Genomic DNA, 56,743 nt, shown 5'->3' with positions numbered 1-56,743 from the left:
CCGGCGATGAAGGGATCGAGGTAAAAGGCGATCGGGTTGATCAGCAGGAATAGAAGAATAGCGGCCTTGTACCACTGGGGCGCATTGCCCAGAAAGTTCCTGGCAAAGGCTTGCCCTAAGCTGATTGGCATAATAGTGGGTCTCTGTGTTGTGGTTGGTATCTGCGTCTATGCAGTCAAGACAGGCTCGACCAGAACATCCGGATGTTGTCCCTTATCAGATTGATTCCTCATGATTTTAATCAAAAAGAGCATTAACTATAAATAACATAGTCGGCCTTGCCCACGAGATTGGCCGTTTTATCGCCAATCGATGGGGTTGGCTGACACCCATTGCAGGAATCAATACATATTTTTAACAAAATGGCCTGCTTATGTGAGCAGAGGACCGACCTTCTGCTTGCCAGCCCTCCCTGCTTTGCTATTATTCGTGAGCCTTTTTACGTACTACAACAGAGTCACTACATGGTCATAAAAGCGCAGAGCCCTGCAGGGTTTGCCGAGGAATATATCATCGAGTCCATCTGGAACAATCGCTTTCCTCCAGGATCCATCTTGCCGGCCGAGCGTGAGCTATCCGAGCTAATTGGTGTGACTCGAACCACCTTGCGTGAAGTGCTGCAGCGTCTGGCCCGTGATGGCTGGCTCACCATTCAGCATGGCAAACCGACCAAGGTGAACAACTTCTGGGAAACCTCGGGCCTCAACATTCTTGAGACCCTGGCCAGGCTGGATCAGGACAAGGTGCCGGATCTGGTAGCCCAGCTGCTGTCGGCGCGCACCAACATCTGCACCATCTTCATTCGTGGCGCGATCCGCAACAATCCGGAGCAAGCCGCCGAGATCCTGCGCGGTGCCGACGCGGTAGAGAACTCCCCGGAAGCGTATGCCGAGTTTGATTATCGCCTGCACCACCAGCTCTCCTTTGCCTCCGGCAACCCGATTTATGCCTTGATCCTCAACGGCTTCAAGGGGCTGTATAGCCGGGTTGGTCGTTACTACTTCTCCGACAAGCAGGCCCGTGAAGCAGCCGATGCCTATTACAAGACCTTGCTGAACCTGGCCGAGACCAAGAATCACGAGGCCGTGTTCATGACGGTACGTCAGTACGGCATCGAGTCAGGCAAGTTGTGGACCCGTCTGCGTCAGGACATGCCGAGCAATCTGTGCGACAACTGATGGTATTCTGATGCAAGAAAAACGCGCCGAATGGCGCGTTTTTTTATGGTGGATGGCTGCTTGCTCAAGCCGGTTTTTTCTCCGGGCAACGCCCGATGATATCGGCAGGCAGTTCACCATTGTCCTGTTCCAGCACCACATCGAATCCCCACAACTGGTGCAGATGCTTGAGCACCTCGTGCCGGGAGTCACCCAATGGGATCCGGTTGTGCGGCACGTAGCGCAGCGTCAGCGAGCGATCGCCCTTCACTGCCACATTGAATACCTGGATGTTGGGCTCCAGGTTGCTCAGGTTGTATTGGGCCGACAGGGTATTGCGCACCTGGCGGTAGCCCTCGTCATTGTGGATGGCGGAGACCTTGAGGTAGTTCTTCAGATCGTCGTCATCAATGGCGAACAGCTTCATGTCGCGCATCACCTTGGGGCTGAGGAACTGGCTGATGAAGCTCTCATCCTTGAAGTTCTGCATGGCGAAATGCAGGGTATCGACCCAGTTGCTGCCGGCGTAATCGGGGAACCAGTATCTGTCCTCCTCGGTCGGGTTCTCGCAGATGCGGCGCAGATCGGTAAACATGGCAAAGCCGAGGGCGTAGGGGTTGATCCCCGAGTAGTAGCGGCTGTTGTAGGGGGGCTGGTAGACCACGTTGGTGTGGCTGTGCAGCACCTCAATCATGAAGCGATCGCTGATCTTGCCCTCGTCATAGAGGTGATTGAGGATGGTGTAGTGCCAGAAGGTGGCCCACCCTTCGTTCATCACCTGGGTCTGCTTTTGCGGATAGAAGTACTGGCTGATCTTGCGCACGATGCGCACTATTTCGCGCTGCCAGGGTTCCAGCAGAGGGGCATTCTTCTCGATGAAATAGAGAATGTTCTCCTGTGGTTCAGCCGGGTAGCGTCTGTCTTCCACCCCGGAGGCTTTGTGCTGCTTGGGCAGGGTTCGCCACAGCTCGTTGACCTGGGTCTGCAGATAGTCTTCCCGTGCCTTCTGGCGCCGCTTCTCTTCGGCCAGCGAGATCTTCTGGGGCCGCTTGTAGCGATCTACCCCGAAGTTCATCAAGGCATGGCAGGAGTCGAGCAGCTTTTCCACCGCATCGATGCCGTGTTTCTCTTCACACTCGGTGATGTAGTTCTTGGCGAACAGCAGATAGTCGATGATGGAGGAGGCATCGGTCCAGGTCTTGAACAGGTAGTTGTTCTTGAAGAAGGAGTTGTGGCCGTAGCAGGCGTGGGCCATCACCAGTGCCTGCATCGGCATGGTGTTCTCCTCCATCAGATAGGCGATGCAGGGATCCGAGTTGATGACGATCTCGTAGGCCAGCCCCATCTGGCCACGTTTGTAGTTGCGCTCGGTGTGGATGAAGCGCTTGCCGAATGACCAGTGCTGATAACCGATGGGCATACCGACGCTGGAGTAGGCATCCATCATCTGCTCTGCCGTGATCACCTCGATCTGGTTGGGGTAGGTATCCAGTCGATAGAACTTGGCGACCCGAGCTATCTCCTGATGGTAAATGTCCAGCAGGTCGAAGTTCCAGTCCGGGCCATCGTCCAGCGGTGCGACTTTTCTTGCGGTTTCTACCATATGACCTCCCTCACGCCGCTTGCTTCTTGAACAGCTCCCGGAATACCGGATAGATATCCTCTACCTTGCGAATGTGCTCCATCGCGAAGTGGGGGAACTCGCTGGCGACCGATTCATATTCGTGCCACAACGTCTGGTGGGCACGGGTGGTGATCTCGATATAGGAGTAGTACCGCACTCGCGGCATGATGTCCCGCGCCAGGATCTCCCGGCACTGTGGCGAGTCGTCGGCCCAGTTGTCACCATCCGAGGCTTGCGCCGCATAGATGTTCCACTGATGGGCAGGATAACGCTCGTTGATGATGTCGTTCATCATCTTGAGGGCGCTGGAGACGATGGTGCCACCGGTTTCCTGGGAGTAGAAGAACTCATGCTCATCCACCTCCTTGGCCTGGGTATGGTGGCGGATATAGACCACTTCGACGTTTTTGTAGGTCCGGCTCAGGAACAGATAGAGCAGGATGTAGAAGCGCTTGGCCATCTCCTTGGTGGCCTGATCCATGGAACCCGACACGTCCATCAAGCAGAACATCACCGCCTGGCTGGAGGGGACGGGCCGCTTGACGAAGTTGTTGAATTTGAGATCGAAGGTGTCGATAAACGGCACCGCGTCGATCCGTCTTTTCAGCTCCCTGATCTCCTTCTCGAGCTGAGCTATTTCGGCAAAGTGTTCATTTGGATCTGCCGCCAGCAGGGCCAGCCTGTCTTCCAGCTCATGCAGCTGGCGCTTCTTGCCGGCCTGCAGCGCCATCCGACGGGCCAGCGAATTTTGCAGCGAACGCACCACGTTGATGTTGGCGGGCACCCCGTTGGAGGTGTAGCCCGCCCGGTAGGTTTTGACTTCCATCAGCTGGTTGAGCTGAGTCTTCTGCAGTCGCGGCAGCTCGAGATCTTCAAACAACAGATCGAGATACTCATCCTTGGAGATCTGGAAGACAAAGTCGTCCGCTCCTTCTCCCTGGTTGGAAGCCTGCCCTTCGCCAGAGCCTTGACCGCCGCCTCCTCCCTTGGGGCGGTCAATCTTGTCGCCGGAGACGAACTGGTCATTGCCGGGATGCACCATCTCCCGTTTGCCGCCTTGCCCCTGATGGAAATGGGGCTCGCCGATATCCTTGGTCGGGATACTGATGCTCTCGCCGGTGTCTACGTCCTGAATGCTGCGCTTGGAGACAGCATCAGAGACCGCTTGTTTGATCTGCTTCTTGTAGCGGCGGATGAAGCGCTGCCGATTGACAGCGCTTTTGTTTTTGCCGTTGAGCCTGCGGTCGATAAAATGCGCCATAACTCCCCCTTGAACAGTCAGGGTCAGGATGACTTGCGTACCCTGAGATACCATTCGGAGAGCAGTCGCACCTGTTTGCGGGTGTAGCCTTTCTCCATCATCCGTTCGACAAAGTTATCGTGCTTCTTCTGCTCCTCGGCTGAGGTTTTGCTGTTGAAGGAGATAACCGGCAGCAGCTCTTCCGTATTGGAGAACATCTTCTTCTCGATCACGGTGCGCAGCTTCTCGTAACTGGTCCAGTTGGGGTTACGGCCTGCATTGTTGGCCCGGGCACGCAGCACGAAGTTGACGATTTCGTTGCGGAAATCTTTCGGGTTGCTGATCCCGGCTGGTTTCTCAATCTTCTCCAGCTCGCTGTTGAGCGACGCGCGGTCAAACAGCTGGCCGGTCTCGGGGTCACGGTACTCCTGATCCTGGATCCAGAAATCAGCGTAGGTGACGTAGCGGTCGAAGATGTTCTGACCGTACTCGGAGTAGGACTCGAGGTAGGCGGTCTGGATCTCTTTGCCGATGAACTCCACATAGCGCGGGGTCAGATAGCCCTTGATGAACTCAAGGTAGCGATCATGCAGCTCTTGCGGGAACTGCTCGCGTTCGATCTGCTGCTCCAGCACATAGAAGAGGTGTACCGGGTTGGCTGCCACTTCCGCGTGGTCGAAGTTGAAGACGCGGGAGAGGATCTTGAACGCGAAGCGGGTCGACAGGCCATTCATCCCTTCATCCACCCCGGCGTAGTCGCGATACTCCTGATAGCTCTTCGCCTTGGGATCCGTGTCTTTGAGGCTCTCGCCATCATAGACCCGCATCTTGGAGTAGAGGCTGGAGTTTTCCGGTTCCTTGAGGCGTGACAGCACGGAGAACTGTCCCAGCAGTTCAAGGGTGCCCGGGGCGCACTTGGCATCGGTCAGCTCGCTGTTGACCAGCAGCTTCTCGTAGATCTTCACCTCTTCCGACACGCGCAGGCAGTAAGGCACCTTGACGATGTAGACCCGGTCGAGGAAAGCCTCGTTGTTCTTGTTGTTACGGAACTGCTGCCACTCGGATTCGTTGGAGTGGGCCAGCAGGATGCCGTCGAAGGGCAGGGCGGAGAGCCCCTCGGTCCCGTTGTAGTTGCCCTCCTGAGTGGCAGTCAGCAGCGGGTGCAGCACCTTGATGGGCGCCTTGAACATCTCGACAAACTCCATGATCCCCTGGTTCGCCTTGCACAGCGCGCCCGAGTAGGAGTAAGCGTCGGCATCATCCTGGGCAAAGTGCTCCAGCATGCGGATATCCACCTTGCCGACCAGCGAGGAGATGTCCTGGTTGTTGTCATCGCCCGGTTCGGTCTTGGCGATGGCGATCTGGTCGAGGATGGAGGGATTGACCTTCTCCACCTTGAATTTGGTGATGTCGCCACCAAACTCGTGCAGTCGTTTGGCGACCCAGGGGGACATGATGGGGCGCAGATAACGGCGCGGAATGCCATACTCCTTCTCCAGAATTTCGCCATCTTCTTCAATGTCGAACAGGCAGAAGGGGTGGTCGTTGACCGGTGAACCCTTGATGCGATAGACAGGCACTTTTTGCATCAGGGATTTGAGCTTCTCTGCCAGCGAGGATTTACCACCGCCAACCGGCCCCAGCAGATAGAGGATCTGCTTCTTCTCTTCCAGGCCCTGAGCCGAGTGCTTGAGGTAGGAGACAATCTGTTCGATGGCCTCTTCCATGCCGTAGAAATCTTTGAAGGCGGGATAGCGTGCCACGACGCGGTTGGAGAAAAGGCGACTGAGTCTGGGATTGACCGAGGTGTCGATCATTTCCGGTTCGCCGATGGCGACCAGCAAACGCTCGGCGGCGGAGGCGTAGCAGGATTTGTCCTGCTTACACATATCCAGAAATTCCTGGATGGTGTATTCCTCTTCCCTGGCTTTCTCATATCGCTGTTGATAATGCTCGAAGATGCCCATAACTTTGCCCTCGTTATAGTCGCTTACCCTGAAAAGAGTGGATCACTACTTTTGTTCTGTTTACCTCATTAAGCCTAGTCAACAGCCCCCAGTAATCCATCACCAACTATTGGTTTAAATTTGCAAGGGTACTTCCCGACCCAATGCGGGAAGGCGCAATCAGTGACACACCTATGTTACTGACTGTTAAATTATTTTTGCCACGATAGTGAGGTAAATGTCAAAGATATAAAAAATAAATGTTTGTCGGAAAATGGAAATGACATCGAGTTTATTTGAGATACTGGCTGCAGCACAGACGGGGCAAGGGGCAGGGCGTAGACGAGACGAAATGGTATTACGTTTACGTGCACGGAAAGTGTTTTGTTTGGTGTTTTAGCTCTAATTTTTACATTGACGCTACATTGCGACTGCTCTAGATTGGCCCTGTGTCAGGCAGTCAGCGCTTTAGCAAGAGAGTGGCTGGTTGCTGATACAAAGCTCTGTTTAAGCACGTTTCCGTTGGCTTGACCCTCGCAGATGCGAGGGTCTTATTTTTTTGGGCTCCACCCGATGGTTAAGTCGCTTATCCCTCTTGGCCAGCGGCATAAATGTTGGATACTGCCGCCAGCACATCGGCAAAGGGGTGGGACGCCAGCTGGCCGAATCCAGCCAGGCTTCTGGCCTTGAGTCGGGTGGTGAGCGGGGTGGTGATGCCGCACAGGAAACGTGTCAGGATGCGGGGATCCCGGCTATGACACAGGGCCACCAGCGGATCGCACCAGGCTCTGAGCCCCTGTTCATTGGGGAGTATCCGGCTGGGTAAGGAGGGAAGCTGCGCCACCTCTCCCCGACAGACCGAGCAGTGCCCGCAATGGGTGGGCGCGGCCTGATCGGCAAAGTAGCGGGCCAGCTCATGGCTCAGGCAACTGCTGGAGGTAAAGAAACCCAGCAATGCCTGCAGACGCGCCAGCTCGCTTTGTTCTTTCTTTTCAAACAGCCCGTGCAGCTGAGCGGCCAGCGGTGCTATGTCCAGATCTTGTTGCTGCACCCGATAGACCTCGGTCATCTTCTTGCTCTCCAGCTCAATCCAGCCTTGCTGCTGCAGATAATCCAGCGCGGCAGCGGCCCGCGACCGTTCTCCCTGATAACCCTGCCAGAGCGCCTCGAAGTCCATGGTGCACCAGCTACGCGCTTGCGGGGCACTGGCGAACACTTGCTCCAGAAACTGGCGTCGCGCCGGATTGAAACGGGCCAGGATGTCGGCCTTGTCCAGCACGAACTTGAAGCGGTACTCGGCAAAATAGCTGTAGGCCGGCGCTATGATGCCCGCCATCTCCAGGTAGACCAGCAGGGTCTTGAGCGGCAACTGGCGGATATTGGTGTCGTTGGAGAGGCGCAGCAAACCAAATTCCCACTCGCTGCCGCTTTGCTGCAGGATCTCGAGCAAGGTGACGATGGCCGCTCTGTCCGGGGTGTCGCCATAGACGAAGTTTTCCAGCACCGGCAACTGGCTGCGATTGGCCAGTACCATGCAGCGGGAAGGCAGACCATCCCGGCCGGCGCGGCCTATCTCCTGACTGTAGTTTTCGATGGATTTGGGCAGATCGTAATGGATCACCCGGCGAATATCGGCCTTGTCGATCCCCATGCCGAAGGCGATGGTCGCCACGATGCAGTCCAGCTTGCCGGCCATGAAGTCGTGCTGGATCTGACTGCGCAGGGTGGCATCGAGCCCTGCGTGATAGGCGCGCGCCCTGATCCCGGCTTGTTGCAAGCGGGCGGCGCACTGCTCTGCAGTGTGCTGCAGGGTGACATAGATGATGGTCGGTGCGGCGGGATCACGAGCCAGCTCGGCATGCAGCCAGCTATCGCGAGCCTCGTCAGGCAGCGGTACCACGGCCAAGTCCAGGTTGGCGCGATAAAAGCCGGTGACGATGAGCCCCTCATCCTCGATCTCGAATTTGGCCTGCATGTCGGCCATGACCGCCGGGGTGGCGGTGGCCGTCAGCAGCAACACCTGCGGGATCTGCAATTCACGGCGGTAATCCGGCAGCTTGAGATAGTCGGGGCGAAAGTTGTGGCCCCACTCCGAAATGCAGTGGGCTTCGTCCACCACCAGCATCGACAGCGGTACCTGCTGGATGAAACGGCGAAAGCGCTCGTTCTTGAGCCGCTCTACCGAAATCATCAGGATCTTGAGTTGGCCATCGCTGGCCTGCTGCATCACCCGGCGGCTCTCTTCTGGCGTCAGGCTCGAGTCGAGGGTGGCGGCGGCGATCCCCTTGCTGCGAAGGAAGGCGAGCTGATCGTGCATCAGCGCGATCAGCGGCGAAATTACCAGGGTCAGATGGGGCAGGGCAAGCGCTGGCAACTGATAACAGAGGGACTTGCCGGAGCCGGTGGGGAAGATGGCGGCGGCACTCTGGCCAGCCAGTAATCGGCTGATCACCGCCTCCTGTCCCGGTCTTAACCGATCGAAGCCGAAGTGACGGGTCAACAGGGATGAGATCATGGCAGGGCTCCAGCGCAAAAACCGTCATGATACCACCGCCGGGGAGTGTCTGGATGGCCAAGCGAGGTAAAACGGCATCCATTTGAATGCTGTTGATATTGTGTTATCGCATTGTTGTGGTTTTTTTGTGAGGTAAACCGGATATTTTTCAGTGATTATATGGAAAAAAGCGGTTGCAGATGGGATATTCCTTGTCCGCAACCCCGTGTGTTACCGGACAGGCTCAACAGAAGGCTTGCCGGGGCAGATGACGCCAGCCGTGACATGGGTGTCGCCTGGCGTAGCGGTTGCCAACAGGACTAATGATTCACGCACTTCGGTGCTCAGGGACTATTTGATGACACAACAACACCCCCTCGTAAGACTGGTCAACAGTACCAGCCTGGTTAGCCAGATCCTGGTCGGTCTGGTCTTCGGTATCCTCCTTGCCATGTTCATGCCGGAATGGGCCAAAACGGCGGGTCTGCTCGGCAGCCTGTTCGTTGGCGCCCTGAAGGCGGTGGCCCCGCTGCTGGTCTTTGTACTGGTCATGGCGGCGATCATCGGCCACAAGCAGGGCCAGAAAACCAACATGAAACCGATCCTGCTGCTCTATCTGCTGGGGACCTTCCTGGCTGCTGCGGTCGCCGTCGTGGCTAGCTTCCTGTTCCCCTCCAACCTGCATCTGGTGGCCAACAGTGCCGAGATCACCCCGCCGGGCGGCATCACAGAGGTACTGCAGACCCTGCTGTTCAATGTGGTGACCAACCCGATCAAGGCGCTGCTGGATGCCAACTACATCGGCATTCTGGCCTGGGCCATCGGTCTTGGCATCGCCATGCGCCACGCCAGCGAGGGGACCAAGGCGGTGATCACCGACCTGTCCCACGGGGTTTCCACCATCGTGAAAGCGGTGATCCGCTGCGCGCCGCTTGGCATTCTGGGCCTGGTTGCCTCCACCCTGGCGGAAACCGGTTTTGACGCCCTGTTCGGCTATGCCCAGCTGCTGGTGGTGCTGATCGGCTGCATGCTGTTCATCGCCTTCGTGGTCAACCCGCTGATCGTGTTCTGGAAGATCAAGCGCAACCCCTATCCGCTGGTGCTGACCTGCCTGAAAGAGAGCGGCGTGACCGCCTTCTTTACCCGCAGCTCCGCCGCCAACATCCCGGTCAACATGGCGCTGGCCGAGAAGCTGCGTCTGCCGGAAGACACCTATGCGGTCTCCATCCCGCTGGGTGCCACCATCAACATGGCCGGTGCCGCCATCACCATTACCGTGCTCTCCATGGCGGCGGTACACACCCTGGGGATGGAAGTGGATCTGGCCACCGCCATTCTGCTCTCCGTGGTCGCTACCATCAGTGCCTGTGGCGCATCCGGCGTGGCCGGCGGCTCCCTGCTGCTGATCCCGCTGGCGTGCAGCCTGTTTGGTATCAGCAACGACATCGCCATGCAGGTGGTGGCCGTGGGCTTCATCATCGGGGTACTGCAGGATTCTGCAGAGACGGCTCTCAACAGCTCCACCGACGTGCTGTTCACCGCCGCGGCCTGCATGGCCGAAGATGAAACCCTGCTGGATGCCTCGCCGGTGCCCAACAGCGAAGCCTGATAGCACCGTCTTCACCGCACTGAAAACGCCCTCATTCGAGGGCGTTTTTTTATTGTCTGGCAGTCTGGGGGCTGGTCCGGCCCATATCTACAGAGGCTGAGGGGAGCAGGCTGAAGTGGGTACCGCAGGCACATCAAGAGCCCGGAGGAACGCATTGGCAGGCAGGCTGTCTGGTACCGGCTTGTATAAGGCTGCCCGCGCTCCGGGTCGACCATTGTCGGTTACCGTTCGAGGGGCGATGATGAGAGAAAGGGGGGAATCGTCGGCATGGGGAGCAGGGCCGGTGTTTTGCGAGTGGCGCGTCGGCCAACATGCCTGTGCATGCTCGCCTGCTTGAGAGCCATCATCCGCTGCTGTTGGCACTATAAAAAAATGCCAGCCGGTTACCCGGCTGGCATTGTTGCTGGTATGGCCGAGTGTCAGCCGAGCAGTTGGTAGAGGATGGCGGAGATGGCCGTCATCCCCATCACAGCCACGAAGACGTTGCTGATATGGCCCTGATACTTCGCCATGGCCGGCACGCGCTTGATGGCGTACATCGGCATGATGAACAGGATGGTGGCGATGATGGGGCCGCCCATTGACTCGATCATGCCGAGGATGGAGGGGTTGATCACCGCGGTGCCCCACAGGGTCAGGATGAAGAAGGCGATGATGAACATCTCGACCTTCTTGTGGTTCGGCTCCTTGCCGGACTTGCGCAGGTTCTGGACGATCATCCCCTTCAGGCCTTCGCGGGCACCCAGGTAGTGGCCGAAGAAGGAGGATACGATGGCCACGAACGCCACCAGCGGGCCGAAGTAGGAGATGATGGGACTCGCGTGCTGGTTGGCCAGGTAGGAGAGCACGGCGATGTTCTGGGACTTGGCTTCTGCCAGTTGCGCCGGGGTCAGGCTCATCACGCAGGAGAAGACGAAGAACATCACGAAACCGAGCAGGATGGTGGCGGTGCGCTTGAGAATGGCGTCAGACTTCTCGACCGCGTGCTCGCCATGATCGCGGCGCTGAGCCAGCGAGAAGCTGGAGATGGCCGGGCTGTGGTTGAAGGAGAACACCAGCACCGGAATGGTCAGCCACAGGGTGATGGCAAAGTCCTTGCCGGACGGCATCTGGGAGAGGGCCGCGCCGGTCCAGTCCGGGATCAGGTAGAAGGAGATCCCCACCAGGATGGCGATGAGCGGGTAGACAAGGAACTCGGTCACCTTCAGCATCAGTTTTTCACCGGCCAGCATCACCGACATCATGCCCATGATCAGCACGATGGAGAGGATCCAGCGCGGGGGCGCCGTCATTTGCAACTGGTTGACCATGAAGCTCTCAACCGTGTTGGTGATGCCCACCCCGTAGATCAGCACGATGGGGTAGATGGCGAAGAAGTAGAGCAGGGTGATCAACTTGCCGGCACCCACGCCGAAGTGCTCTTCCACCACCTCCGTGATGTCGGCATCGGGTCTGCTGGAAGAGAGCACGAAGCGGGCGAGGCCGCGGTGGGCTAGGTAGGTCATGGGGCCGACCAGCAGCGCCATCACCACCAGTGGCCAGAAGCCACCCATGCCGGCGTTGATGGGCAAAAACAGAATGCCGGCGCCGACGGCGGTGCCGAACAGGCTGATCACCCAGCTGGTGTCTTGTTTGGTCCAACCACGCGATTGGATGGAGCGGGTTCCTTGCTCCTGTGAGGTCGCAACGTCCTGTGCGCCGGTGACAGTATTAGACATGTGTCTCACCCCGAATTGTGGTTTTTATTGAATCGGCGCAAGGATACGGTTTTTTTAATCAAAAATGTTGATCAAATTCACCTTTATGGGGCTCAACCCCGCATTCTTTTGTGGAAATGTGATCGAAAGAAGAATTAATCAATTATTTTTTATAAAAACCCACGTTAGTTTAATGTTAATGCGCAAATGTTGCGCAATCTTTTGTAGGCAAAATGTTATATGGCAAGTTGCCGGGAGAGTTGGCGTATCATGCTGGCGGTGGCGCCCCAGATGAAGTGGTGTTGCCAAGGGATCCAGTAGATTGTGTGCAGGTGATCGGCTCTGGGAATGGTGAGCGCGATATGGTGGCGTGGATCCAGCAGGTGGTTGAGCGGCACCTCAAAAGCCTGGTCGACCTCGTCCCGGCTCAGGGTGAGCTGATAGTCGGCCGTGACCAGCCCCAGCACCGGCAGCACGTCGTATTGGGAGACGGTGTTGAGGGGGGTGAGGGTACCCAGCACCTCTATCTGGGCAGGGACGATGCCGAGCTCTTCCTGGGTTTCCCGCAGCGCCGTGTGGATCAAGTCCCGGTCGTCCGGATCCTGTCTGCCACCGGGGAAGCTTATCTGCCCTGCGTGGTGGCGCAGGTGCGGGCTGCGCCGGGTCAGCAGCAGTTGCAGGCCGTCGGCCCGCTCGACCAGCGGCAGCAGCACGGCGGCGGGCTTGAGCCCGGCCACCGTCAGCCGGTGGGCGGGGGCGGGGCGTTGCAATAAAAAGCGGGTCAGCAGTTCGGCACGGTCCATCTCGATTCTTCTTCGCTCCAGTTGCTGTGATCCATTTTGTCAGGTTTTCAACGCAGTGTGTCCAGCAGCGGCAGAATGCGGGCCACCTTGTCATAGGTTTCCTGATATTCGTCGTCCACCTCGGAGTCGGCAATGACGCCGCCACCGGCCCAGCAGTGGAGCTGGCCCTGTGCGGCGATCAGGGTGCGGATGCAGATGCTGGTATCCATCCGGCCGTGCTGGCTCAGATAGCCGATGCTGCCGCAGTAGGCGTTGCGCCGCTGGGGCTCCAGCTCTTCGATGATCTCCATGGCCCGGATCTTGGGGGCGCCGGTGATGGAGCCGCCGGGGAAACAGGCGCGCAGTAGGTCCACCGCCTGCCACTGAGCGTCCAGCTCGCCGTGGATGGTAGACACCAGGTGATGCACCGCCGGAAAGGACTCTACCGCAAACAGGCTGGGTACGCTGACCGAGCCGGGTCGACTCACTCGGCCGATGTCGTTGCGCAGCAGATCCACGATCATCAGATTCTCCGATCTGTCCTTGTCGGCGCCAGCCAGCTCCAGGGCACTGGCCTGATCTTGCTCCGGGTCGGCCAGTCGCGGGCGGGTGCCCTTGATGGGCTTGGTCTCGATATGGCGCTGATCGAGCAGCAGGAAACGCTCGGGGGAGAGGCTCAATATGGCGCCCTGCGGCAAGCGCAGGAAGGCTGAGAAGGGGGCGCGGTTGGCTTGGGACAGCGCCTGATAGGCCTGCCACTCGTCGCCCCGATAGGGCGCGCTGAAGCGCTGGGTCAGGTTGATCTGATAGCAGTCCCCTGCGGCCAGATAGGCCTGGACCTTGGCAAACTTGTCACCGTATTGCGCGCGGCTCATGTTGCTCTGCCATCTTCCCTGCAAGGCAAAGGGCTCAGTGGCGGTTGCCTGCTGCGCCTCAAGCCACTGCAGGCGGCGGGCAAGGCCGGCCTCATCGCCCCAGTGCACCAGCTGCCACTGGCCCGTTGCCACGTCCCGCAGCAGGGCCCAGTCATAGATGCCGACCGCCATGTCCGGGATGGTCACGTCACGGGCGGCCAGGCACGGCAAACGCTCGAAACGGCGGCCCAGATCATAGCCAAACAGGCCGAGTGCACCGCCGATGAAGGGCAGGGGCGTCGCCTGATTGATGACCTCTCCCAGCAGGGCGTGTTGGCGTTGGGCCAGCAGCGTCAACGGATCATCTTCACGGGATTCGTGCTGATCACCCTGCGCGATGCGGGTCAGCGCTCCCTCGGTCTGCAAAGTGGCCAGCGGATCGGCGGTGATGATGTCAAAGCGGTTGTCTGCTCCCAGCGGGCCGGCGGATTCCAGCAACATGGCCCAGGGCAGATGATGAAGGCGTGCGAACAGGGCATGGAGCGCCGTCTGGTGATCAAAATGGTGGATATGCAGCGTTGGTTTCATTTTTTGTTACACAGGCAACAGTTTACAGCCTGCTCCCTAGCCGGTACGGGGGTGGCAAGCGTATCATAGCCGCCGGAATTTTTAGAAAAAACACGCCGTTGTCTTATCGGGCCGACAGGCAAGTCGCCTGGCACCACCCCACCGAAGCACGGCTCATATGGAAGCCCTTGCTCTGCATCGCGCCGGAGACAAGGACCAGTGAGGATGATATGAGCATCATTAAAAAACAGGATTTTATCGATTCCATCGCCGACGCCCTGCAGTACATCTCCTACTACCACCCCCTCGATTTCGTGCAGGCCGCCAAGGCTGCCTATGACCGCGAGATCAACCCGGCCGCCAAGGACGCCCTGGCCCAGATCCTGATCAACTCCCGCATGTCCGCCGAAGGGCATCGCCCCCTGTGTCAGGATACCGGCATCGTCACCTGCTTCGTCAAGATCGGCATGCAGGTGCAGTGGGACAGCGACATGACGGTGCAGGAGATGGTGGATGAGGGCACCCGCCGTGCCTACACCAATCCGGACAACCCGCTGCGCGCCTCCGTGCTGGCCGACCCTGCCGGCAGTCGCAAGAACACCAAGGACAACGCCCCGGCCGTGGTGCACATCGACATGATCCCGGGTGACAAGGTGGAAGTGAGCATCGCGGCCAAGGGCGGCGGTTCCGAGAACAAGTCCAAGATGGTGATGCTCAACCCCTCCGACGACGTGGTGGAGTGGGTGCTCAAAACCGTGCCGACCATGGGCGCCGGCTGGTGTCCACCGGGCATGCTGGGGATCGGCATCGGCGGTACTGCCGAGAAGGCGGCCGTACTGGCCAAAGAAGCCTTGATGGAGCATATCGACATCCAGGAGTTGATCGCCCGTGGTCCGGAGACCACCGAAGAGAAGCTGCGGGTCGAGCTCTATGACAAGGTCAACAAGCTGGGGATCGGTGCCCAGGGGCTCGGCGGTCTCACTACCGTGCTGGATGTGAAGGTGAAATCTGCGCCGACCCACGCGGCCTCCAAGCCGGTGGTGATGATCCCCAACTGCGCGGCGACCCGTCACGTGCACTTCGAACTGGATGGCTCCGGCCCGGCCGAGCTGACCCCGCCGAAGCTGGAAGATTGGCCGGAGATCACCCGCTCGGCCGGCGGCAACGTGCGCCGTGTCAATGTCGACGGCATCACCAAGGCAGAGCTTGCCAGCTGGAAGAGCGGGGATACCGTGCTGCTCTCCGGCAAGATCCTGACCGGTCGCGATGCTGCCCACAAACGCATTGCCGACATGCTGAAAAAAGGCGAGGGGCTGCCGGAAGGGGTCGATTTCACCAACCGCTTCATCTATTACGTCGGCCCGGTCGATGCCGTGCGTGATGAAGTGGTCGGCCCGGCCGGCCCGACCACCTCCACCCGGATGGACAAGTTCACCGACATGATGCTAGGTGAGACTGGCCTCATCGGCATGATCGGCAAATCCGAGCGAGGCCCCAAGACGGTCGAGAGCATCAAGCAGCACCAGGCTGTCTATCTGATGGCCGTCGGCGGCGCCGCCTATCTGGTGGCCAAGGCCATCAAGAAGGCGCGGGTAGTGGCCTTTGCCGATCTGGGTATGGAAGCCATCTATGAGTTCGAGGTGGAAGACATGCCGGTGACCGTGGCGGTGGACTCTCAGGGCAACAATATTCATGAGACAGGCCCGGCTTACTGGTCCGCCAAGATTGCCGAGCTCGATGGCAAGCTGGCGTGAGCGAAAGCTGTTTGATGGCTGTTCACTCGCGGTCTTGAGGCTTTCTTCGAGGCTCAACGTGAACTGACGCGGCACGTGACCGTCATGAATGTAGCCGCCATACAGCAGCCGTCATAACAGACAGAACGAAGGCGACCCCAGGGTCGCCTTCTCTTTTGGCCTGCGTGCAGTCGCATGAGTGCCAACTGCCAACTGCCAACTGCCAACTGTGCTCGGTGCGAGGGGTTTTCCGGCCTCCACTTCCGTCTGTCGGCAGGCACTTGCCTGATGGCTGCAGGGCTCTTGTCACTGAGTGATCGCTGGGCTGTTCAGCGCCAACCGAAAAGCCCGTTCAACTCTCCAGCTCATACTACAAGGCGCCTCCTCACACTCTTGGCACCAGTCAGTGGTTGAGATAGACATCCTGCCCGCCATAGACCAGTGAACCACTGTGGACAGGAGAGGATGCGGCCGGCTCGAAGAAACGGGTCAGAACCCCGCAGCGTTGTCCCAACTTGCTCAACTTGGCGCGATCCAGCATGACCTGCTCCGGTAGCCAGGTCAGCACGGCGGCGCAGCGGCCGTTGCCCAGACTCTGTTCCAGCGTCCGCTGCCAGTTTTTGATCTTGGGGCTGTGCACCACCAACACCCTGGCGGGATTGATCCCTTGAGCCTGCAACTGCTTGGCTACCGGCAGGCCGGGTGGCGCGATCAACAGGATCCAGCCGGTATCGCCATGGCTCAGTCTCACCAGCTCATCAAGCAGCGGGGCTTCATGGGCAATCGTTGCGCTATAACGCTCATCATCCATGTTGCCTTGATGCCGGGTGGGCCAGGGATTGCTCATACCGGCTGAGGTGGTGATCGGGTACTGACTCATGGGCTGGCTCATATGTTTGTCCTGTATGAATAACCATGCTGTATACACATACAGTAGTTGCTGTTGATGCCAGTGACAAGCCATTTGTGCACTAAAATGTGATCGAATTGGCAGTAATTGAATCTATGCTATTGATTGTAAAGGTTATTTATTTGATGTTGGCGGTGGGTGTTTTTTAGCCTATGGACAAAGCAGGAGGGGACGCCCATGGTTATACAGTATGTCTTGCACAGAGGAGAGATGAGATGGACGTCAGCACCTTGCAACGACTGGATGCCAATATCCTGCTCGGGATCATCAATGAGAAGCTGCGGCTGGAGTGTGACGGGCTGGAAGAGTTGTTGGCCTACTACGACATGACGGAGGATCAGCTGGCTACCCGCTTATTGCAGATAGGCTATCACTATGACCCTATGAGCAACCAGTTCAAGGCCCATGGTTGACCCGCAGAAATCAACCGCACAGCCTTGGCCTTTGCTTTTCATGAACAGCGCACATTGAAATCGTTTTCAATGTGCGCTGAATTTTCAGTTATTTTCAAGGATTTTCAGCACTTGGCAATCATTGAAAACCTATTCACGTATTTATATTTTCATGAAGACATTAACTGTATGATTTTTAATGAAATTAAAGATTCATAATGGTAGGTTTCAGGAAAGGGTTTTCAAGCTTGAACTGTCATTTTTATGCGTTAAAGTGTGACTTGCGTTAACTTTTAAACCAGCGGCTTTAGCTAGTATGCCCACGCCGGAACATATTCTGAGATAACAACAGCGCCGGTCCCTGATGGGATAACAATTTATTATTCTGTAACGAAGGAAATGGTTTATGGCTACCAAGAAGAAGACAGACCAGGATCTCCAACTGGATAAAGATCAGCTCAAGGCGAGTATCGTGCGTCACCTGCGTTCTACCTTGGGTACAAGCGAACAGAAAGCCTCGCCAGAAGCGTGGTGGAAAGCGACCGCAGCCGCCGTCAACGAACAGGTGTACGAGCGCCTGACCCGCACTCAGCAGACTCACTTCAAGAAAGATACTCGTGCGATTCACTATCTCTCTGCTGAATTCCTGATGGGGCGTCTGACCTCCAACAACCTGCACAACCTCTCTCTATACAAAGTTTGCGAAGAGGCGCTGGGTGAACTCGGTCTGGAGCTGACCGACCTGTGTGAACAAGAGCCCGACATGGCGCTCGGTAACGGCGGTCTGGGCCGTCTGGCCGCCTGCTTCATCGATTCCCTGGCGACCCTGAACTACCCGGCGGTCGGTTATGGTATCCACTACGAGCACGGCTTGTTCCGTCAGGAGATTCAGGATGGTCGCCAGATTGAGCGCCCCGACTCCTGGCGTGAATATGGCAACCCCTGGGAGATCTGCCGCCCGGAATCCGTGCAGGAGATCCCGCTCTATGGCTATGTCGAGACCGTGTTTGGTGACAACGGTGGCCTCAAGAAGGTGTGGCACGCTGGCCGTAAGATCAAAGGGGTGCCTTGGGATATCCCGGTGGTCGGTTTTGGCGGTCATACCGTCAACATCCTGCGCCTGTGGGAATCCCGCGCCTCCGAGTTCTTTGACTGGGACGTGTTCAACGCCGGTGGCTATATCGATTCCCAGGCGGAGAAAGCCCAGGCCGAGACCATCTCCAAGGTACTCTATCCGAACGATGAGACCGATGCGGGCAAAGAGCTGCGCCTGATCCAGCAGTACTTCTTCTGTGCCTGCTCCATCAAGGACATCATGCGTCGCTACAAGCGGGTGCATGGCGCTGACTTCAGCAACTTTGCCGCCCAGATTGCCATCCAGCTCAACGATACTCACCCCACCGTCGCCATCCCGGAACTGATGCGGGTGCTGGTGGACGAAGAGGGGCTGACCTGGGACGCGGCCTGGGCCATCAGCTATCAGGTCTTCTCCTACACCAACCACACCCTGCTGCCGGAAGCGCTGGAGAAGTGGTCGGTCAGTCTGTTCGAGAAGGTGCTGCCCCGTCATCTTGAGGTGATCTACGAGATCAACGCCCGCTTCCTGAGCGAGCTGGTGGAGCCCAAGTGGCCGGGTAACGATGCCATCAAGGCCAAGCTCTCCATCATCGAAGAGGGTGATGTGCGCAAGGTGCGCATGGGCAACCTGTGCGTCATCGGCTCCTCCAAGGTCAACGGCGTGGCCGAGATCCACTCCAAGCTGGTGAAGGAAGACCTGTTCCCCGAGTATGCCGAGCTGTGGCCCCAGAAGATGTGCAACGTCACCAACGGGGTGACCCCGCGTCGCTGGCTGTTGGCCTGCAACCCGGAACTGGCCGAGCTGTACAATGAAGTGGTGGGCAAAGAGTGGCCGCTGCAGCTCGACAAGCTGCGTAGCGTGGTCAAGTTTGCTGACGACAAGGCATTCCAGCAGCAGTTCATGACCATCAAGCGCCACAACAAGGAGAAGCTGGTCAAGGTGATCAAGGCCGAAACCGGCATCGAGGTGAGCTCGGAGGCGATCTTCGACGTCCAGATCAAGCGCCTGCATGAGTACAAGCGCCAACAGCTGAACCTCATCCATATCATGGCGCTCTATCGTCGCCTGCTGGCCAACCCGGACTATGACATGCACCCGCGGGTGTTCATCTTCGGCTCCAAGGCGGCGCCCGGTTACAAGCTGGCCAAAGACATCATCTACGCCATCAACAAGCTGGCGGAACGGGTCAACAACGATGCGCGCATCCAGGGCAAGCTGAAAGTGGTGTTCATGCCGAACTACCGCGTGAGCCTGGCCGAGAAGCTGATCCCGGCGGCTGATGTCTCCGAGCAGATCTCCACCGCCGGCTATGAAGCCTCCGGTACCGGCAATATGAAGATGGCGCTCAACGGTGCCATCACCATCGGTACGCTGGACGGCGCCAACATCGAGATCGCCGAAGAGGCGGGAGCCGAGAACTGCGCCATCTTCGGTCTGAACGTGGACGAGGTGAAGGCATTGAAGGGGCGCGGCTACAACCCGTACGACTTCTACTATGCCAACTCCGAGCTCAAGGCCGTGCTGGACTGGTTTGATACCGACTACTTCACGCCGGGTCGTCCGGGCGAGCTCTCCTCCATCAAGCGCTCCTTGCTGGAAGGGGGGGATCCCTACCTGACCCTGGCAGATTTCGCCTCCTACTCGGAAGCCCACAAGCTGATCGATAGCTGGTATCGGGATCCGGCCCTGTGGGCGAAGAAGGCCATCATCAACTCGGCCACCATGGGCAAGTTCAACTCCGATCGTTCCATCCAGGACTATGTGGATCGCATCTGGCAATTGAAACCCTGCAGCATCGGCTGATCAGATGGTGAATCAGCAAACCCCCGCTATGCGGGGGTTTTTTATTTTGCGTGGGCGGTTTTGGTTATGGGGGATTGCGGAAAAGAGAGCACAAGAGAAAACGTCAAACACCTACCTTCACCATACGGCTCTTTTGGCTGAGAACAGTGGCTGTTCAAAGGTGGTGAACGGGTGAGCAGGGGGCCGTCTGGCAGAGACTGCATACAGAAGAGCCAACAAAAAGGCCCCGTCAGGGGCCTTGGTACTCGGCATATCAGTGCAGTATGTCACCCATGAAGTAGGCGAGCAGGGTCAGAATGACGGTGAAGACCAGGTTCAGCACCAGGCCGGCCCGCATCATCTCACGCTGTTTGATATGGCCGCTGGCGAACACGATGGCGTTGGGCGGGGTGGCCACCGGCAGCATGAAGGCGCAGGAGGCGCCGACGGCGATCAGCACGGAGACGACGATGGGCGATACACCCAGCGCCTGGGCTACCCCGGCAAACAGCGGCACCAGCAGGGCGGCGGTGGCGGTGTTGGAGACCAGTTCGGTCAGGAATACCACGAACGCGGCCAGACAGAGCAGGATGATGAAGATCGGCATGGTGGCCAGACCGTTGGAGAGGTGCTCCGCCAGGAAGGCGTTGGCTCCGGTCTGCTTCAGGATAGCGCTTAAGGTGAGACCGCCACCAAACAGCATCAGCACGCCCCAGTCGGTGTTCTGGTTGATGTCATCCCAACTGGCCACCCGGCTGATGGCAATGGCCACGATGGCGCCCATGGCGATCAGGGTATCGAACTGGGGAATGCCCCCCATTGCCTTGGCAATGGGCTGGGAGCCGATCCACAGCAGTACTGTGGTCAGGAAGATGAGCAGGGTGATCTTGCGTTGACCGGTCCACTGGATGGTGACCTTCTCGGTGCTGACCTGATGGGAGAGGTTGGGACGGGTCACCATATAAAGCAGGCCGATGCCCACTGGCATGAAGATGAGTACCACCGGGATGCCGAACTTCATCCAGTCGGTGAAACCCAGCCCCATCTGGGCAGCTGCGATGGCGTTGGGCGGGCTGCCGACCAGGGTGCCGATGCCGCCGATGCTGGCACTGTAGGCGACCCCCAGCAGGACGAAGACCAGGGTACGTCGCTCCTTGTGGGCATCGATACCTTTCAGCATGCCGAGGGCCAGCGGCATCATCATGGCGGCGGTAGCGGTGTTGCTGATCCACATGGAGAGGGCGGCTGTGATGGTGAAGAGCACGATGGCGGCCCAGCCGAGGTGGCCTCTGGCAAGCTGCATCACCTTGGCGGCGATCTGGGTATCCAGCCCCTGTTTGGAGAGTGCGGCGGCCAGTGCAAAGCCGCCGAAGAACAGAAACAGCACCGGGTTGGCGAAGTCCGTCAGGGACTTGCTCATGTCAAAGACCCCGAGCAGGGTGGCAAGTACCGGGATGGAGAGAGCCGTGATGGTGATGTTGACTGCTTCAGTCAGCCAGAGGATGGCGATGAAGACCAGGATCCCCAGCCCCTTGTTGATGTTGGGGTCAAAGGGGAGCCAGGCCAGCATGGCACAGAGCAGCAACACATCCAGGATGACGATCCCGGATTTGATGTCCAGCCAGCGTGATGGGGTAGTGGAGGGTACTGCAGATGTGTGCATATTGTTCTCTCGGTTAATTTATGGTTGTTGTTGTGTTGCCGAGATTACATTCATCCCCCCGTTTGAAACAGGGGGAACTGGTCAAAGCATGCCGGGACTCACAGAGTCAAGGCAAATGAAAACATTAAATAAACACAAATTAAACATATTGGTATCATTTGTGGCCTAGATGAAGCTGTGCAACCACTCCTTGAACAGACTGGGAGGAAGGGAGCCACTGCGCTGTGCCACCATCTTGCCCTGCTTGAAGACCATCAGGGTGGGAATGCTGCGAATGGCGTAACGGGCCGCAATGGCGGCTTGTTGCTCGGTATCGACCTTGACGAAGCGGAGTCTTGGTTCAAGTTCACTGGCAACTTGTTGAAAAACAGGTGAAAATTGAAGGCATGGCCCGCACCAGCTGGCCCAGAAGTCGACCACGACCGGGATGTCAGACTGGATCAGGGTATCGAACTGCTGCTCCTGGCCGTTGACCGGGCTGGTGGTGAACAGCCCGCTCTTGCAGCGGCCGCATTTCGCGTTTGAATCCACTTTTTCTTCAGGCAGGCGGTTCCTGGTGAAGCAATGGCTACAATAGGTAGTGATAAATGACATAATTGATTCCTGTATACATAAGCCCTGCAACATCTTATTGCACTGACAGGGCAGAGTAACGGTAACATAGTCGCCAGTTATCTTTCACAGCCAGTGATCCTGCGTCGACATGATGTCGGTGGATACGTGGCCATGACATGAGAATCGAGACGGGATGAATAATGTGACACGGGTCAATCGTGTTGTGCTTAGCCTGATCATCGTATCGCTGCTGGGGTTTTCCGGCTATTGCTGGCAGCTGCTCAGCCAGCAGCAGAAGGCCTCCGAACTCAGCGTTGCGGCAGAGTTGATCCTCAACCGGGTCAATACCGACACCGTCTATCTGCTTGGCCGCGAGAAGGCCAATGACGGCAATGTACAGCAACGTCTCAACCAGTTGTCGAGCAACCTCGACAGTTTTGTGCGCCAGGTGCGCAACGATCCCGACTCTGCCGACAATCCTCACTCCCAATCCCTGTTGCATGACATCGACAGCTATTTGCTCGACTTGGCCAAGCTTTATTCCATGGAGATGGCGATCGAGTACATAGAGCAGCCTTTTCAAAAGCAGCTCAACGGCTTGCTGGCCACCTTGCCGGCAGACTCTCCGCTTGCCATCGACCTGACCGAGCTGGCACAGCTCAGTCACTACCTCAAACGTAGCTGGGACAAGGGCGAGCAACTGCGGCTGCAGGCCCTGCAGCGACGCCTCAAGACGGCCTATCCTGCCAATCCCGAAGTGGCGGGGCTGGCCCAGCTGAGCGAGGATGTCAGCCATCAGGTGGTGGAGTACCACGTGCTGCGCAACCAGGTGATCGACATGCACGAACTGGAGGGGCTGTCACTCTGGAAGCAGAGCAAGATGGAGCAGGCCTCCTCCCTCAAGAGCCGCTTCTATCTGATGGTATTGGGGGGGGCCATGCTCTGTTTCGGACTGGTGGCGGTGACCCTGTGGCGGCGCAACCAGAAGCTGAGCGAGTTGTCGCGCCAGACCGGCTTGCTGGCCCAGGCCAAGAGCGATTTTCTGGCCAACATGAGCCACGAGATCCGCACCCCCATGAACGCCATCATCGGGTTCAGCTCGCTGGCATTGCAGACTGAGCTGGATCAGCAGCAGCGAGATTATCTCAGCAAGATCAAATCCTCATCGGATACCCTGCTGCTGCTCATCAACGACATTCTGGATCTGACCAAGGTGGAGTCCGGCAAGCTGACCCTGGAGGAGATCGACTTCGATCTGAGCGAGCAGATCGACTCGCTGGCTGGCATGTTTGCCGACCTGGCCGAGCGCAAGCAGGTCGAGGTCATTATCAACAAGTCGCCAGCCGTGCCGGATTTTCTGCGCGGCGATCCGCTGCGCCTCGGCCAGGTGCTGGTCAATCTGGTCAACAACGCCATCAAGTTTACCGAGCGGGGCGAGGTGGAAGTGGCTATCACCCTGGTCAACCAGCACCCCATGCAGGTGCGTTTCAGCGTGCGTGACACCGGCATCGGCATCGCCGAGGAGAAACAGGCCCAGCTGTTCCAGCCTTTCACCCAACTGGAGGCAGGCAATACCCGCAAATACGGCGGCTCCGGCCTGGGTCTCAACATCTCCCAGCGTCTGGTCGAACTGATGGGGGGCAGGATCACGGTACAGAGCAAGCCGGGAACGGGCTCGGTCTTCCAGTTCGAGATCCCCATGACCAAGGCGGTCTACGGCGTCTCCGGGCGGCGGGTCTTCTTCGAGCATCAGCCGCTGGTGCTGGTGATGGATGACAACGAGCTGGTGCTGGACCTGGCCAAGGATATCCTGGGCCGGGCCGGTGCCAGGGTGATGGCGGTTAACAGCCTCTCCCGGGCTCGTCAGGTGCTGCGAGAAGAGGGACAGAATATCCGGCTGGCCATTCTGGACTGGCGCATGGGGCAGGAAGACGGGCTGGATCTGGCGCTCGAGATGTATCAGCACAGCCAGTGGCGCCGTCTGCCGATCCTGATGACCAGTGCCTGGGCCAAGGAGGGACTGCATGGGCGGATGGAGAGCATGGGATTGACCCACTTCCTGCCCAAGCCGATGACCGAAAATGCCCTGCTGGCCAAGGTGGACGAGCTGCTCAACGGCAGCTCCCACGATCAGCAGTTCCGCCAGGCCGAGGCGCAGGGGGATCAGCAGCATTTTCGCGAGCTGCTGCAAGGTATCCGGGTACTGCTGGCCGAGGACAACCGGGTCAACCAGCAGCTCATCATCGAATACCTGCGCCGGGTCGATGCTCTGGTGACTGTGGTGGGCAACGGCCGGGAGGCGGTCGAGCGGGTGGCCGAGCAGCCCTTCGACGTGATTCTGATGGACTTGCAGATGCCGGTGCTGGACGGGCTGGATGCCACTCGCCAGATCCGCAAGATGGTCGACAAGCACGATGTCCCCATCATCGCCCTGACCGCCAGCGCCATGCCGGGGGACAGGGAACGTTGCCTCGGGGTCGGCATGAACGGCTATGTCACCAAGCCGGTCAGCAAGCTCGATCTCTACAACAACCTGCTGCAGTGGGTGAAGAGCGCCAGCGGCGAGCGGCGGGTGCCGCTCGAGGTGAAACCGCCCGACCTGATGGGAGTGCTGGATCTGGAGGATGCTCTCAGGCGGCTGGAGCAGGACAAGGAGGCACTGCAGATCCTGTTCAAGCTGTTCATGTCGGAGCACAAGGATGACCTGTGGGAGATCCGCTCCGCCCTGCGTCGTCAGCAGCCCGATATCGCCTGCCGGTTGCTGCATACCCTCAAGGGGGTCTCCGCCAATATTTCCGCCTCCCGTCTGCAGATCATGGCCGGTGAGCTGGAGTGGCGGTTGCGCCAGCAGGAGGAGCTGACCGAGCAGGATCTGGAGCAGTTGCAACAGGTGTTCAGTCTGACCCGGGAGGAGGTGTCCCACTTCCTGCTCACCGGGGAGCAGCATGAAACACCGTACGCAGGCTTCGGACAGCGTGATGATCGCTTGTTGTAACAGGTGAAATAGCAATAATTCTCAAGCCGCTTGCTTCAGGCTATCATGACCCCCTCGTATCGCCCCCAGCCGGGGGCGATTGCATTGAGTTTCCCCGTGATGGGCGCCGGCTCTGGGCCGGTCGCGACAAAGGATATCTACGTGAGCGTATTTGCAAGGCTGGGCTGGTTCTTCAAGGAGCAGTGGCGGCGTTACCTGATCGCCATCTGCCTGTTGATGATGGTGGCCCTGTTGACCGTGATCCCGCCCAAGGTGGTGGGCTGGGTGGTGGATGGCATCGCCAAAGGGTCCCTTGATAGTGCAACCCTGACGGGTTATCTGGCCGGGCTGTTTGGTCTTGGCCTGCTCATCTATCTGCTGCGCTATGTGTGGCGAGTCATGCTGTTTGGCGCCTCCTATCGGCTCGCCTATGTGCTGCGCAACCGGCTGTTCAGCCACTTCACCCGCATGAGCCCGGACTTTTATCAGCGCCACCGAACCGGCGATCTGATGGCCCATGCCACCAACGACATCCAGGCGGTGGAGATGACCGCCGGGGAAGGGGTGTTGACCCTGGTGGACTCCATCATCGTCGGGGTGCTGGTGCTCTCCATCATGTGCAGCCAGTACTCCTGGCAGCTGACTCTGCTCTCCCTGTTGCCGTTGCCGGTGATGGCGTTCTTCATGAACCGCTTCGGCACCCAGATCTACAAGGAGTTCAAGGCGGCGCAGGGTGCCTTCTCCCGGCTCAACAACAAGACCCAGGAGGCGCTATCCGGCGTGCGGGTGCTCAAGTCCTATGCGGTAGAGTCGCTCGAAGATCGCGGTTTTGCCGAGCTGACCCGGGAGGCGGGTGCCTGCAACATGGCGGTGGCCCGCATCGATGCCAAGTTCGATCCCGTGATCTACCTCTGCATCGGCTGCTCCTACTTTCTGGCAGTGGCCGGCGGCAGCGCTCTGGTGCTGCGTGACGAGTTGACCCTGGGGGAGCTCACCAGCTTCACCATGTACCTCGGTCAACTGATCTGGCCCATGTTCGCCATCGCCTGGTTGTTCAACATCATCGAGCGTGGCAGCGCCGCCTATTCACGGATCGAAAGCCTGCTCGGCGAGCGCAGCGACATCGAAGAGCCGGCCCAGCCGGTAGCGCTGGCCTCAGCTTTTCCGCTGCGCGCCGCGGCGCTCAGCTACCAGCTCGAGCAGCGCACTCTGCTGCGCAATGTGGATTTCACCCTGCAAGCCGGCGGCATGCTGGGCATCGTCGGGCGCACTGGCGCGGGCAAGAGTTCTCTGCTCAAGCTGTTGATGCGACTGGCCAACCCCACTACGGGGGAGATCCGCATGGGGGAGGTGCCCATCTCGCAACTGGCGCTGGGTGAGCTGCGCGGCCAGTTTGCCTATGTGCCGCAGGAGCCGTTTCTTTTCTCCACCACCATTGCCGCCAACATCGCCCTCGGCCGTCCCGATGCCAGCCGGGAGGAGATTGAGCAGGTGGCGCGCATCGCCTGCGTGCACGACGACATCAACCGTTTCCCCAAAGGCTATGAGACCGAAGTGGGGGAGAAGGGGGTGACCCTCTCCGGCGGCCAGAAACAGCGGCTCGCCATCGCCCGTGCCCTGTTGCTGGAGGCGCCCATCCTGGTGCTAGACGATGCCCTCTCGGCGGTGGATGCCCACACCGAGCAGCAGATCCTGCACGCTCTCAAGGCCCACAAGCGTACCCTGATCCTGGTCAGCCACCGGATGACAGCGGTGGAGCAGGCCGACGAGATCTTGGTGCTAGATGAGGGTCATGTCAGTGAGCGGGGTCGCCACGTCGCCCTGATGGCCCACAACGGCTGGTACGCGGATATGGTGCGTTACCAGCGTCTCGAGCAAGACGTGGAGGAGAGCCTGTGAGTCCACTCATCAAGAGCGCCTTCACTCGGTGTGGCGCTGAGCCTGAGTGCTGGTATGCCGGCCTGAGGCCTCATCATCAGCGGCTGAAACAAGACGTGGAGGAGCGCCTGTGAACCCGACCATCAAGCGACTGCTCGGGTACTGCGCCCGTTATCCACGCTGGCTCATTCAGGCGGGGATCTGCCTGCTGTTGGCTACCGGCGCCGAAGTGGCCGGTCCCTTGCTCATCAAGCTGTTCATCGACGACTATCTGGCGCCACGCCAGCTGGTGTGGCCCGCCATCGCGGCCATCGCCGCCGGCTATCTCGGCTTGCAGGTATTGTCTGCGGCCGGTTTTTACCTGCAGTCCCTGCGTTTCAACCGCATCGCCCAGGCGGTGGTGCAGCGGCTGCGCGAGCAGGTGTTTGCCACCGCCATCCGGCTGCCGGCCCGCTACTTTGACCAGCATCGCTCCGGCTCGCTCATCTCGCGCATCACCAACGACACCGAGGCGATCATGAACCTCTATGTACAGGTGATCGGGCTGTTGGTGCAGAAGGTGGTGCTGCTGTGCGGCATCCTCATCTCCATGGCGCTGCTGGATCTGCGGCTGATGCTGGTGTGCGCCTGTCTGTTGCCGGCGGTGGGCGGAGTGATGTGGCTTTATCAGAAACTGAGCGTGCCTGTGGTGCGGGCGACCCGCAGCCTGCTCTCCGACATCAACAGCCGTCTCAATGAGTCGCTGCAGGGGATGCCGGTCATTCAGGCCATGGTGCAGGAGCGCCACTTCGCTAACGCCTTTGCCGAGGTGAACCAGCAGCACTGGGCGGCGCGCCTCAAGAGCCTCAAGATCAACGGCATCCTGCTGCGTCCGCTCATCGACCTCTTCTACATGATGGTGCTGATCGGCCTGTTGGCGCTGTTTGCCCGCGAGGGGTTGAGTGCGGAGGGCGCCATCCAGGTGGGGGTGCTCTATGCCTTCATCAGCTATCTGGGACGGATGATCGAGCCGCTTATCGAGATGACCAACCAGCTCAACCAGTTGCAGCAGGCGATGGTGGCCGGGGAGCGGGTCTTTGCCCTGCTCGATGAAGTGCGCGAGAGCACCGAGGGCGAGATGCGCCCGCTCAAGGGGCAGGTGAGTTTCGAGCGGGTGGGTTTCTCCTACGATGGTGAGCAGCAGGTGCTGCGTGACGTGAGCTTTACCGCCAAACCGGGCCAGATGCTGGCGCTGGTGGGTCACACCGGCAGCGGCAAATCCACCATCATCAGCCTGCTGATGGGCTTCTACCCGCTGGATCAGGGCACCATCCGCTTCGATGATCACCCGATGGCGAGCCTGTCGCTCTCGGCGGTGCGTCGCAGCATCGGGCTGGTCCAGCAGGATCCCTTTATCTTCGTGGGGACGTTGGCGGAAAACCTGCGCCTTGGCCGCGACGGCATTGACGAGGCCCGCCTGTGGCAGGCGCTGACCGAGGTGCAACTGGCCGAGTTCGTGCTGAGCCTGCCGGAGGGTTTGAACACCCTGATGGAGGAGGGGGGCAAGAACCTCTCTGCCGGCCAGCGCCAGCTGCTCTCTTTTGCCCGCGCGCTGGTGGGTGATCCGCGCATCCTCATTCTGGACGAGGCGACCGCCAGCGTGGACTCCCAGACCGAGCTGGCCCTCTCTTCGGCGCTGGCGGCGGCGCGCCGCGGTCGCACCACCATCGCCATCGCTCACCGCCTCTCGACCATCGTCGATGCGGATGAGATCCTGCTGCTCTCTCGCGGTCAGGTGAACGAACGGGGTACTCATGGCGAGCTGATGGCGCTGGGCGGCCATTATGCACAGCTGTTCGAGATGCAGAGCCAGGGCGCCTGGCTGGAAGAGAAGCGAGCCTGATCGATCGCCACAGGAATGAGCAGAGGGAACCCGTGCGGTTCCCTCTTTTTTTGGGTGGTGAAATGGTGGCAAGCGTGATCCGCGTCCTTGTCGAACGCCAGCCATGCTGGCAACATGCTGTTTACATCAACTCATCGGATCAGTTCGCATATGGATTTGCAACGTTTGAAGGCCAACCTGGCGCTGCGGCTCTTTGCCTGGCGCTACATCCCCGTTATTGGTTTTTGTGCCCCGGTCATCGAAGAGATGAGCGCCAAGGCGCTGCGCATTCGCATTCCGCTTGGCTGGCGCACCCGCAACCACCTGGGCAGCATGTACTTCGGCGCGCTGGCCACCGGCGCCGATCTGGTGGGTGGTCTGCTGGTGATGGAGAAGGGGCGGCAGCGGCGCAAGAAGGTACACTTCGCCTTCAAGGATGTGCAGGGGGAGTTTCTGAAACGGCCCGAGGGGGACGTGCAGTTTGACTGCGCGGCTGGGGAGGAGATCGACGCCATGATCGACGAGTCGCTGGCGAGCGGTCAGCGTATCAACCGCCCCATCCAGGTGGTGGCCACCTGCCCGTCACTGAACGGAGATGAGGCGATGGCCCGCTTCGTGCTGACCCTGTCGATCAAGGCCAGCTGAATGCCAAAGGGCGCACCGGCGCCCTTATTCAAGCGAGATCAGAGGATCTCGGGGCTGACGCCTGCTTTCACGACCACTTTCATGCCGTTGAAGTTGACTACTTGCTCGGCCACGATCTTGCAGCGTTTGCGGGTCTCGACCTGACCGTCCACCTCTACCAGCCCTTCGGCGACCAGCGCCTTGGCCGCACCGCCACAATCGGCCCAACCCTGATGTTTGATAAGGTCGCACAAGGCTACGAAGGGGTGGCCTTCGAGCAGAAACGTCTCCATGGGAAATCCTCTAGTGGATGAATGGCTGAAACAGCAGGGCGATTATTCTAGGCAGTTCGGGCCGTCAAGGAAAGGGCAAGGGCATCTGTCGGCAGGCAATTGTGGCTTGCAAGACCATTTTTGGGGCACACACCATAGCAGTCAGCCCGGCTGTGGCCGGGCTGACTGAGATCATGGGGCAAACCCTTTTCAGCCGAACTTCACCACGGCTTCACCGCTGACGGCGATGGCGCCGGTGGCCGTCAGGATGCGGGTGGCCAGGGTGATGATGGGCTTGTCGCTGCGCAGTGCGATGATCTCCACCTCTGCCGTCACCTCATCCCCCACAAACACCGGCTGCTTGAAGGCGAGGCTCTGACCGAGGTAGACGGTGCCCTTGCCCGGCAGCTGCTGGCCCAGCAGCCCCGAGAAGAGGCTGGCCAGCAGCATGCCGTGCACGATGGGGCGCTCGAACGGCGTGGTGGCGGCGAAGGCGGGATCCAGGTGCAGCGGATTGAAATCCTCCGACAACCCGGCAAACACCTCGACCTCTGCCGCCCCGAACCGCTTGGTCAGTCTGGCTTTTTGGCCCACCTCGAAGGGGAGTGTGCTCATGCGGGCTCCTCCTCGGGGGTCTGTGCAAAGACCGGGTTGAGCCGAACCTTGACGTAGCTGCCGGGCGCCGCTTCCAGCCCTTCGCTCGGGATGCGAGCGGGAAGGGGGGCGGGATCCTCTTCCCGGCTCTGGATGAAGGCTGCCATCTTCGGCCACCAGGAGCCTGGGGTATGGCTTGCGCCGGCGAGCCACGCCTCGGGGCTGGTGGCCTCGGCGTCGTTCTGCCAGAAGCCGTACTTGTTGGCGTCCGGCGGATTGACGATGCCGGCGATGTGGCCCGATTCAGCCAGGATGAAGTGCTGCTCGCCACCGAACAGCTTCATGCCCTGCCAGGTCCCTTGCCAGAGGGCGATGTGATCGTCCATGGCCGAGACCAGCAGCACCGGGGTCTTCACCTTGCCGAGATCGATGCGGGTGTGGCGGATCTTGAGCTCTCCCTTCACCAGCTGGTTCTCCAGATAGAGCCGGCGCAGCAGGCTGCTGTGGGTCTTGCCTGCCACGTTGGTGCTGTCGCTGTTCCAGTGCAGCAGATCGAACGCCACCGGACTCTGCCCCTTGAGGTAGCTGTCGATGTAGTAATTCCAGTAGAGGCTGTTCTCCCGCAGCAGGCTGAAGGAGACCGCCAGCTGGCGCCCGTCCATGATGCCCTTGGCCTCGTTCTGGGCTTCCAGCGCCGCAATGATGGGCTCGTGGATGAAGATGCCAAGTTCCCCCGGTTGGGAGAAGTCGAGCAGGGTGGTGAACAGGGTGGCGGAGCGAACCCGCTGCTTCTGGCGCCTGGCGGCCAGCCAGCCCATGGCCAGGGAGAGGGCGGTACCGCCGATGCAGTAACCGATGCCGTGCACTTCGCGCTCGCCGGTGGCCGCCTCCACACCATCCAGCGCGGCGATGACCCCGTCTACCACGTAGTCGTCGAGATCGATGTCGGCCTGGGCCGGACCCGGGTTGCGCCAGGAGATCATGAACACCGTCTGACCCTGGGCGACCAGCCAGGCCACCAGGGAGTTCTGGGGCCGCATGTCCAGGATGTAGTACTTGTTGATGAAGGGCGGCACGATCAGCACCGGCGTCCTGGCCACCGTTTCCGTGGTCGGGCTGTACTGAATGAGCTCATACAGCTCGGTGCGCTGCACCACCCGGCCCGGCGTCAGCGCCAGATCCCGCCCCAGCTCAAAGGCGGACTCGTCGGTCAGCCGGATGTTGAGTTGATCGGCGCTGCGCTCGAGATCTTCGGCCAGCAGCGCCAGCCCGCGCACCAGATTCTGGCCGTCAGACTCCAGGGTCAGCTTGAGCAGCTCCGGGTTGGTGGCCAGAAAGTTGCTTGGCGCCATGGCGTTGATGTACTGGCGGGTAAAAAAACGCAACCGCTCCCGGCTCTTCTGGGGCACCCCCTCGAGGGCATCCACCGAAGCCAGCAGGTGCTTGGCGGTCAGCAGATAGGATTGTTTGAGGTAGTCATAAATGGGCTGCTCGCTCCAGGCGTCGGCCTTGAAGCGGCGATCGCTCCGCTCCGGGGCGATGAGCGGTTCGCTCTGCTGGCCTGCGCTTTTGAGCAGGGTGTGCTGCATCAGCTTGAGCTGATCCTGCCACCAGTTCATCTGGGCATTGATCAGTTGCCAGGGCTGCTGGCTACCCTGTTCCAGCACCTGGCCGAGGTCGTTGAGATTGGTCTGCAGCAAGGCTTGGGCCGTGCGCTCGGTCTGCGCCTTGGCCATGTCCAGCAGCTTGTCGTTGTAGTGGGCCAGGGCCTCGAACAGCGGGCCGTAAGATGATTGGCTCATGTTCTCTCCTTCACCCATCCCCGGCGCAGGGCGAGCCTGTCGTGACGGAGCATGGGGAGATGTGGCTGCCCGCAGCGGGCAGCCAGGGGGATATCAGGCCTTGCCCGTGTTCTTTTTGATGCCGTCGGCAGCCAGGGCGTCGAGGTCGTCCTTGAACTGCTGGCCGAGGGTGTTGAGCTTCTGGATGTCGTCCAGCATCTGGCGGGAGAGCTGGCTGGCGGTCTCCAGCTGGACGGTACCGAGGGCCGCCAGGCTCTGGGCATCCTGCACCTTGCCGGCGGCCTGCAGCTGGTTCAGCCCCAGCTCGGCATAGGCGTTGGCGGACGCCAGTTGCAGCCGGGTCAGCTGTTCGATGTTGCTGGCCAGCAGCTGGTTATAACGGGTGAGGGGGGCGGCAAAGCCTTGCATCTGCTCGGTAAAGGTCTTGATTACGTCCATATTCATCGCGTGTCTCCGTGGTTGGCAGAAAGGTATTGCAAAAGGCCGATGGGCCCATTCTTCGGTTACATCCGTTCGACTACATCCTTAAGTCGTCACGTGTCGTTTGCTCTGTTCAAACGCACGTTTAGGCATTGTGTTATCAAATGAGGCTTGATGTAAATAATATAAATGTTAATTTTTGGCGAAATATTGATTCTGGTCTGTCCAGTTTGATTGGCCCGATTCAGACGAGGAGTGACGCAGCCACGTCCGTCGGGTCTCGTTCCCAGGCCGCGGGGCTGGTAGGCTGACTCACTCCCTGAGCCTTGAGGAATGCATCGATGAAACCTGCTCGCCTGCTGCTTGCCCTGGGGGCTGCTGCCCTTGGCGGCGTTGCCCACGCCAGTACCCCTGTCCAGCTCTCCTTGCCCGGCGTCAATCTGCCCGCGTCCCATCAGGTCGAGGGGGCCAGAGCCTCTGTGCTCTATGGCCGCACCGGTCAGGTGAAAGGGATCGATCTGCCGGTCTTCGCCCTTTCCGACGTGGATCAATTCACCGGTCTGCAGCTTGGTATCTTCCTCGGTGCCGGCCGGGTACGCCACCAGTTCGGCGGGGTGGCGATCAACGCGGTCAACTGGCACGAGGGCCAGGACAAGGGCGTCAACCTTGGCTTCGTCAACCTGACCAACAATGTGCAGGGCCTCAACTGGGGGGCCGTCAACATCGCCAAGGGCAATGCCCTGGCCAACGTCGGCTTCGTCAACTATGCCGAGCGCACCACCTTCCAGCTGGGCTTCATCAACGCCACCAAGCACCTGGACGGTCTGCAGATTGGCCTCGCCAACTACGCCGAGAACGGGGTTTTCCCCATCTTGCCGCTGATCAATTTCAAGAAATCCTTTTAAGCGGCGCCGCCAACTTTGCTTTAGGGGCTCCAGCCATTACGCTGTGCTGCATTGATAGCGTGCAGAGGTGACACTGGCATGACAATGGAACACATGGATGCCATCGGCATCGGCTGGGACGTAAGAGGCTGGCAGGGCAGTGCCCAGGCGGTGGCCGTGGTGGGGTGGCAGGCGCGTGAACAGCGGCTGCACTGGTTTGGGGTATCGCCCCTGTTTCGACTGAGCTCACGGGTTGCGCCGGATCTGGATGCCTTGCTGCGCCCAGCACTGCACGACGAGATCCATCTGCTGCAGGTGCTGGCCTGCCCGCAGCTGGCGCTGGGGATCGACGCGCCACTGGCGTTTCCTCGCGCCTTGGGCGAGCTGCTGGCGGGGAGGGCGACCGAGTGCGCCGTGCCCCAGCGCGAGATAGACAACCCTTATGCCTATCGGGACTGCGAGCGCTGGCTGCACCGGCAATATGGCAAGAAGCCGCTCTCGGCCACCTTCGACAGGCTCGGCAACAACGCGACCCTGGCGCTCGCCATGCTGCCCCGATTGGCCGACTTGCAGCTGGTGCCCAAGCAGCAACCGCAGGCCGATCGCGCCGTGCTGGAGGTCTATCCCGCTCTCGCCAAGGTGGGGGGAAAGGCATCGGCGGTGCGTGCCGAGCTGCTGGCGCATCTGCCGGCCGATGTGACGGCGGGAACCGATCGCTACGATGCCGCCATCTGCGCCCTGATGGCGCTGCAATATGCCGCCAAGGGGAGCGTTTCCCTGTTGCCGGCACTGGTGGCGCCGCCCGCGGAGATGGCTTTGGACGAGGGTTGGGTCTACCACTTCGCTCGCCCTTGATAAACCGGATCGGGCCGACCAGCCCGATCTGTCCTTTGGCCGGCTGGTTATACCTTCACTTGCACCGACGCCGTTGCCTCCTTCCACTACATTGCCTTGCTGCCTTGCTGCCTTGCTGCCTTGCTGCCTTGCTGCCTTGCTGCCTTGCTGCCTTGATGGCCGATGGCCGATGGCCGGGGCTGCCGCAGGTATCTGCCGGTTTACTCGTCATCAAATGGCTCTACGCACAAAAAGCTCACTTGTTAATCTCATATGCCATCAAACAAGAGTTTTGTACCACCTTATCAAGCCATGTCGGCCATGCTCGCGGTTGCAAGCTGCGGCATGTCAGTGTAGAGGGGGCCGGTGATGGCAATGGCAACCAGCGTCATCGAGGATTTTGCCGACCAAATAAGGGTTTGTGCTGATCAAGGGTGGAAGATCAATATCTTCATCCGATATATTGCGCCTTTCCCCTGACTCTTCTCTGCGGTGATGTCGATGAAACGCATTCTCTCTATCCAGTCCCACGTGGTGTTCGGCTGTGCCGGCAACAGCGCCGCCGTGTTTCCCATGCGCCGTCTCGGTATGGAGGTATGGCCAATCAACACGGTGCAGTTCTCCAACCACACCCAATATGCGGCCGGTTGGCAGGGCATGGCGATGCCCGCAGGGCATATCAGCGCCCTGTGTGAGGGGCTCTCGAATATCGAGGTGCTGGCCCACTGCGACGCCGTGCTGAGCGGTTATCTGGGCTCGGCGGAGCAGGGGGACGAGATCCTGGCGGTGGTGGCCGCGGTCAAGGCCGCCAATCCTGCCGCCATCTATTTTTGCGATCCCGTGATGGGCCACCCGGAGAAAGGGTGCATCGTCGCCCCTGGGGTGACCCGTTTCTTGACCGAGCAGGCGCTGCCGGCGGCCGACATCATGGCCCCCAATCTGCTGGAGCTGGAGACCCTGTGCGACGTCCATCTGACGGATCTGGCGCAGACGCGGGCCGCCGCCCATCAGCTGCTGGCACGCGGGGTGAAGATGGTGCTGGTCAAGCATCTTGGACGTGCCGCTCGCGAGCCGGGCCGTTTCGAGATGCTGCTGGCCACCCCCGAGGGGGATTATCTGATCGACCGCCCGCTCTACGAGTTTGCCCGCCAGCCGGTGGGGGTGGGGGATCTCATCAGCGCGCTGATGCTGGCCAATCTGCAGGCGGGTTACGATGCCGTCAGCGCATTCGAGCGCACCAACGCGGCGGTGGATACGGTACTGCTGCACACCTGGCAGGCCGATGCCTATGAGTTGCAGCTGATCGCGGCCCAGGAGGCCTTTGCCGCCCCCCTGATCAAGGCGCGGGCCGAACGGCTGGCCTGATCTTCCCATCGGGGGCCAAGTCTGGGCGCGGATGATCCGCGTTCAGCTTGGCCCCCTGATCATCTTTCCCCATCTCTTAGTTAACAGTCCACCCCTGCGCCGCTTATCTGGTTGCACACCGAGTGGGGCAATGTCGCCTCAGCCGTCACCTTGGCCCTGACACCGGGCATCCGGTTCAGATCAGGCCGTTATTCTGTTCCCGCTGCTCTGCCTCATCGAATGTGACCTGCTGGTAGTGCTCGACCGTGGGGAAGGGATCGTAGAAATGATGGAGCAGGGCCTTCCACTGCTGGTACTGGGGTGAGCCACGAAAGCCCTGGGTGTGATCTTCGAGGTGCTGCCAGTTGACCAGCAGCAGATAGCGGTGGGGATCGGTCAGCGAGCGCTGAAGCTGGTGTCCGCCGTAGCCCTGCATGGTGCTGATGATGCCTGGGCCTGGGAGAATGCCAGTTCGAAGGCGGCAGCCTGACCGGGGATGAGCTGCAGATGGGCGACTTCCAATATCATGGTGACTCCTTGTCCCAAGGATAAAGGGGCCATTGCAGCAGGTTGGGCAGGGAATGACAAGGCCGGCCGCAGGGGCCGGCCTTGTCGGTGTGATCACGGCTTTGCTTGAGTGCCGATCAGGCGCGTGGGTGACGGGCCCGGTAGCGCTCGGCCATGGCATTGGCCGCGATCATGGCGTGGTAGACATCCTGCTCGCTGACGCTCATCGGCATGTTGCCCATGGTATCGAGGGGATCGCAGGCAAGCTTGGCCACCTGGCGCCACTCGCTCTCCACGAAACGGCTCAGCCCCATCTCCTGCAGGGTCATGGGCAGGCCGGCCAGCTGAATGATGCGCATCACCTCGTCCAGCTCGGCCTGGGGCGCGCGCTCGAGTACCAGCTGGGTGAGCAGGCCAAACACCACCTTCTCGCCGTGCTGGGCCCGGTGCAGATCCGCCACCACCGACATGCCGTTGTTGACCGCATGGGCCGCCGCCAGGCCGCCCGCTTCGGCGCCCACGCCGCTCAGATAGATGGTGGCCTCGATGGTCTGCTCCAGCGCCGGGGTGGTGACATGGTGGCGCACCGCGTCCATCGCCAGCTCGATGTTCTCTCCCAGCAGCTCGTAGCAGAGCCGGGCCAGCCCGAGGCCGGTGCGGGAGGGGCGCTTGCCCACCAGATTGATGCCGTCCGCCCGGTAACAGGCACGGGCCTCGAAGTAGGTGGCGAGCGCATCACCCACGCCGGCGGCAAAGAAGCGGGCGGGGGCCGCCGCTATGATGGCGGTGTCGGCGATCACCACGTCCGGGTTCTGGGGCAGGAACAGATAGCGCTCGAACTCACCCGCCGGGTTGTAGATCACCGCGAGGGCGGTGCAGGGGGCATCGGTGGAGGCGATGGTGGGAAACAGCACCACGGGGCGGCGCAGGTAGAAGGCCACCGCCTTGGCGACATCCAGGGTCTTGCCGCCGCCGATGCCGACGATGACGTTGGCTCCCTGTTGCTCGGCCAGATCGCACAGGCGGCGGATCTCGATGTCGGTGCATTCGTAGTTGAACTTCTCGACCGCTCCCTTCAGACCTGCCTGCAGCAGGCCGGCCAGCGCCTCTTCCCGCACTCGCTCCAGAATGAACTCGTCGCTGATGAGCAGGGCGTTGTCGCCGAAATCTTTTACGTGATCATGGAGTTGGGGCAGCAGATCGTGGCCGATGATGAACTTTTTGGGGGAGGTGACGGTACGAGGCAGGATAGGCATGCAGTATTCCTCAAGGCAGTGAGCAGCATCCGTTTGGTATGCAAACGGGTCTTCCTGCCACACCATACGCCTCGTCTGGCGTGAGGTGAAGGAACAATTGTATGCAAATGGGGCTATAGCAGATTCAAAATTAATCCTGGCGCTGCTTTGATGGTTTTCTGAAAGCTGAAGGGGTAACGCAACGCGCCCTCCATGGGGAGGGCGCACTGTGGCTACAAAGTAGGGACGAGCAGGGTAGAGGCGTGCGAAGCGGAGGCGGTGCGCGGCTCAGAGCTGCTTGTAGAAGAAGAGGGTGGCTGCCAGGGTGCCGTCGGCACTGCGGGCAAAGGCGGGGATCTGGCCCGCCTCCTGGTAGCCGAGCTGGCGATAGAGGCGGGAGGCGGCATCGCCCACCCGGGTGTCGAGCACCAGCAGGCTGCGACCGGCCTCTTTGGCCCCTTGTTCCATGCTGGCCATCAGGGCACGGCCGACACCCTTGCCACGGTGGAGACTGTGCACCATGAGTTTTTCCACCTCGGCGCGGTGACGGCCATTGGCCTTGGTGCACAGCGAGAGCTGGAGGGCACCGACCAGCTGGTGCTGAAGGAAGGCGACCCAGAGCCGGCGGCTGCCCGCGGCCAGCTCCGTCTCTATGCCCTGCCAATAGACGAGCCCCTGCTCTTCGGTCAGCGGCGGCAGAAAGCCCACCGACGCGCCGCTGGCGACGCTGTCTTGCAGCAAAGTGATGAGGGCAGGTTTGATGCCCTGGGTGGTATCAACCTCAACTATGTCCATCAGGAGTCCTTGTCAACGAAGTTCACGCCGTCGGCCCGGTCTGCCGCGGCGCCTGCCGCCAACGGGACCGGCGGCAGGATGACTGGCTAGACTCGCCGTTTCTGCCGCCAATTTCAAGTCGTTGTCGCTCGCCGGGTGCGCCCGATCACGCCCTCCAGGCGGGTTTCCCTCAGCGGATGAGCTTCTGTTCGACCAGCCAGGCAAACAGCAGCCGGGAAACCGGAGAGATCTCGGCCATATGGCGGCTGTCGAGCCAGCGCAGCTCGGCGATCTCCGCCGAGGCGACGGGAGTGCCGTCAGCCTCGCCGGTGTAGCAGCGCAGCTTGACGTTGACCCCCTGCGGCTTGCCGTCGGCCTGAGCACTGAACTCGCAGGCAAACGCCAGGGTGTCGGGCTTGAGGGCCACGGCCAGCTCCTCCTCGATTTCGCGCATCAGCGCCGCCTCGTCGCTCTCTCCCGCTTCGCGCTTGCCGCCGGGAATGTAGTAGATCTGCTTGCCGTGGGAGCGGGCACAGAGCAGTTGCTGATCCTTGAAGGTCAGCCAGGCGAGTTTGTCGATCATGAACGTCTCTCTGGTGATGGGGTGGTGGCTTGTTCACACAGGGTGCGATAGGAACGGCTCTCCAGCCATTCGGGGTTCAGCCCAAGCTGGGCTGCCATGGACAGCAGTTGCCGGCGATAATCTGGCAGCAAGGTTTCGTCATCGGTCATGATGGCCAGTTCGGCAAAGTCGCCGAGTCCTGCCAGGTGATCCAGGGTGACGTGGAAGGGGCCGACGAAATAGATGCTGCGCACTTTGCGAAGGGTCAGTATCGGCTGATAACCCAGGGTGTGCAGCATGCTGATGGCCTTGTCGGCGTCGGTGATGTTGACCGCCTCGCAGCGATCGGGTTCGGGCCCCTTCACGATCCAGAGCCGGATGCCGGAGGGCTGCATGGTACGGATCAGCAGGCTCTTGCCCGCTGCGCTCAGGCTGCGGTCCGGCGTGTCGAAGTAGGTGTCCTGCTCCTGGTTGCGCTCCAGCATCACCTCGGGATTGAGGGCGGCGAGGGCTGTGGTGAAGGCCTCGACATCGCCGAGCCTGTATTTGAACTCGACCTCGAAGCGGCCCTGAAAGTGCTGTGCTGACATCGGCAGGCATCCTTGAGTGTGCGGATTGGCATGGCGGGCAGCCTAGCAAAGTTGGCGGGCTGGCCCAAGGGGCAAGGCGGCAGGATGTGGAAACGATCTGTTTCCGGAGCCCATGATTGATCAATGCGCAGCCTGTCGCCGTGATCAAGGGCAGGCGCCGCACACGGTCGAACCAGTGCGGGCATGGCGGTTGCTCACAAGCTCGCCGAGCGGCCGGTAAAAGTTCGCGCTGGCGCACAGGATAGGGCGTGCAGGCTGGGCGAGGGCAGACCTCTGTGTTTTAATCCTTGCCACGTTTGCGGCAGCCGCCCCGTGCCGGGCCGCTGCCTTCGCTTTGGCAAGAGGCAGGTGAGAAGATGCAAGTGACAGCAGAGAGCAAGTTTATCGGACTCGGGGTGGCGGGCAATTTCGCAGGTCATCTGGAGCAGGCCGGCGAGGCCTCGGATTTCGTGGCGGTGGTGGTGCGCGACACCAGCGCCCCCAAGGCGCTGTTCCCCTTCTACGTGCCGGGCCACCCCGGCCAGCTCGGGGTCTTCCCCTTGAGCGGCGACGCCATCTTCTTGCCGGAAGCGGCGGTGAGCGGCGATGAGAAGGTGCAGGTAGAGCCGGAAGTGGCGCTCTGGTGCGAGCTGGAGTACGCGGGGGAGCAGGTGGTGGCCATCCATCCGCGCGCCTTTGGTGCCTACAACGACTGCTCCATCCGTCGTCCCAACGCCAAAAAGATCAGCGAGAAGAAGAACTGGGGCGAAGAGAGCAAGGGGCTGGCCCCCACGTTGCTGCCCCTTTCCCATTTCGCCGCCGGCTGCGAACTCGATGACTACCGCATCGCCTGCTATCTGGAGCGGGATGGCGAGCTGTACCCCTACGGGGTCGACAGCGCGGCGGTGGATTACAGCTACTTCCACGGCCAGCTGCTGACTTGGGCCATCGACAAGTTCAACCATCAGCAGGACGAGGGGCCGGCCGAGCACATCCAGGGGCTGCTGGCCCAGGCCGGGCGCCCGGCCCATGCCCTCATCAGCATCGGCGCCACCCGCTATACCCCGTTTGGCGAGACCCACTTCCTCAAGCCCGGCGACACCGCCTGCGTGCTGCTCTATCCGGCCAGCCGCTATGGCGAGGCGGCGATCCGCGAGGCCATTCGCACCCGTCAGTTCGGGCCGGACATGTCGGTGCTGCTGCAGGCGGTCAAGACTCGCTGATGACCTGGCCTTCCCCCGTGCTGGCGGGGGAAGGCCGGCTGCGTATTGCATCCGCTATCCCTCCCCCTCGCGTTTGTTGCCTGATCCCGCTTACCCGGTCCGGCCATTTGGCTTACCATTGCTCTTTTTGCCGAACACGTTGTTGAATAATGGGGTAGCCGATGGGCGAGTTGAAAACCATGGGGTTGTTTCTGGTGACGGCGCTGGCCGAGATCCTGGGCTGTTATCTGCCCTATCTCTGGCTGACCCAGGGGCGCAGCGTCTGGCTGCTGCTGCCGGCGGGGTTGAGCCTGATGCTGTTCGCCTGGCTCCTGTCGCTGCATCCGACCGCGGCCGGGCGCGTCTATGCCGCTTACGGCGGCGTCTACATCTTCGTGGCCATCCTCTGGCTCTGGCTGGTGGACGGCATCCGGCCCAGCCTGTGGGATCTGGTGGGGTCGCTGGTGGCCCTGTGCGGCATGGCCATCATCATGTTTGCCCCCCGCGAGGCGTGAAGCCGCATCGCCCGCAGCTCAAGGAGAAGAGGGATGACGCTCATCAGGGCTTGTACTCTGCAGGACATGGCCGGTCTGCTGGCGCTCTATCGGGAATTGCGCCCCCATGACCCTGCACTTGCGCCGGATGCTGCCCGTACGGCGCTGACGGCCTTGCTGGCGCAGCCCCATCTCCACCTGCTGGTGGCGGAGGTGGATGGCCAGCTGGCGGCCACCTGCCAGCTCGGCGTGATAGCGACCCTGACCAACGGCGGCCGGCCGTTTGGCATGGTGGAGCACGTGGTGACGGCCTCTGCGTTTCGGCGCCGGGGCATCAGCCGGCAGTTGCTGACCCATGCCCTTGCGCTCGCCTGGCAGCAGGATTGCTACAAGGTGATGCTGCTGTCGGGGGAGGGGCGCGAGGCAGCCCACCGGCTCTATGCGTCGCTCGGCTTCAAGGCCGGCATCGAGAAGGGGTTTGTCCTCAAGCAGGTCGACGCCATGGCGCCGGCCGGGCAGGCTCCAAACAATCAATCTATTGAGTGAGTACGATATGAGACTGGAACAGCCATCGCGCGGGGATTATCAGGCCCTGATCGCACTGTGGGAGGCGTCGGTGCGCGCTACCCATCATTTTCTGCCGGATGAGGAGATCGCCACCCTGCGCGAGCTCATTCTGGAACACTACTTTGACGCCGTGACCCTCACCTGCGCCCGCAACGACCAGGGTATCGCCGGCTTTTGCGGGGTGCACGAGGGCAACATCGAGATGCTGTTTGTCGACCCGGCGCTGCGCGGGGGCGGGGTGGGTCGCCTGCTGGTGGCCGATGCCATCGCCCGGCTGGGGGCGACCCGGGTGGACGTCAACGAGCAGAATGAACAGGCACTCGGCTTTTATCGCCACCTGGGCTTCGAGGTGGTGGGCCGCTCGCCACTGGACGGGCAGGGCAAGCCCTATCCGTTGCTGCATATGACACTGACAGGCCAGTGACACCGGCCCAGTAAAAAACCGCCCTCGGGCGGTTTTTTGTTATGACGGGATCAGGACGGCCTGTTACTCCTCGTTGGAGTTGTCCTGATAGTCGTCGCGCTGGGCTTTGGGCAGGCGGCGCATGGGGGTAAAGCCGATATCTTCGCCCACCACTTCCCGCTTGCGGGCTGGGGCAGGCTTCTTGCCGCCATCGCTCTTCGCCTTGCTCTTGCCTGCGGCGGATTTGCCGTTGCCGCCCTTGGCATTGGCGGCGCCACGGGCGCGCGGCGGGTTTTGTACCGGCTTGCTGCCCGGCAGGGTCTGCCGGCTCGGTTTGCCGCTGGGCTCATACCCTTCCAGGATCTCCACCGAGAGGGATTGGCCGATCAGCGCCTCTATCCCCTTGAGCTGGCCCAGCTCGTCCTGGCTCACCAGCGAGATGGCCTCGCCGCCACGACCGGCGCGGCCGGTGCGGCCGATGCGGTGGATGTAATCCTCCGCCATCTGGGGCAGCTCGAAGTTGATCACGTGGGGCAGCTGATCGATGTCGAGGCCGCGAGCGGCGATGTCGGTTGCCACCAGCACCCGCACCTTGCCTTCCCGAAAATCCGCCAGCGCCCGGTTGCGGGCACCCTGGCTCTTGTCGCCGTGGATGGCGACGGTATCGAGCCCGTCTTTTTGCATCTGCTGGGCCAGGCGATCGGCAATCTGCTTGGTGCGCACGAACACCAGCACCCGCTGCCAGTTGCCGCGGCCGATCATGTGGGAGAGCAGCTCGCGGCGACGTTCCCGGTCGACCTGGATGATGCGCTGGGTCACCTGCTCGGCAGCGGTGTTGCTGGGATCCACCTCGATCAGGGTGGGGTCGTTGAGCAGATCATCCGCCAGCGCCTTGATCTCGCTTGAGAAGGTGGCGGAGAACAGCAGGGTCTGCCGTTCGGCCGGCAGCGCCTTCATGATGCGGCGAATGTCGACGATGAAGCCCATGTCGAGCATGCGATCCGCTTCGTCCAGCACCAGCACTTCCAGCTCGGACAGGGTCAGCGCCCCCTGGGTCAGCAGATCCAGCAGACGGCCCGGAGTGGCCACCAGGATGTCGATGCCGAGCTTGATGGCATCCAGATTGGGCTTGATGCTGACGCCGCCGTAGGCGATCAGGGTGCGAAACGGCAGGTGGTGGGCATATTTGATGATGCTCTCACCCACCTGGGCAGCCAGTTCGCGGGTCGGGGTCAGCACCAAGGCCCGCACCTGACGGCGGCCACGGCCATGGTTGGCCAGCAGGCGCTGCAGCATGGGCAGGGTGAAACCGGCCGTTTTGCCTGTGCCTGTCTGGGCGCCGCCGAGCACATCCTGTCCGGCCAGAATGGCGGGGATGGCTTGTTGCTGGATGGGGGTTGGCTGTTCGTAACCCAGCTCCTTGACGGCCCGCAGGATGTGCGGAGACAGACCCAGTTCGTTGAATGACATGTTCGAGAGAGACTCCTCTGGTGAGCCTTGGGCTCAGCGGATGGCAGGTGCGCTGGCACCCGCCACAAGATGGAAATGATAACGGGGGCGTAATATAGCAGATGCGCGCCCAGCACGCAGCAGCCGTGTCGCGTTGTCCGGCCGCCGCGTGCAGCGGCCTCAGAGCAGGGCCTGGATATCGTCTCGCAGGCTCTCGGGTTTGCTGGTGGGGGCAAAGCGGGCCACTACCTTGCCGTCCCGGTCGATCAGGAACTTGGTGAAGTTCCACTTGACGTTCTCCAGCCCCAGCAGACCCGGTTGCTCCTTCTTGAGCCATTGATAGAAGGGGTGGGCCTGTTCGCCATTGACCTCGCACTTGGCCATGATGGGGAAGCTGACCGGATAGTCGAGGGAGCAGAAGCGGGCGATCTCCTCTGCATCTCCCGGCTCCTGGTGGCCAAACTGATCGCAGGGGAAGCCCAGGATCATCAATCCCTCGGGGCCCAGCTCCTGATAGAGCGCCTCCAGTCCGGTGTATTGGGGGGTAAAACCGCAGCGGCTGGCGACGTTGACCACCAGCACGACCTGGCCTTGCAGGGTGGACAAGGACAGTTCGGTACCGTCAAGGCGTTGCAGGATAAGGTCGGGCAATGACATGAAGCACTCCTGTTGCATGGGGCCCATTCAGGGCGTATCGCTCCACGGTAACGGGCGCGACGGCGCGGAGCAAGCGCCGCTTTCCCCTTTACCATGCAAGATCTGGCGCGGACTGAGGCCATTTGAGTGCGCCGGATCACTGGTTGGCGAGGGCGACCAGATAATGGGGGCCTTGTGCGCCCGGATAGCGTATTGATGGTGGGACTTCTGAGGATAAGCAAACCGGTTTGTGTCTTGCCCTGGAAGTCGCTAAAAAGCGCCCTCTCTCCACTTGTTGCGAGTCAATCTTGGACTATCAAGCCGTCATGGATGCCATTTACACCCGGGGATGGGTGATAGTGGATGATTTTTTAACCGCCGCCGAGGTGGATGCCCTCAAGGCGTGTCTGCCGGATGCGTGGCGGCCGGCGGGGATCGGCCGCGATGCCCTGCACCAGGACAACCGCGCCATTCGCCGGGATCAGATCCACTGGCTAGAACCCTCCCTCGGTGCGCCGGTGGCCGACTATCTGGCCCGCATGGAGGCACTGCGGCTGGCCGCCAACCGGATGCTGATGCTGGGGCTGTTCGACTACGAGGCCCACTTTGCCCGCTATCGCAGCGGTGACTTCTATGCCACCCATCGCGATGCCTTCGCCGGGCGCTCCAACCGCCGCCTCACCTCGGTGTTCTACCTCAACAACGACTGGCAACCCCAGGCGGGCGGGGTGCTGCGGATGTACGATGACGACGAGCAGTTTTTGATGGATGTCTCGCCCCGAGGCGGGCGACTGGTGCTGTTTTTATCCGAAGAGTTCCCCCACGAGGTGTTGCCCGCCAACCAGGAGCGCTACAGCATCGCCGGCTGGTTTCGGGTCAACGGCAGCGGCAACGGCCGGCTCGATCCGCCGCGCTGAGCTCTTTTCATCCAATTTCTGACACAGGCGGGAATTTTTATGGCCGTTGTCGGCGGATGGGGCTCCCATCGGCTGACAAGGCTCGATCTCCCTTGCTACACTGGCCCGCACTTATCTTCGTATCTGGCTTCGTCCGGTTTTAATGCGGTTGGGTTTTAAATGGTGATGGCGAAGCCGCTTTTCCCAAGGGATCACATCTAATGAAGAACATGCATGTCTTGCTGCTGTGTGGCGGCGGTGGCTCCGAGCACGAAGTCTCTCTGCGAAGCGCAAATTTTCTCGAGCAACAGCTCGGTCTTTTGCCTGGGGTCGACGTGACCCGGGTCGAGATGTTTGCCGACCGCTGGCTCAGCGCCGACGGCCGCGAATGCAAGCTGGGGCTGGACAAGCTGCTGTCGTTTGACAGCGTGGCCCGTCCGGTGGACTACGTGGTGCCCTGCATCCACGGCTACCCTGGCGAGACCGGTGACCTGCAATCCTTCCTCGAGCTGGCGGGCCTGCCTTATCTGGGCTGCGACGCCGAGGCGAGCAAGATCTGCTTCAACAAGATCAGCACCAAGCTGTGGCTCTCCGCCATCGGCATCCCCAACACCCCTTATCTGTTCCTGACCGAGCAGAACGACGCGGCGCTGAACGAGGCGAAAGCCGCGCTGGCCAAGTGGGGCAAGGTCTTCATCAAGGCGGCCTCCCAGGGCTCTTCCGTCGGCTGCTACTCCGCCAGCAACGAAGCGGATCTGGTGAAGGGCATTGCCGATGCCTTCGGTTACTCCGAGCAGGTCCTGATCGAAAAAGCGGTCAAGCCGCGCGAGCTGGAAGTGGCGGTGTACCAGTACGGTGACGAGCTGGTGGCCACCTACCCGGGCGAGATCTGCGTGCCGCAGGACAAGTTCTACACCTATGAAGAGAAGTACAGCAGCGCCAGTCACACCGAGACCGCACTGCGTGCCGAGGGGCTGACCCAGGCGCAGGCTGACGCCATTCACGAGTACGCGCTCAAGGCGTTCCGTCAGCTCAAACTGACCCACCTGTCGCGCATCGACTTCTTCCTGACCGAAGAGGGCGAGATCCTGCTGAACGAAATCAACACCTTCCCGGGCATGACCTCCATCTCCATGTTCCCGAAACTGCTGGAGCATCACGGTCACCGCTTCGCCGACTACCTTGAGCAGATCCTGCGCAAGGCGGTCTGAGGCCGGCGCCCGAGCAGGGCTAGCTGAATGATGAAGAGGGGCCTGCGGGCCCCTCTGTCGTTGTTGCGGTAGGCGATGTCACATGGGGTCAGGGGTGAACAGCCAGATGTGCGCCCCTTGTGGATCTGCAATCAGGGCCATGCGCCCGACCCCCGGGATATTCATGGCGGGCACCACCACGCTGCCACCGTGCTGGTTGACCCTGAGCACCCTGGTATCGACGTCATCCACCGCGATATAGGTTGCCCAGTGGGGTGGTACGCCGGCCATCTCGGGATTGCCCCGGGTGGCCTGCACGCCGGCGATCGGCCTGCCATTGGCAACCAGCATGGGGTAGTCGCCGCCTTCCATCGCCATGGTCTGGCTCTCCCAGCCGAGCACCTCGGTGTAGAAACGGATCCCGGCCTCGGCATCGGGCAGATAGAGCTCGTGCCAGGTGAAGGTAGTGCCTTCGGCCAGAGCGTGCTCGCGGGCAATATCTTGTTCTGCCATCGTCGTCCTCCTGTGTCCCATGCGTGGGTGCATGGGTTGACGACCAAGTATAGAGAGGCGTGGCCTCCCGGCTTGCCCCGGATGGGGGGCCTTGCTGCGCGGTGGACGGCTCGCTACAATCTGCCCCCTTTTTGTCCTGCCACAGGCATCGCCAGAGCCGCGTTCCATGAAGCCAATTCCCGATCACGCCGTCAATCGCCTGCGCATCTGGCGCAAGAGCGTCTCGACCCGACCCTTTCTCGCCCGTGGCGGCAGCGTGCCGCGCTGCGAAGCCTGTCAGCTGCGCCACGACTGGTGTGCCTGCGAATGGCGCCCCGAGCTCAAGGCCGAGGCCGGCTTCTGCCTGCTGATGTACGACAGCGAGCCGATGAAGCCCTCCAACACCGGCCGTCTCATCGCCGATGTGCTGCCGGATACCACCTGGGCGTTTCTCTGGTCGCGCACCAAGCCACATCCCGAGCTGCTGGCCCTGCTGGCGGATCCCGCCTGGCAGCCCTATGTGGTGTTTCCCGCCTGCGAGAAGGCGCCGGCCCGGCTCACCTCGGTGGTGACCCCGCTCCCTGGCAAGAAGCCGCTGTTCATCCTGCTGGACGGCACCTGGCCCGAGGCGCGCAAGATGTTCAACAAGAGCCCCTATCTGGACGGCTTGCCGGTGCTCTCCATCAAGCCCGATGCGCTCTCCACCTATGGCATGCGGGTAGCCCACTGCGACGAGCACCTGTGCACCGCCGAGGTGGCGGCCTGCGTGCTGGAGGTGGCCGGCGAGCTGGCGGCGGGACAGGCACTGCAGCTCTGGTTCAATCTCTTCAGCAGCCGCTACATGGCAGGCCGGGTCAGCCGGGCCCCCGGCGAGGATGAAGCTCAGCTGCAGCAGGCACTGGCCGACATCAAGGGCAATGAGGCAACCTGCGCGCCCGATGCTGCCTGAACAAGGTGGGTGAGGGGGTCGGCATGCTTGCCAGCCGCTTCACAGGGGGGGCATTGATGAAAATCAGGAATCAATTGCCTGCCACTGTTTCGTTAGCTTCATGAGCCAAGCCCCATTAGGATAGCGACCAGCGTTGTTCATCAGGCTCATGGCGAGCCTGTGCCGTGCGGGCCCTTGCCGGCCCCGTCAATGTTGTGAGGCTATGGATGGAATTGGAACTGTTTACCCTGCTTGCCCTGTTTGGCGTGGCCCTGGTGGCCGGCTTTATCGATGCCATTGCCGGTGGGGGCGGCCTGCTGACGGTGCCCGCCCTGCTCGCCACCGGCATGCCGCCGGCGCTGGTGCTCGGTACCAACAAGCTGCAGAGCAGTTTTGGCTCCTTCTCCGCCACCTGGTTCTATGCCCGCAAGGGGCTGCTGGAGTGGCACATCATCTGGCCGGCGGTGATCTGCACCTTCATCGGCGCGGCGCTCGGCACCCTGGCGGTGCAGACCATCGACGCCGCCATCCTGGAGCGGTTGCTGCCCTTCCTGCTGATGGCCTTCGCCTGTTACTTCTTCTTCTCTCCCCGGGTGAGCGATGCCGAGAGCTCCCGCCGCCTCGCTCCCATGGCGTTCGCCCTGCTGGTGGGCGGTGGGGTGGGCTTCTATGACGGCTTCTTCGGGCCGGGCACAGGATCGTTTTTTGCCATCGGTTTCGTGGCGCTGGCGGGCTTTGGCATGGCGCGGGCTACCGCTCACACCAAGCTGCTCAACTTCACCTCCAACATCGCCTCGCTGCTGTTTTTCGCGCTGGGAGGCAAGGTGGTGTGGAGCGTCGGCTTCTGCATGGCGCTGGGCCAGTTCATTGGCGCCCGTTTCGGCTCGAAAATGGTGCTCAAGCAAGGGGTCAAGCTGATCAAGCCGCTGCTGGTGACCGTCTCCTTGCTGATGTCCGCCAAGCTGGTGTGGAGCCAGTACCCCGAGCTGTTTGCCTGGCTGGGGTAAGCGTTTTTCGCCGACAGCGGCAGTCACGGCTGTCAACACAAGGGGCCCGATCCGCAAGATCGGGCCCCTTGTGTTGTGGCGTTCAGCCGGCCAGCGGCTGGAAGTGGGCTTGCAGGGCCTGCACCAGCTGGGCGATGCGCGCACGCTTGAGGCTGTTTGGCCGATAGACCAGGTGTAGCGGGCGGGCGAGCCCGGCGAGGGGGCGAGCCTGGGTCCCCTGTGCGCCGACCAGCGCCAGCAGGCCGGCCGGCAGCAGCACAGGGCCGATGCCGGCCTTGGCCAGCTCGATCAGCGCCAGGTAGGAGTCGAGCTCCATGGCGGGGATGAGGCCAAGGGCCGCCAGCGGTTCGCGCAGGTAGCGGTTGGAGGGGTTGTCCAGGTCCATGGTGAGGATCTGGCGCAGCCCTTGATCGGTATTTTCCCCCTCGCGCGGATCGCCCTCCACCAGATAGAAGGGCTCTTCCAGCAGCAGTCTGGCCTCCAGTCCGTGCCCCGGCGGCAGGCGCCCGGCGCAGATGCCGAGCAGGGCATCGCCGCTGCGCACCCGCGCCAGAATGACCGGAGTGTGGTGGGTGGAGAGGGCGAGGTGGGGATCCTGTCGCAGGTAGTCGTGCATGAAGCGGGCGAGGTAGCCCGCCAGCAGGGTCTCGGAGCAGGCGACGGGCAGGGGAGTCAGGTCGGTGAGGGTCTGACTGTCGGCCAGCACCCCCTTCATCTCGGCGAGGCTGGGAGCGACCCGGGCCAGCAGCTCTTGTGCCTGGGGGGTGAGCCTTATCTGGCGCCCGTCCGGCTCGACCAGCTTCTTGCCGAGGCGCTGTTCCAGCTGGGCGATGCGCTTGCTCACCGCCGACTGGCTGATATAGAGCCGGCTGGCCACCTTGGCCATGGTGCCTTCGCTGGCCAGCAGGCAGAGAGTCTCCAGCCCTTCCAGTAACATATCGCCTCCCGTCATCTGCGTAGGAAGGCGTTACCTTAGGGGCTGACGGGGTTGGGATCAAGCATCCTTCGCCGCCCTGACGGGGCGCAGGCGCCACTCCCGCAAGGGCGGTGCGAAGATCACCAGGTTGCCAAGCAGGCTGATCATGACCCCCACCACCGACACCGGCTGCCAGACGAACCCCTCGTAGAAGGTGGAGAGCGTCAGCGCCACCAGGGGGAACAGCACGGTGGCGTAGGAAGCCTTGCTGGCGCCGATCCGCCCTACCAGGGTGAGGTAGGCAGTGAAGGCGATGACAGAGCCGAACAGGGCGAGATAGACCATGGCCGCCAGGTAGTGACCATCGGTCGGGATCACCAGCTGCTGGCCGAGCAGGGTGACCCAGCCCAGCAGCAACACTACCCCGTAGACCATGCCCCAGGGCACCAGCTGCAGCACATGGTAGCCCTGGCGCTGGCCGCGGGCCGAGACCAGGTTGCCGAGCGAGAAGCAGAGGGTGCCGCCGCAGGCGAGCAGCAGCCCTTTCCAGCCGTTTGCACCCAGTTGCGCATCCGCCAGCACCGGCCAGAACAGCAAGAGGGTGCCAAGGAGCCCCAACAGCGACCCCTGCAGCCAGCGCAGGCCGGGTCTTTTACCCTCGAACAGCCAGAGGTTGAGGCCGTTGAAGATGCTGGCACTGGCGAAGATCACCGCCGACAGGCCGCTCGGAATGTAGAGGGTGGCGTGGTAGAAACAGAGAAAGTTGGTGGAAAAGAGCAGGCCGCCGAGCAGGGCGGCATAACGCTGGCCCGCCCAGGGCAGGCGCGGGAAACGGTCGCTGGCGGTGAGCAGGGCAAACAGCGCCAGCGCCGCCAGGGCGAAGCGATAGAGCACCGAGACCTCGATGGGAATGGGGCCGAGCTGCCAGGCGATGGCGATCCAGGTGCTGCCCCAGATAAGGACGGTGGCAAGATAGAGCATCAGATTCATGGGGTATCCGGTGAGATGACAACGACATGGGATCAGCATGCAGCGGGCGGCGGTGGCGGGCTTACACCATCTTGCGGTTTTTTGCAGGCAGCCGCAGCCTTTGCCGCCGCGCCGCGTTAAGATGGCGCACAAGGGCCATCAGGCAAGCAACAAGAGGAACGGAGCGGGTGCTGCAGACTAAGCCGGCGGGAGTATTCGATGCACTGGTCAGCACGGGCGCGCGACTGGAGAACGCCTGCTGGCTGGAACCCGGCCTTGGCGTCGCCAGCTGGCGCAACTGTTACGATCAGACTCGCTACCACAAGCCGGGCCACCATACCCTGAGCGTCTACCTGCAGGGGGGCGAGCAGACCGAGCGGCTGGACGGCCCGGGCGGCCACGGCGGCACCGGCAAGGTGTGCATCATGCCGGATCACCACAGATCCGAGTGGCTGGTGCGCGAGGAGTTTCGCTTCTTCCACCTCTACTTCACCCCGGCCCACCTGACCCGCATCGCCGAAGAGGTGTGCGACAAGGAGGGGCGCCACCTGCTGCTGGAAGACAAGACCTTCATCGACGATCCCAAGGCCGCCACCCTGGTGCAGGGCCAGCTGATGCAGCTGGACTGGCAGCACCAGGTGGATCGGATGGCGCTCTCCCACGGCGCCTGGATGCTGATGCTGCACGCCTATCGCCACCACACCCGGGAGGCGCCGCCCCTGCCCGAGGTGCGTGGCGGCCTGGCGCCGGCGGTGATCCGGCGGGTGCAGGAGTACCTGCTGGCCCATCTGGCCGAACCTGTCACCCTGGCCGAGCTGGCGCAGGAGGCGGGCCTGAGCGAATACCACTTCGCCCGCATGTTCGGCCAGAGCCTTGGCTGCCCGCCCCATCGCTACCTGCTGGGGCTGCGGCTCAAGCGGGCCAAGCAGCTGCTGGCCGGCGCCGACTCCCTGGCCAGCATCGCCATCCAGTGCGGCTTCTCGTCCCAGGCTCACCTTGGCAACCGCTTCCGGGAGGCGTTTGGCCTGACCCCAGGCCAGTGGCGCAGCCAGCTGTCATCCTCCTGTCACAGATAGGCGGCAGATTGGTTGGCAACGAGGAGGAGCCTCGTTCCTTCAACCTGCACAGGAGTTGCCCTTGAATCATCGCAAACGTCAGACCCGCACCCGCCACCTCTGGTTCAGCCACTGGAATGCCCCTCAGGGCCGCCTTGGCATGCCGACCCCGCCCGAACCGCTCGTTCCTCACAGTTCCCGCTGAAAATCGCCACGACCCGATAGGATTTTCCCGACAACTTTGCCACTATTGCGCCATCAGGATGGACTGGATATGGCCGCATGTTTCTGGAACGCATTGAAGTCAAAGGTTTTCGCGGAATAAATCGCCTCTCGCTCGGGCTGGACAACACCACAGTGCTCATCGGCGAAAACGCCTGGGGCAAGTCCAGCCTGCTGCGCGCCCTCTGGTGTCTGCTGGGTCAGGATGCCGAGCCCTATCAGTTCAGCAGCGATGACTTTCACCAGCCCGAAGATCCCGAACTCGAGCCGGCCCGCCATCTGCAACTGGTGCTCACCTTCAGCGAGCACAGACCCCAGATGTGCCTGCACTCCCGCCGGCTGGCTAGACTTGGCGCGGCCTGGGTCAAGCACAAGGACAAGTTTCACCGCATTCACTACCGCGCCAGCGCCGAACTGCAGAGCGACGGCACCGTCACCACCACCCACGACTTTCTCGACGGCATCGGCAAGAGCCTGCCCATCAATGATGCCCATGAGCTGGTCTGCCTGCTCATCACCATGAACCCGGTGTTCCGGCTGCGGGATGCCCGCACTGCCCGCAACGGGGTGGAGACCCTGCAGTGGGGGGATCTCTCCGAGCACCGGCTGAGCGAGCTGGCCGACAAGCTGATCGACGAGCCCCAGCGCATCGGCGAGCCCGAGCTCAAGGAGGCGCTGCAGGCGGTGCGCCAGCTGATGGATCACTACTTCAACGCGCTGGCCCCCATCAAGAACAAGCCGCGCAGCCAGCGGGAGATCGTCAATCGCCCCATGACCCTGCGCAACCCCGGCAATCTGCAGGCGCTGCTGCGCAATGCCGACAACCGCGCGTTGCAACTGGCGATGGCGGGCATGGCGGCCACCCTGCTGCAGGCGCGGGGCAACCGGGAGCTGGAGCAGGGGGCGCGCCCCATCATGATCCTGGAAGACCCGGAGAGCCGCCTGCACCCCACCATGCTGGCGCTGGCCTGGGGGCTGCTGGAACAGCTGCCGGGGCAGAAGCTGCTCACCACCAATTCGGGGGACCTGCTCTCCTCGCTGCCCCTCAACCAGATCCGCCGGCTGGTACGCCGCCAGCAGGACATCGTCTGCCATCAGCTGGGGGGCGAGCGCTACAGCAGCGACGATCTGCGCAAGATAGCCTTCCACGTGCGCATCAACCGCCCCATGTCGATGTTTGCCCGCTGCTGGCTGCTGGTGGAGGGGGAGACCGAGATCTGGTTGCTCTCCGAGCTCGCCCAGATCTGCGGCTACAGCCTGCGGGCGGAGGGGGTGCGGATCATCGAGTTTGCCCAGTGCGGCCAGTCTCCGCTCATCAAGGTGGCGCGGGATTTTGGCATCGAGTGGCATCTGCTCACCGACGGCGACGAGGCGGGGATCAAATACGCCACCTCGGCCCGCTCCCTGCTCAAGGGCGAGCGGGAGCGGGATCGCTTGACCCAGTTGCCGGCGGCGGACATAGAGCACTACCTCTATCACAACGGCTTCGAGGCGGTGTTCCGGCGTGAGGCCGGCGTGGGGGGGCGCTCGACCCTCAACGCCGGGCGCATCATCAACAAGGCGATTCACCATCGCAGCAAGCCGGGCATGGCGCTGGCGGTGGTGGAGGAGGCGGAGCGGCTCGGTGGCGAGCACATCCCGCCGGTGCTGCGCCAGATGTTCGCCCGGGTGGTGGCGCTGGCCCGTGGCCAGGGCTGACCGCTGCCGGCCTGGGTCGCAGCGGATGACGAGGGCCTTGAAATCTTGGCAGGCAAGGCGGCCGGCGCCCGTTGCCGGCGTCTGATCGCCAGTGGTCAATGGCGGATGCGCTCCCGGCAGGGATTGGGGATGGCGGCGGCTTTGGGTATACTCGGCCCCTTCATCCGGCGCCCATCGGCGCGTTCTGAATCCTTGCTGCTGGAGGCGTCATGTTCGTCCAACTCCCTTTTTGGCTCTTTCCCCTGACCGGCCTGATGGCGCTGGGGGCCCTCATCGCCCTGGGCCTGGTGCTCTGGCGCGGTGATCTCTGCCCGGGCCAGCGCTCGCGGATCACCACCCAGCTCTTCTCGGTCTGGGTGATCACCGGCCTCTCCCTGATGCTGGCGGTGGAGGCCAAGGCGGCCGACTGGCTGATCTGGAGCGGTGCTGCCGCCCTGATCCTGGGGGTGGTGCTGTCGCTGGCTCAATCCAGGCTGGAGGGCAAGCGCGCCATTCCCGCCACGCTGTTCTGGCTGCCGGCCATGCCGCTGCTGGTCTATGGCATCGGCTTGCTGCAGATCCAGGGCTGGCTCGGCGGCCTGCTGCAGATGGTGCTGTTGGGGGCGGCCTTTGCCCACCTGATGCTGCTGCGGGCCCGTCACCGCCTGCAGGCGTTCAATACCCTGCTGCCGCTGGCCGGGTTGGTGGCCGCCATCCTGAGCCTGCTCTGGCTGGCGGTGCTGGTGGGCTGGCAGGGAAACAGCGCCAGCCTCGATGCGTTGATCCCCGCTGTGCTGACCCAGGCTGCTCTGCTGGTCGCGGCCTTGCTGCTCTGGTTCAGTCCGCTCTATCGCCAGCAGGAGACGGCCCCGGTGGTGGTCTCCACCGCCCTGTGCGGCCTCATCATCGCCCAGCTTGCGGCGACCAGCGTGCTGCACCAGCTGGCCTGACAGACTTGCGTCATGAAAAAGCCCACCCCGGTTGCCCGGGGTGGGCTTTTTGCTGGCCGTGTGCGGCCCCTGGTTGGCGACCCCTAGTAGAAGTCGTCGGCGCCGCAGATAAAGAGGCAACTGCTGCGCGGCTGGGCCAGGTATTCCCGGGTCAGTCCCTCCAGCGGCATGCCGAAGGTGCTGATGTCCTCGGGCGAGGGCAGGGCGGTATCCAGGATCCGGCGCCAGTAGCCACCGACTCCCTTGGGGGGGCTCGGCAGATTGAAGGTGAGCGGCTCCCAGTAGGCGTTGAACAGCACGTAGAGGGCCAGCCGGGTTTCGCTCGACAGGGCCGACATGGCGATGGCGTGGGAGTGGGGGCTGAAGTCCGGCTGGGCGGCGTTGACCCCGTGCCAGCAGATCTCGCTGTGGCGCAGGATCTCGGTCAGCGACAGCGGCATGCTCTCCTGCTCCGGGCGCTGGAACAGGTGCTTGCGATACTGGATCAGCTCCTTCATGAAGCGGAACATCTCCTGGCCCATGGCATCGGGCTGCCACTGCATCCAGCAGGTGTCGTTGTCCTGGCAGTAGCCGTTGTTGTTGCCATGCTGGGTGCGCAGTACCTCGTCCCCCATCAGCAGCATGGGGGAGCCCACCGACAGCAGGGTGGCCACCATCATGTTCTTGGCCTGCCGCAGCCGCAGGGCGTTGATCAGGGGATCCTCGCTCGGCCCCTCCTGGCCGTGGTTCCAGCTGAAGTTGTGATCGCAGCCATCCCGGTTCTGTTCGCCGTTGGCGTCGTTGTGCTTGCCGTTGTAGCTGGCCCAGTCCCACAGGGTGAAGCCGTCGTGGCAGGTGACGAAGTTGATGCTCTTCTCCGGATCGGCGTGATGGTAGTGGTAGATGTCCGGGCTGCCGCACAGCCGCTCCACGAAGGGCATTACCGCATTGTCATCCCCGCGCAGAAAGCGGCGCACGTCGTCCCTGAACTGGCCGTTCCACTCGCGCCAGCGGGCGCCGGCCAGGCTGCCCACCTGATAGAGGCCTCCCGCATCCCAGGCCTCGGCAATGAGCTTGATGTCGGCGATGCGGGGATCGGTATCGATGGTGCGCAGGGTTGGCGCATTGGCCTGGGGCTGGCCCGACTCGTCCCGCGACAGAATGGCCGCCAGGTCGAAACGAAAGCCGTCCACGTGCATCTCCTGTCGCCAGAAGTGGAGGCTGTCCATGATCATGCGCAGCACCACCGGGTGGGCGCCGTTGAAGGTGTTGCCGCAGCCCGAATAGTTGGTGTCCTTATGATTGGCGTCGAGGATGTAGTAGGCCTCGTTGTCGATGCCGCGAAACGAGAAGGTGGGGCCATCGTCGCCTCCCTCTGCGGTGTGGTTGTAGACCACGTCCAGGATCACCTCGATGTTGGCCCGGTGCAGCGCCTTGACCATGTCGCGAAACTCGGTGAGGGGATCCTCGCCGCTGGCGTATTGGGCGTGGGGGGCAAAAAACGACATGGGGCTGTAACCCCAGTAGTTGGAGAGCCCCTTGGGGGAGTCCTGAGGATCGAACTGGAACACCGGCAGCAGCTCGACCGCGGTGACGCCGAGGGATTGCAGATAGGGGATCTTCTCGATGAGACCGAGGTAGGTGCCGCGCAAGGCGGGGTCGACCCCTGAACTCGGCGACTTGGTAAAGCCCCCCAGGTGCAGCTCGTAGATCACCGAGCGGGAGAGGGAGTGGGCGGGCAGCTTGTCCCCCTCCCAGTCGTAGTGGCGGGTATCCACCACCCGGTTCTTGGCACACTCCGCCAGGTTGCTGCCGGGGCGGGCCGCCGCCCAGCGATCGTAGTTGGCACCCAGCTCGATGCTGCGGCCATAGGGGTCCAGCAGCACCTTGTCCGCATCGAAGCGGGTACCGTAGTAGGGGCGCCAGGGGCCCTGGATGCGATAGGCATAACGTTGACCGAGCTCGATGCCCTCTATATGGATGTGCCAGTAGTAGGCGGTACGGTTGAGACGGGGGGAGAGCGGGATCACCTCAGGGGTGGTATCGTCGGCACTGGCGAACAGCAGCAGTTCGACCCGGCTGGCGAGGCGAGCCCAGATGGCGAAGTTGACGCCGTCGTGCTCGGGTGTGGCCCCCAATTGACGGCAATGACCGGCGGAGATGCGCATGATAAACCTACCCAAAACGAGGAGTTACAAACCATCTGAGTGTAGTGCGCCAAGCTGGCCCCAAACCTGCTTGTCTGAAAAATCGGCGCTCTGTTGCAAATTCCTGCGATTTGTGCCGGTTTAATCTTCGAATGAAGTTTTTTTAGGATATTTACTTGCAATCTGAGCGCCGGCGCCTATTATTGGCGACCTCAGACGCGGGGTGGAGCAGCCCGGTAGCTCGTCGGGCTCATAACCCGAAGGTCGTCAGTTCAAATCCGGCCCCCGCAACCAACTATTTGTGCCCATGGCAAACGCATAGCGCTGCGGTGGAGACGAAGACAGCA

Annotated in this window: 49 protein-coding genes, 1 tRNA gene and 1 pseudogene (1 of these 51 running past the window's edge); 25 read left to right on the top strand and 26 right to left on the bottom strand. The window is 61.4% G+C overall.

Annotated elements, in window-relative coordinates; genetic code table 11:
• Positions 1-131, bottom strand: partial view of a Na(+)/H(+) antiporter NhaB gene (nhaB, locus tag OKB87_RS02145; RefSeq protein WP_016350564.1) — the beginning only. Its footprint begins 1,450 nt before the window's first position; 131 of the gene's 1,581 nt are visible here — the first part of the coding sequence; the start codon lies at positions 129-131; its stop codon lies beyond the left edge, outside the window.
• Positions 132-464: 333 nt separating this feature from the next.
• Here nhaB and fadR point away from each other — a divergent pair, with 333 nt between their 5' ends.
• Positions 465-1,178, top strand: a complete 714-nt coding sequence (gene fadR / locus OKB87_RS02140) for a fatty acid metabolism transcriptional regulator FadR (RefSeq protein WP_016350565.1) — start codon at positions 465-467, stop codon at positions 1,176-1,178.
• Between the two features lie 64 nt (positions 1,179-1,242).
• Here fadR and OKB87_RS02135 read toward each other — a convergent pair whose 3' ends face one another.
• The 4 genes from OKB87_RS02135 to OKB87_RS02120 all read right to left on the bottom strand — a co-directional run bounded on the left by OKB87_RS02135 (position 1,243) and on the right by OKB87_RS02120 (position 8,482).
• Complete coding sequence (locus tag OKB87_RS02135) at positions 1,243-2,760, bottom strand: SpoVR family protein (RefSeq protein WP_011706275.1); 1,518 nt, start codon at positions 2,758-2,760, stop codon at positions 1,243-1,245.
• A 10-nt stretch (positions 2,761-2,770) separates the two neighbouring features.
• Positions 2,771-4,042 (bottom strand): YeaH/YhbH family protein, encoded by a 1,272-nt coding sequence (locus OKB87_RS02130; protein ID WP_016350566.1) that lies wholly within the window; start codon positions 4,040-4,042, stop codon positions 2,771-2,773.
• 23 nt (positions 4,043-4,065) lie between these two features.
• Complete coding sequence (locus tag OKB87_RS02125; RefSeq protein ID WP_011706273.1) at positions 4,066-5,988, bottom strand: PrkA family serine protein kinase; 1,923 nt, start codon at positions 5,986-5,988, stop codon at positions 4,066-4,068.
• 565 nt (positions 5,989-6,553) lie between these two features.
• Positions 6,554-8,482, bottom strand: a complete 1,929-nt coding sequence (locus tag OKB87_RS02120) for a RecQ family ATP-dependent DNA helicase (RefSeq protein WP_270826283.1) — start codon at positions 8,480-8,482, stop codon at positions 6,554-6,556.
• 337 nt (positions 8,483-8,819) lie between these two features.
• Between OKB87_RS02120 and sstT the strand changes: the two genes are divergently transcribed.
• Positions 8,820-10,070: a serine/threonine transporter SstT gene (sstT, locus tag OKB87_RS02115; protein ID WP_270826282.1), complete on the top strand. Its 1,251-nt coding sequence runs from the start codon at positions 8,820-8,822 to the stop codon at positions 10,068-10,070.
• A 419-nt stretch (positions 10,071-10,489) separates the two neighbouring features.
• Here the strand turns inward: sstT and OKB87_RS02110 are convergent, their stop codons facing one another.
• From OKB87_RS02110 to pabB, 3 genes are all read right to left on the bottom strand, one after another.
• Entirely contained in the window at positions 10,490-11,788 is a 1,299-nt protein-coding gene (locus OKB87_RS02110) for a serine/threonine transporter (RefSeq protein WP_011706270.1), read from the bottom strand.
• A gap of 215 nt (positions 11,789-12,003) precedes the next feature.
• Complete coding sequence (locus tag OKB87_RS02105) at positions 12,004-12,570, bottom strand: CoA pyrophosphatase (RefSeq protein WP_016350570.1); 567 nt, start codon at positions 12,568-12,570, stop codon at positions 12,004-12,006.
• A gap of 47 nt (positions 12,571-12,617) precedes the next feature.
• Positions 12,618-13,904, bottom strand: coding sequence for an aminodeoxychorismate synthase component I (gene pabB, locus OKB87_RS02100; RefSeq protein WP_270826369.1), 1,287 nt, complete (start codon positions 13,902-13,904; stop codon positions 12,618-12,620).
• Between the two features lie 296 nt (positions 13,905-14,200).
• Between pabB and OKB87_RS02095 the strand changes: the two genes are divergently transcribed.
• A complete protein-coding gene (locus OKB87_RS02095) occupies positions 14,201-15,724 on the top strand; it encodes a fumarate hydratase (protein ID WP_024944465.1) in 1,524 nt (507 codons plus the stop codon).
• 382 nt (positions 15,725-16,106) lie between these two features.
• Here OKB87_RS02095 and OKB87_RS02090 read toward each other — a convergent pair whose 3' ends face one another.
• Entirely contained in the window at positions 16,107-16,595 is a 489-nt protein-coding gene (locus OKB87_RS02090; RefSeq protein ID WP_167825033.1) for a cell division inhibitor, read from the bottom strand.
• Between the two features lie 233 nt (positions 16,596-16,828).
• Here OKB87_RS02090 and OKB87_RS02085 point away from each other — a divergent pair, with 233 nt between their 5' ends.
• Positions 16,829-17,026 (top strand): DUF4250 domain-containing protein, encoded by a 198-nt coding sequence (locus OKB87_RS02085; protein ID WP_005300391.1) that lies wholly within the window; start codon positions 16,829-16,831, stop codon positions 17,024-17,026.
• Positions 17,027-17,411: 385 nt separating this feature from the next.
• A complete protein-coding gene (locus tag OKB87_RS02080; RefSeq protein ID WP_041217444.1) occupies positions 17,412-19,886 on the top strand; it encodes a glycogen/starch/alpha-glucan phosphorylase in 2,475 nt (824 codons plus the stop codon).
• A 253-nt stretch (positions 19,887-20,139) separates the two neighbouring features.
• On the opposite strand, the gene OKB87_RS02075 is transcribed toward OKB87_RS02080, so the two are convergent.
• Together OKB87_RS02075 and trxC are read right to left on the bottom strand one after the other, a co-directional pair.
• Positions 20,140-21,528, bottom strand: a complete 1,389-nt coding sequence (locus OKB87_RS02075; protein ID WP_270826280.1) for an SLC13 family permease — start codon at positions 21,526-21,528, stop codon at positions 20,140-20,142.
• A gap of 165 nt (positions 21,529-21,693) precedes the next feature.
• Positions 21,694-22,122, bottom strand: coding sequence for a thioredoxin TrxC (gene trxC / locus OKB87_RS02070; RefSeq protein WP_076360860.1), 429 nt, complete (start codon positions 22,120-22,122; stop codon positions 21,694-21,696).
• Positions 22,123-22,276: 154 nt separating this feature from the next.
• Between trxC and OKB87_RS02065 the strand changes: the two genes are divergently transcribed.
• From OKB87_RS02065 to OKB87_RS02050, 4 genes are all read left to right on the top strand, one after another.
• Positions 22,277-25,078 (top strand): response regulator, encoded by a 2,802-nt coding sequence (locus tag OKB87_RS02065; RefSeq protein ID WP_118881321.1) that lies wholly within the window; start codon positions 22,277-22,279, stop codon positions 25,076-25,078.
• Positions 25,079-25,219: 141 nt separating this feature from the next.
• Complete coding sequence (locus tag OKB87_RS02060; RefSeq protein WP_270826279.1) at positions 25,220-26,956, top strand: ABC transporter transmembrane domain-containing protein; 1,737 nt, start codon at positions 25,220-25,222, stop codon at positions 26,954-26,956.
• A gap of 109 nt (positions 26,957-27,065) precedes the next feature.
• Entirely contained in the window at positions 27,066-28,817 is a 1,752-nt protein-coding gene (locus tag OKB87_RS02055) for an ABC transporter transmembrane domain-containing protein (RefSeq protein ID WP_270826278.1), read from the top strand.
• A 150-nt stretch (positions 28,818-28,967) separates the two neighbouring features.
• Positions 28,968-29,441 carry a DUF4442 domain-containing protein gene (locus tag OKB87_RS02050; protein WP_005300417.1) on the top strand — a complete coding sequence of 158 codons (474 nt, stop codon included), beginning with the start codon at positions 28,968-28,970 and terminating at the stop codon, positions 29,439-29,441.
• 38 nt (positions 29,442-29,479) lie between these two features.
• Here OKB87_RS02050 and ybcJ read toward each other — a convergent pair whose 3' ends face one another.
• From ybcJ to OKB87_RS02030, 4 genes are all read right to left on the bottom strand, one after another.
• Positions 29,480-29,713 (bottom strand): ribosome-associated protein YbcJ, encoded by a 234-nt coding sequence (gene ybcJ / locus OKB87_RS02045; RefSeq protein ID WP_194759638.1) that lies wholly within the window; start codon positions 29,711-29,713, stop codon positions 29,480-29,482.
• Between the two features lie 189 nt (positions 29,714-29,902).
• A complete protein-coding gene (locus OKB87_RS02040) occupies positions 29,903-30,307 on the bottom strand; it encodes a MaoC family dehydratase (RefSeq protein WP_076360855.1) in 405 nt (134 codons plus the stop codon).
• Entirely contained in the window at positions 30,304-32,088 is a 1,785-nt protein-coding gene (locus OKB87_RS02035) for a class I poly(R)-hydroxyalkanoic acid synthase (protein ID WP_270826276.1), read from the bottom strand. The genes OKB87_RS02040 and OKB87_RS02035 overlap by 4 nt, the downstream gene beginning before the upstream one ends.
• A 93-nt stretch (positions 32,089-32,181) precedes the next feature.
• A complete protein-coding gene (locus OKB87_RS02030; RefSeq protein WP_270826275.1) occupies positions 32,182-32,532 on the bottom strand; it encodes a phasin family protein in 351 nt (116 codons plus the stop codon).
• A 317-nt stretch (positions 32,533-32,849) separates the two neighbouring features.
• On the opposite strand from OKB87_RS02030, the gene OKB87_RS02025 reads away from it, so the two are divergent.
• From OKB87_RS02025 to pdxY, 3 genes are all read left to right on the top strand, one after another.
• Positions 32,850-33,413: a VC2662 family protein gene (locus tag OKB87_RS02025; RefSeq protein ID WP_017409548.1), complete on the top strand. Its 564-nt coding sequence runs from the start codon at positions 32,850-32,852 to the stop codon at positions 33,411-33,413.
• Between the two features lie 78 nt (positions 33,414-33,491).
• Positions 33,492-34,247: a DUF429 domain-containing protein gene (locus OKB87_RS02020; RefSeq protein WP_101616071.1), complete on the top strand. Its 756-nt coding sequence runs from the start codon at positions 33,492-33,494 to the stop codon at positions 34,245-34,247.
• A 480-nt stretch (positions 34,248-34,727) separates the two neighbouring features.
• Positions 34,728-35,591, top strand: coding sequence for a pyridoxal kinase PdxY (pdxY, locus tag OKB87_RS02015; protein WP_017409546.1), 864 nt, complete (start codon positions 34,728-34,730; stop codon positions 35,589-35,591).
• Between the two features lie 175 nt (positions 35,592-35,766).
• On the opposite strand, the pseudogene OKB87_RS02010 reads toward pdxY, so the two are convergent.
• The 5 genes and pseudogenes from OKB87_RS02010 to cyaB form a co-directional block, all read right to left on the bottom strand.
• A pseudogene (locus OKB87_RS02010) lies at positions 35,767-36,098 on the bottom strand (antibiotic biosynthesis monooxygenase family protein).
• Between the two features lie 116 nt (positions 36,099-36,214).
• A complete protein-coding gene (locus tag OKB87_RS02005; protein WP_270826274.1) occupies positions 36,215-37,333 on the bottom strand; it encodes a glycerol dehydrogenase in 1,119 nt (372 codons plus the stop codon).
• A gap of 267 nt (positions 37,334-37,600) precedes the next feature.
• Positions 37,601-38,107 carry a GNAT family N-acetyltransferase gene (locus tag OKB87_RS02000; protein WP_041217453.1) on the bottom strand — a complete coding sequence of 169 codons (507 nt, stop codon included), beginning with the start codon at positions 38,105-38,107 and terminating at the stop codon, positions 37,601-37,603.
• A gap of 169 nt (positions 38,108-38,276) precedes the next feature.
• Entirely contained in the window at positions 38,277-38,669 is a 393-nt protein-coding gene (locus OKB87_RS01995; RefSeq protein WP_190284239.1) for an NUDIX hydrolase, read from the bottom strand.
• The gene (gene cyaB / locus OKB87_RS01990; RefSeq protein ID WP_270826273.1) at positions 38,666-39,238 is read right to left on the bottom strand and encodes a class IV adenylate cyclase; all 573 of its coding nucleotides are present in this window, start codon (positions 39,236-39,238) and stop codon (positions 38,666-38,668) included. The genes OKB87_RS01995 and cyaB overlap by 4 nt, the downstream gene beginning before the upstream one ends.
• Positions 39,239-39,594: 356 nt before the next feature.
• On the opposite strand from cyaB, the gene OKB87_RS01985 reads away from it, so the two are divergent.
• The 4 genes from OKB87_RS01985 to OKB87_RS01970 all read left to right on the top strand — a co-directional run bounded on the left by OKB87_RS01985 (position 39,595) and on the right by OKB87_RS01970 (position 41,904).
• Positions 39,595-40,440 carry a DUF5718 family protein gene (locus OKB87_RS01985; protein ID WP_270826272.1) on the top strand — a complete coding sequence of 282 codons (846 nt, stop codon included), beginning with the start codon at positions 39,595-39,597 and terminating at the stop codon, positions 40,438-40,440.
• Positions 40,441-40,601: 161 nt separating this feature from the next.
• Positions 40,602-40,934 (top strand): YnfA family protein, encoded by a 333-nt coding sequence (locus OKB87_RS01980; protein ID WP_011706244.1) that lies wholly within the window; start codon positions 40,602-40,604, stop codon positions 40,932-40,934.
• 33 nt (positions 40,935-40,967) lie between these two features.
• Positions 40,968-41,459, top strand: coding sequence for a GNAT family N-acetyltransferase (locus tag OKB87_RS01975; protein WP_270826271.1), 492 nt, complete (start codon positions 40,968-40,970; stop codon positions 41,457-41,459).
• A 7-nt stretch (positions 41,460-41,466) separates the two neighbouring features.
• Positions 41,467-41,904: an acetyltransferase gene (locus OKB87_RS01970; protein ID WP_270826270.1), complete on the top strand. Its 438-nt coding sequence runs from the start codon at positions 41,467-41,469 to the stop codon at positions 41,902-41,904.
• A gap of 63 nt (positions 41,905-41,967) precedes the next feature.
• On the opposite strand, the gene OKB87_RS01965 is transcribed toward OKB87_RS01970, so the two are convergent.
• Positions 41,968-43,353: a DEAD/DEAH box helicase gene (locus OKB87_RS01965; protein WP_029301011.1), complete on the bottom strand. Its 1,386-nt coding sequence runs from the start codon at positions 43,351-43,353 to the stop codon at positions 41,968-41,970.
• Positions 43,354-43,512: 159 nt separating this feature from the next.
• On the bottom strand, positions 43,513-43,989 hold the full coding sequence (locus tag OKB87_RS01960; RefSeq protein WP_103826822.1) for a glutathione peroxidase: 477 nt from the start codon (positions 43,987-43,989) through the stop codon (positions 43,513-43,515).
• Between the two features lie 287 nt (positions 43,990-44,276).
• Between OKB87_RS01960 and OKB87_RS01955 the strand changes: the two genes are divergently transcribed.
• Together OKB87_RS01955 and OKB87_RS01950 are read left to right on the top strand one after the other, a co-directional pair.
• Positions 44,277-44,885 (top strand): 2OG-Fe(II) oxygenase, encoded by a 609-nt coding sequence (locus tag OKB87_RS01955; RefSeq protein ID WP_016350596.1) that lies wholly within the window; start codon positions 44,277-44,279, stop codon positions 44,883-44,885.
• Between the two features lie 200 nt (positions 44,886-45,085).
• Positions 45,086-46,075: a D-alanine--D-alanine ligase gene (locus OKB87_RS01950; protein ID WP_017409536.1), complete on the top strand. Its 990-nt coding sequence runs from the start codon at positions 45,086-45,088 to the stop codon at positions 46,073-46,075.
• Positions 46,076-46,153: 78 nt separating this feature from the next.
• On the opposite strand, the gene OKB87_RS01945 is transcribed toward OKB87_RS01950, so the two are convergent.
• Positions 46,154-46,567, bottom strand: a complete 414-nt coding sequence (locus OKB87_RS01945; protein ID WP_270800827.1) for a VOC family protein — start codon at positions 46,565-46,567, stop codon at positions 46,154-46,156.
• Positions 46,568-46,733: 166 nt separating this feature from the next.
• On the opposite strand from OKB87_RS01945, the gene OKB87_RS01940 reads away from it, so the two are divergent.
• Both OKB87_RS01940 and OKB87_RS01935 read left to right on the top strand, forming a co-directional pair.
• On the top strand, positions 46,734-47,495 hold the full coding sequence (locus OKB87_RS01940; protein ID WP_135319642.1) for a tRNA-uridine aminocarboxypropyltransferase: 762 nt from the start codon (positions 46,734-46,736) through the stop codon (positions 47,493-47,495).
• 206 nt (positions 47,496-47,701) lie between these two features.
• Positions 47,702-48,481, top strand: a complete 780-nt coding sequence (locus OKB87_RS01935; protein WP_011706235.1) for a TSUP family transporter — start codon at positions 47,702-47,704, stop codon at positions 48,479-48,481.
• An 82-nt stretch (positions 48,482-48,563) separates the two neighbouring features.
• Here OKB87_RS01935 and OKB87_RS01930 read toward each other — a convergent pair whose 3' ends face one another.
• Together OKB87_RS01930 and OKB87_RS01925 are read right to left on the bottom strand one after the other, a co-directional pair.
• Positions 48,564-49,418 (bottom strand): LysR family transcriptional regulator, encoded by an 855-nt coding sequence (locus OKB87_RS01930; RefSeq protein ID WP_270826267.1) that lies wholly within the window; start codon positions 49,416-49,418, stop codon positions 48,564-48,566.
• Between the two features lie 57 nt (positions 49,419-49,475).
• Positions 49,476-50,387 carry a DMT family transporter gene (locus OKB87_RS01925; protein WP_270826265.1) on the bottom strand — a complete coding sequence of 304 codons (912 nt, stop codon included), beginning with the start codon at positions 50,385-50,387 and terminating at the stop codon, positions 49,476-49,478.
• A gap of 167 nt (positions 50,388-50,554) precedes the next feature.
• Here OKB87_RS01925 and OKB87_RS01920 point away from each other — a divergent pair, with 167 nt between their 5' ends.
• The 4 genes from OKB87_RS01920 (at position 50,555) to OKB87_RS01905 (ending at position 54,270) form a co-directional block, all read left to right on the top strand.
• Complete coding sequence (locus OKB87_RS01920) at positions 50,555-51,442, top strand: helix-turn-helix domain-containing protein (protein WP_011706232.1); 888 nt, start codon at positions 50,555-50,557, stop codon at positions 51,440-51,442.
• A 61-nt stretch (positions 51,443-51,503) separates the two neighbouring features.
• Entirely contained in the window at positions 51,504-51,626 is a 123-nt protein-coding gene (locus tag OKB87_RS01915) for a hypothetical protein (protein ID WP_254902163.1), read from the top strand.
• Positions 51,627-51,703: 77 nt separating this feature from the next.
• Positions 51,704-53,341 (top strand): ATP-dependent endonuclease, encoded by a 1,638-nt coding sequence (locus tag OKB87_RS01910; protein WP_270826263.1) that lies wholly within the window; start codon positions 51,704-51,706, stop codon positions 53,339-53,341.
• 209 nt (positions 53,342-53,550) lie between these two features.
• Entirely contained in the window at positions 53,551-54,270 is a 720-nt protein-coding gene (locus tag OKB87_RS01905) for a hypothetical protein (RefSeq protein ID WP_270826262.1), read from the top strand.
• Positions 54,271-54,353: 83 nt separating this feature from the next.
• On the opposite strand, the gene glgX is transcribed toward OKB87_RS01905, so the two are convergent.
• Entirely contained in the window at positions 54,354-56,417 is a 2,064-nt protein-coding gene (glgX, locus tag OKB87_RS01900; protein ID WP_270826261.1) for a glycogen debranching protein GlgX, read from the bottom strand.
• A 196-nt stretch (positions 56,418-56,613) separates the two neighbouring features.
• On the opposite strand from glgX, the gene OKB87_RS01895 reads away from it, so the two are divergent.
• Positions 56,614-56,690: transfer RNA gene (locus OKB87_RS01895), tRNA-Met, on the top strand.
• The last annotated feature ends 53 nt before the right edge of the window (positions 56,691-56,743 follow it).

The organism is Aeromonas sp. Y318-1 (assembly GCF_027706125.1).
GTDB classification, from domain to species: Bacteria; Pseudomonadota; Gammaproteobacteria; order Enterobacterales; family Aeromonadaceae; genus Aeromonas; species Aeromonas hydrophila.
Note: the sequence above shows the minus strand (reverse complement) of the source record. Positions and strands in the feature narration are given on the sequence as shown.

Excerpts from the sequence above, each read along its gene's own strand:
- fadR (WP_016350565.1), top strand. The coding sequence starts at position 465 with ATGGTCATAAAAGCGCAGAGCCCTGCAGGGTTTGCCGAGGAATATATC.
- OKB87_RS02135 (WP_011706275.1), bottom strand. The coding sequence starts at position 2,760 with ATGGTAGAAACCGCAAGAAAAGTCGCACCGCTGGACGATGGCCCGGAC.
- OKB87_RS02130 (WP_016350566.1), bottom strand. The coding sequence starts at position 4,042 with ATGGCGCATTTTATCGACCGCAGGCTCAACGGCAAAAACAAAAGCGCT.
- OKB87_RS02125 (WP_011706273.1), bottom strand. The coding sequence starts at position 5,988 with ATGGGCATCTTCGAGCATTATCAACAGCGATATGAGAAAGCCAGGGAA.
- OKB87_RS02120 (WP_270826283.1), bottom strand. The coding sequence starts at position 8,482 with ATGATCTCATCCCTGTTGACCCGTCACTTCGGCTTCGATCGGTTAAGA.
- sstT (WP_270826282.1), top strand. The coding sequence starts at position 8,820 with ATGACACAACAACACCCCCTCGTAAGACTGGTCAACAGTACCAGCCTG.
- OKB87_RS02110 (WP_011706270.1), bottom strand. The coding sequence starts at position 11,788 with ATGTCTAATACTGTCACCGGCGCACAGGACGTTGCGACCTCACAGGAG.
- OKB87_RS02105 (WP_016350570.1), bottom strand. The coding sequence starts at position 12,570 with ATGGACCGTGCCGAACTGCTGACCCGCTTTTTATTGCAACGCCCCGCC.
- pabB (WP_270826369.1), bottom strand. The coding sequence starts at position 13,904 with ATGTTGCTGGAATCCGCCGGCCCGCTGGGAGCAGACAACCGCTTTGAC.
- OKB87_RS02095 (WP_024944465.1), top strand. The coding sequence starts at position 14,201 with ATGAGCATCATTAAAAAACAGGATTTTATCGATTCCATCGCCGACGCC.
- OKB87_RS02090 (WP_167825033.1), bottom strand. The coding sequence starts at position 16,595 with ATGAGCCAGCCCATGAGTCAGTACCCGATCACCACCTCAGCCGGTATG.
- OKB87_RS02085 (WP_005300391.1), top strand. The coding sequence starts at position 16,829 with ATGGACGTCAGCACCTTGCAACGACTGGATGCCAATATCCTGCTCGGG.
- OKB87_RS02080 (WP_041217444.1), top strand. The coding sequence starts at position 17,412 with ATGGCTACCAAGAAGAAGACAGACCAGGATCTCCAACTGGATAAAGAT.
- OKB87_RS02075 (WP_270826280.1), bottom strand. The coding sequence starts at position 21,528 with ATGCACACATCTGCAGTACCCTCCACTACCCCATCACGCTGGCTGGAC.
- trxC (WP_076360860.1), bottom strand. The coding sequence starts at position 22,122 with ATGTCATTTATCACTACCTATTGTAGCCATTGCTTCACCAGGAACCGC.
- OKB87_RS02065 (WP_118881321.1), top strand. The coding sequence starts at position 22,277 with ATGAATAATGTGACACGGGTCAATCGTGTTGTGCTTAGCCTGATCATC.
- OKB87_RS02050 (WP_005300417.1), top strand. The coding sequence starts at position 28,968 with ATGGATTTGCAACGTTTGAAGGCCAACCTGGCGCTGCGGCTCTTTGCC.
- ybcJ (WP_194759638.1), bottom strand. The coding sequence starts at position 29,713 with ATGGAGACGTTTCTGCTCGAAGGCCACCCCTTCGTAGCCTTGTGCGAC.
- OKB87_RS02040 (WP_076360855.1), bottom strand. The coding sequence starts at position 30,307 with ATGAGCACACTCCCCTTCGAGGTGGGCCAAAAAGCCAGACTGACCAAG.
- OKB87_RS02035 (WP_270826276.1), bottom strand. The coding sequence starts at position 32,088 with ATGAGCCAATCATCTTACGGCCCGCTGTTCGAGGCCCTGGCCCACTAC.
- OKB87_RS02030 (WP_270826275.1), bottom strand. The coding sequence starts at position 32,532 with ATGAATATGGACGTAATCAAGACCTTTACCGAGCAGATGCAAGGCTTT.
- OKB87_RS02025 (WP_017409548.1), top strand. The coding sequence starts at position 32,850 with ATGAAACCTGCTCGCCTGCTGCTTGCCCTGGGGGCTGCTGCCCTTGGC.
- OKB87_RS02020 (WP_101616071.1), top strand. The coding sequence starts at position 33,492 with ATGACAATGGAACACATGGATGCCATCGGCATCGGCTGGGACGTAAGA.
- pdxY (WP_017409546.1), top strand. The coding sequence starts at position 34,728 with ATGAAACGCATTCTCTCTATCCAGTCCCACGTGGTGTTCGGCTGTGCC.
- OKB87_RS02005 (WP_270826274.1), bottom strand. The coding sequence starts at position 37,333 with ATGCCTATCCTGCCTCGTACCGTCACCTCCCCCAAAAAGTTCATCATC.
- OKB87_RS02000 (WP_041217453.1), bottom strand. The coding sequence starts at position 38,107 with ATGGACATAGTTGAGGTTGATACCACCCAGGGCATCAAACCTGCCCTC.
- OKB87_RS01995 (WP_190284239.1), bottom strand. The coding sequence starts at position 38,669 with ATGATCGACAAACTCGCCTGGCTGACCTTCAAGGATCAGCAACTGCTC.
- cyaB (WP_270826273.1), bottom strand. The coding sequence starts at position 39,238 with ATGTCAGCACAGCACTTTCAGGGCCGCTTCGAGGTCGAGTTCAAATAC.
- OKB87_RS01985 (WP_270826272.1), top strand. The coding sequence starts at position 39,595 with ATGCAAGTGACAGCAGAGAGCAAGTTTATCGGACTCGGGGTGGCGGGC.
- OKB87_RS01980 (WP_011706244.1), top strand. The coding sequence starts at position 40,602 with ATGGGCGAGTTGAAAACCATGGGGTTGTTTCTGGTGACGGCGCTGGCC.
- OKB87_RS01975 (WP_270826271.1), top strand. The coding sequence starts at position 40,968 with ATGACGCTCATCAGGGCTTGTACTCTGCAGGACATGGCCGGTCTGCTG.
- OKB87_RS01970 (WP_270826270.1), top strand. The coding sequence starts at position 41,467 with ATGAGACTGGAACAGCCATCGCGCGGGGATTATCAGGCCCTGATCGCA.
- OKB87_RS01965 (WP_029301011.1), bottom strand. The coding sequence starts at position 43,353 with ATGTCATTCAACGAACTGGGTCTGTCTCCGCACATCCTGCGGGCCGTC.
- OKB87_RS01960 (WP_103826822.1), bottom strand. The coding sequence starts at position 43,989 with ATGTCATTGCCCGACCTTATCCTGCAACGCCTTGACGGTACCGAACTG.
- OKB87_RS01950 (WP_017409536.1), top strand. The coding sequence starts at position 45,086 with ATGAAGAACATGCATGTCTTGCTGCTGTGTGGCGGCGGTGGCTCCGAG.
- OKB87_RS01945 (WP_270800827.1), bottom strand. The coding sequence starts at position 46,567 with ATGGCAGAACAAGATATTGCCCGCGAGCACGCTCTGGCCGAAGGCACT.
- OKB87_RS01940 (WP_135319642.1), top strand. The coding sequence starts at position 46,734 with ATGAAGCCAATTCCCGATCACGCCGTCAATCGCCTGCGCATCTGGCGC.
- OKB87_RS01935 (WP_011706235.1), top strand. The coding sequence starts at position 47,702 with ATGGAATTGGAACTGTTTACCCTGCTTGCCCTGTTTGGCGTGGCCCTG.
- OKB87_RS01930 (WP_270826267.1), bottom strand. The coding sequence starts at position 49,418 with ATGTTACTGGAAGGGCTGGAGACTCTCTGCCTGCTGGCCAGCGAAGGC.
- OKB87_RS01925 (WP_270826265.1), bottom strand. The coding sequence starts at position 50,387 with ATGAATCTGATGCTCTATCTTGCCACCGTCCTTATCTGGGGCAGCACC.
- OKB87_RS01910 (WP_270826263.1), top strand. The coding sequence starts at position 51,704 with ATGTTTCTGGAACGCATTGAAGTCAAAGGTTTTCGCGGAATAAATCGC.
- OKB87_RS01905 (WP_270826262.1), top strand. The coding sequence starts at position 53,551 with ATGTTCGTCCAACTCCCTTTTTGGCTCTTTCCCCTGACCGGCCTGATG.
- glgX (WP_270826261.1), bottom strand. The coding sequence starts at position 56,417 with ATGCGCATCTCCGCCGGTCATTGCCGTCAATTGGGGGCCACACCCGAG.